This window comes from Rhodococcus sp. CH91, from assembly GCF_022554085.1.
Lineage (GTDB): Bacteria > Actinomycetota > Actinomycetes > Mycobacteriales > Mycobacteriaceae > Rhodococcus.
Genome location: NZ_JAKFYR010000014.1, coordinates 1 through 57,671 on the forward strand (window position 1 = coordinate 1; position 57,671 = coordinate 57,671).

General features: G+C 64.9%; 42 protein-coding genes, 1 pseudogene and 1 riboswitch (1 of these 44 running past the window's edge). Of the genes and pseudogenes, 23 read left to right on the top strand and 20 right to left on the bottom strand.

The features are described 5' to 3' along the window. Positions 1–163: 163 nt before the first annotated feature. Positions 164–1,705, top strand: coding sequence for a flavin-containing monooxygenase (locus MOM01_RS20730; protein ID WP_241387332.1), 1,542 nt, complete (start codon positions 164–166; stop codon positions 1,703–1,705). Here MOM01_RS20730 and MOM01_RS20735 read toward each other — a convergent pair. After that, entirely contained in the window at positions 1,687–2,364 is a 678-nt protein-coding gene (locus tag MOM01_RS20735) for a TetR/AcrR family transcriptional regulator (RefSeq protein ID WP_308197022.1), read from the bottom strand. The genes MOM01_RS20730 and MOM01_RS20735 overlap by 19 nt on opposite strands. Positions 2,365–2,539: 175 nt before the next feature. On the opposite strand from MOM01_RS20735, the gene MOM01_RS20740 reads away from it, so the two are divergent. Genes MOM01_RS20740 through MOM01_RS20765 form a run of 6 tightly spaced genes read left to right on the top strand, consistent with a single transcriptional unit; the run spans position 2,540 to position 9,305 of the window. Then, entirely contained in the window at positions 2,540–3,388 is an 849-nt protein-coding gene (locus MOM01_RS20740) for an urea amidolyase associated protein UAAP1 (RefSeq protein WP_241387333.1), read from the top strand. Then, the gene (locus MOM01_RS20745) at positions 3,385–4,035 is read left to right on the top strand and encodes an urea amidolyase associated protein UAAP2 (RefSeq protein WP_241387334.1); all 651 of its coding nucleotides are present in this window, start codon (positions 3,385–3,387) and stop codon (positions 4,033–4,035) included. The genes MOM01_RS20740 and MOM01_RS20745 overlap by 4 nt, the downstream gene beginning before the upstream one ends. 7 nt (positions 4,036–4,042) lie before the next feature. Next, complete coding sequence (locus tag MOM01_RS20750; protein WP_241387335.1) at positions 4,043–6,013, top strand: 5-oxoprolinase/urea amidolyase family protein; 1,971 nt, start codon at positions 4,043–4,045, stop codon at positions 6,011–6,013. Continuing rightward, the gene (locus tag MOM01_RS20755) at positions 6,010–6,777 is read left to right on the top strand and encodes a hypothetical protein (protein WP_241387336.1); all 768 of its coding nucleotides are present in this window, start codon (positions 6,010–6,012) and stop codon (positions 6,775–6,777) included. Before MOM01_RS20750 ends, MOM01_RS20755 begins: the two co-directional genes overlap by 4 nt. Continuing rightward, positions 6,774–7,805 carry an isopenicillin N synthase family dioxygenase gene (locus tag MOM01_RS20760; protein ID WP_241387337.1) on the top strand — a complete coding sequence of 344 codons (1,032 nt, stop codon included), beginning with the start codon at positions 6,774–6,776 and terminating at the stop codon, positions 7,803–7,805. The genes MOM01_RS20755 and MOM01_RS20760 overlap by 4 nt, the downstream gene beginning before the upstream one ends. Positions 7,806–7,826: 21 nt before the next feature. Beyond that, positions 7,827–9,305 (top strand): sodium:solute symporter family protein, encoded by a 1,479-nt coding sequence (locus MOM01_RS20765; protein WP_241387338.1) that lies wholly within the window; start codon positions 7,827–7,829, stop codon positions 9,303–9,305. Positions 9,306–9,369: 64 nt separating this feature from the next. On the opposite strand, the gene MOM01_RS23380 is transcribed toward MOM01_RS20765, so the two are convergent. The 3 genes from MOM01_RS23380 to MOM01_RS20780 all read right to left on the bottom strand — a co-directional run bounded on the left by MOM01_RS23380 (position 9,370) and on the right by MOM01_RS20780 (position 11,388). After that, a complete protein-coding gene (locus MOM01_RS23380; RefSeq protein WP_241387339.1) occupies positions 9,370–9,681 on the bottom strand; it encodes an antibiotic biosynthesis monooxygenase family protein in 312 nt (103 codons plus the stop codon). A 74-nt stretch (positions 9,682–9,755) separates the two neighbouring features. Continuing rightward, on the bottom strand, positions 9,756–10,280 hold the full coding sequence (locus MOM01_RS20775; RefSeq protein ID WP_241387340.1) for a hypothetical protein: 525 nt from the start codon (positions 10,278–10,280) through the stop codon (positions 9,756–9,758). 82 nt (positions 10,281–10,362) lie between these two features. Next, a complete protein-coding gene (locus MOM01_RS20780) occupies positions 10,363–11,388 on the bottom strand; it encodes an esterase/lipase family protein (protein WP_241387341.1) in 1,026 nt (341 codons plus the stop codon). Positions 11,389–11,674: 286 nt separating this feature from the next. Here MOM01_RS20780 and MOM01_RS20785 point away from each other — a divergent pair, with 286 nt between their 5' ends. Next, positions 11,675–12,595, top strand: a complete 921-nt coding sequence (locus tag MOM01_RS20785) for a phosphodiesterase (RefSeq protein ID WP_241387342.1) — start codon at positions 11,675–11,677, stop codon at positions 12,593–12,595. Positions 12,596–12,643: 48 nt separating this feature from the next. On the opposite strand, the gene MOM01_RS20790 is transcribed toward MOM01_RS20785, so the two are convergent. Next, positions 12,644–14,101 carry a stealth family protein gene (locus MOM01_RS20790; RefSeq protein ID WP_241387405.1) on the bottom strand — a complete coding sequence of 486 codons (1,458 nt, stop codon included), beginning with the start codon at positions 14,099–14,101 and terminating at the stop codon, positions 12,644–12,646. A gap of 286 nt (positions 14,102–14,387) precedes the next feature. Beyond that, positions 14,388–14,479, top strand: a riboswitch (TPP riboswitch). A gap of 52 nt (positions 14,480–14,531) precedes the next feature. On the opposite strand from MOM01_RS20790, the gene MOM01_RS20795 reads away from it, so the two are divergent. Then, entirely contained in the window at positions 14,532–15,296 is a 765-nt protein-coding gene (locus tag MOM01_RS20795) for a 3-oxoacyl-ACP reductase (RefSeq protein WP_241387343.1), read from the top strand. Then, positions 15,293–16,600: an LLM class flavin-dependent oxidoreductase gene (locus MOM01_RS20800; protein WP_241387344.1), complete on the top strand. Its 1,308-nt coding sequence runs from the start codon at positions 15,293–15,295 to the stop codon at positions 16,598–16,600. Before MOM01_RS20795 ends, MOM01_RS20800 begins: the two co-directional genes overlap by 4 nt. Before the next feature lie 25 nt (positions 16,601–16,625). Here MOM01_RS20800 and MOM01_RS20805 read toward each other — a convergent pair whose 3' ends face one another. Continuing rightward, positions 16,626–17,570 carry a type IV toxin-antitoxin system AbiEi family antitoxin domain-containing protein gene (locus MOM01_RS20805; protein ID WP_241387345.1) on the bottom strand — a complete coding sequence of 315 codons (945 nt, stop codon included), beginning with the start codon at positions 17,568–17,570 and terminating at the stop codon, positions 16,626–16,628. Between the two features lie 156 nt (positions 17,571–17,726). Continuing rightward, a complete protein-coding gene (locus MOM01_RS20810; RefSeq protein WP_241387346.1) occupies positions 17,727–19,004 on the bottom strand; it encodes a serine hydrolase domain-containing protein in 1,278 nt (425 codons plus the stop codon). 106 nt (positions 19,005–19,110) lie between these two features. Between MOM01_RS20810 and MOM01_RS20815 the strand changes: the two genes are divergently transcribed. Then, positions 19,111–20,157, top strand: a complete 1,047-nt coding sequence (locus tag MOM01_RS20815) for a zinc-dependent alcohol dehydrogenase family protein (RefSeq protein WP_241387347.1) — start codon at positions 19,111–19,113, stop codon at positions 20,155–20,157. Between the two features lie 12 nt (positions 20,158–20,169). Here MOM01_RS20815 and MOM01_RS20820 read toward each other — a convergent pair whose 3' ends face one another. Further along, positions 20,170–22,407, bottom strand: a complete 2,238-nt coding sequence (locus MOM01_RS20820; protein WP_241387348.1) for a glycoside hydrolase family 3 C-terminal domain-containing protein — start codon at positions 22,405–22,407, stop codon at positions 20,170–20,172. 129 nt (positions 22,408–22,536) lie between these two features. On the opposite strand from MOM01_RS20820, the gene MOM01_RS20825 reads away from it, so the two are divergent. Both MOM01_RS20825 and MOM01_RS20830 read left to right on the top strand, forming a co-directional pair. Continuing rightward, positions 22,537–24,408, top strand: a complete 1,872-nt coding sequence (locus MOM01_RS20825) for a TerD family protein (protein ID WP_241387349.1) — start codon at positions 22,537–22,539, stop codon at positions 24,406–24,408. A gap of 33 nt (positions 24,409–24,441) precedes the next feature. Next, entirely contained in the window at positions 24,442–26,094 is a 1,653-nt protein-coding gene (locus tag MOM01_RS20830; RefSeq protein WP_241387350.1) for a nuclease-related domain-containing DEAD/DEAH box helicase, read from the top strand. Positions 26,095–26,221: 127 nt separating this feature from the next. Here MOM01_RS20830 and MOM01_RS20835 read toward each other — a convergent pair whose 3' ends face one another. The 3 genes from MOM01_RS20835 to MOM01_RS20845 all read right to left on the bottom strand — a co-directional run bounded on the left by MOM01_RS20835 (position 26,222) and on the right by MOM01_RS20845 (position 27,772). Next, positions 26,222–26,584: a hypothetical protein gene (locus tag MOM01_RS20835; RefSeq protein ID WP_241387351.1), complete on the bottom strand. Its 363-nt coding sequence runs from the start codon at positions 26,582–26,584 to the stop codon at positions 26,222–26,224. Between the two features lie 10 nt (positions 26,585–26,594). Beyond that, positions 26,595–27,179: a DUF3558 domain-containing protein gene (locus MOM01_RS20840; RefSeq protein WP_241387352.1), complete on the bottom strand. Its 585-nt coding sequence runs from the start codon at positions 27,177–27,179 to the stop codon at positions 26,595–26,597. 161 nt (positions 27,180–27,340) lie between these two features. Beyond that, complete coding sequence (locus tag MOM01_RS20845) at positions 27,341–27,772, bottom strand: hypothetical protein (protein WP_241387353.1); 432 nt, start codon at positions 27,770–27,772, stop codon at positions 27,341–27,343. Positions 27,773–28,308: 536 nt separating this feature from the next. On the opposite strand from MOM01_RS20845, the gene MOM01_RS20850 reads away from it, so the two are divergent. Beyond that, complete coding sequence (locus MOM01_RS20850) at positions 28,309–31,104, top strand: aconitate hydratase (protein ID WP_241387354.1); 2,796 nt, start codon at positions 28,309–28,311, stop codon at positions 31,102–31,104. A gap of 5 nt (positions 31,105–31,109) precedes the next feature. On the opposite strand, the gene MOM01_RS20855 is transcribed toward MOM01_RS20850, so the two are convergent. After that, positions 31,110–32,849 (bottom strand): alpha/beta hydrolase, encoded by a 1,740-nt coding sequence (locus MOM01_RS20855; protein WP_241387355.1) that lies wholly within the window; start codon positions 32,847–32,849, stop codon positions 31,110–31,112. A 143-nt stretch (positions 32,850–32,992) separates the two neighbouring features. Then, positions 32,993–34,690, bottom strand: coding sequence for an alpha/beta hydrolase (locus MOM01_RS20860; RefSeq protein ID WP_241387356.1), 1,698 nt, complete (start codon positions 34,688–34,690; stop codon positions 32,993–32,995). A 185-nt stretch (positions 34,691–34,875) separates the two neighbouring features. On the opposite strand from MOM01_RS20860, the gene MOM01_RS20865 reads away from it, so the two are divergent. The 7 genes from MOM01_RS20865 to MOM01_RS20895 all read left to right on the top strand — a co-directional run bounded on the left by MOM01_RS20865 (position 34,876) and on the right by MOM01_RS20895 (position 46,047). Continuing rightward, positions 34,876–39,300, top strand: a complete 4,425-nt coding sequence (locus tag MOM01_RS20865) for an AAA domain-containing protein (RefSeq protein ID WP_241387357.1) — start codon at positions 34,876–34,878, stop codon at positions 39,298–39,300. Between the two features lie 738 nt (positions 39,301–40,038). After that, positions 40,039–40,755 carry a vWA domain-containing protein gene (locus MOM01_RS20870; protein ID WP_241387406.1) on the top strand — a complete coding sequence of 239 codons (717 nt, stop codon included), beginning with the start codon at positions 40,039–40,041 and terminating at the stop codon, positions 40,753–40,755. A 203-nt stretch (positions 40,756–40,958) separates the two neighbouring features. Continuing rightward, positions 40,959–41,687, top strand: coding sequence for a protein phosphatase 2C domain-containing protein (locus tag MOM01_RS20875; protein ID WP_241387358.1), 729 nt, complete (start codon positions 40,959–40,961; stop codon positions 41,685–41,687). Further along, complete coding sequence (locus MOM01_RS20880) at positions 41,647–42,306, top strand: DUF4407 domain-containing protein (RefSeq protein ID WP_241387359.1); 660 nt, start codon at positions 41,647–41,649, stop codon at positions 42,304–42,306. The genes MOM01_RS20875 and MOM01_RS20880 overlap by 41 nt, the downstream gene beginning before the upstream one ends. An 81-nt stretch (positions 42,307–42,387) precedes the next feature. Next, positions 42,388–43,920 (top strand): DUF4407 domain-containing protein, encoded by a 1,533-nt coding sequence (locus MOM01_RS20885; RefSeq protein ID WP_241387360.1) that lies wholly within the window; start codon positions 42,388–42,390, stop codon positions 43,918–43,920. A 12-nt stretch (positions 43,921–43,932) separates the two neighbouring features. After that, positions 43,933–44,529 (top strand): hypothetical protein, encoded by a 597-nt coding sequence (locus MOM01_RS20890; RefSeq protein WP_241387361.1) that lies wholly within the window; start codon positions 43,933–43,935, stop codon positions 44,527–44,529. A gap of 45 nt (positions 44,530–44,574) precedes the next feature. Continuing rightward, on the top strand, positions 44,575–46,047 hold the full coding sequence (locus tag MOM01_RS20895; RefSeq protein ID WP_241387362.1) for a hypothetical protein: 1,473 nt from the start codon (positions 44,575–44,577) through the stop codon (positions 46,045–46,047). A gap of 73 nt (positions 46,048–46,120) precedes the next feature. Here MOM01_RS20895 and MOM01_RS20900 read toward each other — a convergent pair whose 3' ends face one another. From MOM01_RS20900 to MOM01_RS20915, 4 genes and pseudogenes are all read right to left on the bottom strand, one after another. Further along, on the bottom strand, positions 46,121–46,756 hold the full coding sequence (locus tag MOM01_RS20900; protein WP_241387407.1) for a TerD family protein: 636 nt from the start codon (positions 46,754–46,756) through the stop codon (positions 46,121–46,123). A 123-nt stretch (positions 46,757–46,879) separates the two neighbouring features. Beyond that, positions 46,880–47,473, bottom strand: a pseudogene (locus MOM01_RS20905) (TerD family protein); the annotation flags it as partial. Continuing rightward, a complete protein-coding gene (locus tag MOM01_RS20910; RefSeq protein ID WP_241387363.1) occupies positions 47,433–48,563 on the bottom strand; it encodes a DUF475 domain-containing protein in 1,131 nt (376 codons plus the stop codon). The gene MOM01_RS20910 and the pseudogene MOM01_RS20905, both read right to left, overlap by 41 nt. An 87-nt stretch (positions 48,564–48,650) precedes the next feature. Next, complete coding sequence (locus tag MOM01_RS20915; RefSeq protein WP_241387364.1) at positions 48,651–49,229, bottom strand: TerD family protein; 579 nt, start codon at positions 49,227–49,229, stop codon at positions 48,651–48,653. Positions 49,230–49,803: 574 nt separating this feature from the next. Between MOM01_RS20915 and MOM01_RS20920 the strand changes: the two genes are divergently transcribed. After that, a complete protein-coding gene (locus tag MOM01_RS20920) occupies positions 49,804–51,603 on the top strand; it encodes an AAA domain-containing protein (protein WP_241387365.1) in 1,800 nt (599 codons plus the stop codon). Between the two features lie 140 nt (positions 51,604–51,743). On the opposite strand, the gene MOM01_RS20925 is transcribed toward MOM01_RS20920, so the two are convergent. From MOM01_RS20925 to MOM01_RS20935, 3 genes are all read right to left on the bottom strand, one after another. Further along, on the bottom strand, positions 51,744–52,610 hold the full coding sequence (locus MOM01_RS20925; protein WP_241387366.1) for a protein NO VEIN domain-containing protein: 867 nt from the start codon (positions 52,608–52,610) through the stop codon (positions 51,744–51,746). Continuing rightward, positions 52,594–54,285, bottom strand: coding sequence for a DEAD/DEAH box helicase (locus MOM01_RS20930; protein WP_241387367.1), 1,692 nt, complete (start codon positions 54,283–54,285; stop codon positions 52,594–52,596). Before MOM01_RS20930 ends, MOM01_RS20925 begins: the two co-directional genes overlap by 17 nt. A gap of 122 nt (positions 54,286–54,407) precedes the next feature. Continuing rightward, positions 54,408–55,823, bottom strand: a complete 1,416-nt coding sequence (locus MOM01_RS20935; protein WP_241387368.1) for a ParB/RepB/Spo0J family partition protein — start codon at positions 55,821–55,823, stop codon at positions 54,408–54,410. Positions 55,824–56,795: 972 nt separating this feature from the next. Here MOM01_RS20935 and MOM01_RS20940 point away from each other — a divergent pair. After that, a protein-coding gene (locus MOM01_RS20940; RefSeq protein WP_241387369.1) for a DNA cytosine methyltransferase crosses the window boundary here: on the top strand, positions 56,796–57,671 show its 5' portion. 444 nt of this gene lie beyond the right edge of the window; the window shows 876 of its 1,320 coding nt (coding positions 1–876); its start codon is at positions 56,796–56,798; its stop codon lies off the right edge, out of view.

Genomic DNA, 57,671 nt, shown 5'->3' on the forward strand with positions numbered 1-57,671 from the left:
GATGCGTGCCGAGGCCCATGTGGGTCCGGGCAGCGACAAGCGCGACGTGAACGTCCTCGAGGGTGCCGATCGCAGTCCCGCTGATCATCCTCGTGAGTGATCGGACGAGGTAGCGGCCGCAGACGGTAGCGGCCGGCCCTCCGCCGGAACGGAGTGGAGCGACATGACCGGAGCCGAGTCGGCCGGGACACTTCCCGCCGAAGTCGATGTGCTGATCGTCGGCGCCGGTATCTCCGGCATCGGGACGGCCTACCACCTGAAGACGAAGCGACCGGGGACCAGCTTCGCGATCGTGGAGTCCCGCGACGCGATCGGAGGCACCTGGGACCTGTTCCGCTATCCCGGCGTCCGTTCCGACTCCGATCTGTACACACTCGGCTTCGAGTTCAAGCCGTGGACGAAGAAGCACGCCTACGGGCTGGGGGACGAGATCCTCGACTACCTGCGCGAGGCAGTCCAGGAGAACGATCTCGCGCGGTATCTGCATCTCGGGCACCGGGTGGTCGGCGCTCGATTCTCGACCGGGTCGGGGCGGTGGACCGTCACGTTGGACAGGTCGGGAGACGCCGAGACGGTCACGGTGAGCTGCAGGTTCCTCTTCTCCGCGACCGGCTACTACGACTACGAGGCCGGTTACACCCCGGAGTTCGAGGGCAGCGACGACTTCCGCGGACAGATCGTCCATCCCCAGCACTGGCCCGACGACCTGGACTGTGCGGGCAAGAGGGTGGTCGTCATCGGCAGTGGAGCGACGGCGGTGACCCTCGTACCCGCCATCGCCGACGACGCCGCGCACGTGACGATGCTGCAGAGGTCCCCGTCGTACGTGCTGTCGTGGCCACGCGAGAACAAGCTCGCGAACGCGGTACGGCGCCTGCTCCCCGAACGCGCGGCCTACCGTACGAACCGCGTGCTGGGTGTCCGGCTGCTGCACGAGATGTACCGATCGGCGAGACGCGCCCCCGCACTCGCGCGCCGGGTGCTCAGCCGCCGGGCCGCACGTTCCCTGCCCGACGACTATCCGATCGACGTGCACTTCGGCCCGTCCTACGACCCGTGGGACCAGCGATTGTGCGTGGCGCCCGACGCCGACCTCTTCGACGCCATCACCCGAGGTGACGCCTCGGTCGTGACCGACCGGATCGTCCGGTTCACCCTCGCCGGGATCGCCCTCGAGTCGGGGCGCGAGCTCGAGGCCGACGTCATCGTCACCGCGACCGGCCTGGCGATGCTGCCCTTCGGCGGGATCGATCTCGAGGTCGACGGACGACCGATCGACCTGCACGAGTGCATCACCTACAAGGCCACCATGCTCACCGGCGTCCCGAACTTCGCCTTCGCATTCGGTTACACGAACTCGTCGTGGACCCTCAAGGTCGATCTCACCGGCCATCACCTGTGCCGGCTGCTCGACCACATGGACCACCGTGGCTACGCCGTCGTCACCCCGGTCTGCGACGATCCGACGGTCGGTGGAGGGCCGTTCTGGAACCTCACGTCGAACTACCTCCGGCGATCCGAGGACGTCTTCCCCACGTCCGGGGCCGACGGCCCGTGGACGATGGAGCAGAACTACTATCTCGATCGCCGCCGGTTACGTCGCGACCCCGTCGATCATCCGGCGTTGCGATTCTCGCGCGTCCCGGCGTCGTCCACGGCAGCGCCGCCCCGTCGCGACATTTCCGATCAGCGGGCGGAAGCCTGACGGGAACCGTTCAGCACGTCGCCGGGAACACCCACGACCAGTGCGCGTGCGGCGCTCGTCACCTCGGCGACCCGGGTCACGCCGAGCACCGTCAGTGACGCGGTCGCCAGGGTTTCCGGCAGGCTCGCGTCGATGTCGCCGTCCGCGCGCGTGGAGATGACCGATTCGACGAGCCGGAAGGGCAGATCGATCCGCGGGTCGTCCCCGCCGACGATCTGCGACGCGAGTTCACGATAACGCCGGTACAGACGCCGGCGGTCGCGGCGGAAGACGTCGAACGAATCGGTGCGCAACTCCGGAAGGTGGTAGAGCGCACCGAGATTCCATCTCCCCGCACACAATTGGGCGGCGTCGAACCAGGTCAGTGCACACAACCGCAGGTCGGCGGGCAGTGCGTCCCCGAGTCCGTCGTCGAACTCGATCGTCGGTTCGACGGTGCCCTCGAGCAGTGCTACGAGGATGTCGTTCTTCGTCGCGAAATGGTTGTACAGCGATGCCTGCCGGATCCCCACGGTCTCCGCGATCAGGCGTGTCGACGTACTCGCGAATCCGCGTGTGGTGAACAGCTCGGCCGCCGCATCGAGAATCTCTGCGCGGGCGTTGTTTCCGGGTCGGCGCGGGGCGCGGAGGCGGGGTCGTCCTGGTCCTGCTTGGCTCACCCCTTCACCCTGACACATCGAAATGTCCAGCAACACTGCAGAGTTCGAGTGGTGAGCATTCTGTCACCTGGATGAAACACAAGAAACGGAGTCGTTACGCGCAGGACATTCGCCGAAGATGCGCGACCGGAAAACTGTCGATCGACAGTTTCCCCCACCCGCCGATCGGAGCGCCATGACCGAGACACTCGCGACCGCCACCACGCACGCCGCTCGTGCCCACGCCCGAGCGCAGGCCGGAACCGTCACGGACGCGATGCCGATCGTCCCCGCCTCCTCCTGGCCCGCCCCGCCGAACGGCCGTGCGGCAGCGATGACCTGGGCCGAGACCGTCCCCGGCGGCCGCTACACCGGCAAGGTTCTCGCCCGCGGCACCCGCCTGCGGTTGCGGGACGTCGACGGCACGGCCTGCGCGCACGTGCTGCTCTTCCGTGCCGATGCGCCGCACGAGCGGCTCAACGTCGCCGACACCGTGAAGGTGCCCTGGCAGGCCTATCTCGGAACCGGGCACCCCCTGCTCTCCGATCAGGGCCGACTACTCGCGACCATCGTCGCCGACACCTCCGGCCGGCACGACGCCCTGTGCGGCACCACCCATCTCGCCGGAAACACCGCGAAGTACGGAGCAGGAGAACTTCATTCGTCGTCTCCGGCGGGCCGGGAACTGTTCTCCGTCGCCGCCGCCAAGCACGACCTGCAACCGCGCGACCTGCCGCCGTCCCTGTCCTTCTTCCACGGTGTCCGTGTCGAGGAGGACGGAAGGCTCGTCAGCACCGGTAACGCCGGGCCCGGCGCCTACGTCGACCTTCTGATCCACCTGCCGGTGATCGTGCTCGTCGCCAACACCGCACACCCGCTCGATCCCGATCCCGAGTTCACCACCGGCAGCCTGGAGGTTCTCGCCTGGCGAGCACCGGAAGAACTGAATTCGCTGCCGAACACCGACCCCGAATACCAGCGCGCCGTCCTCAACACCGACGACGCCTGGGCCGCCGCCACGTCCGAAACGGAGATCCGCCGATGACCCTCACCGCAGACACCGCAGAACTCGCCCTCGTTCCCGGTCGCGTCGTCCTCGACGAGATCGTCGGACTCCGCGGACCGTGGTCGGCCGTCGTCGCCGCGGGAGACGTCCTCACGATCGTCGACCTGCACGGCAATCAGGCCGTCGACACGCTCGTCTACGACGCGCACGACACCGGCCGGCGATACAGCGCGGCGGCCACCGTCACCGCACAGCAGAATCTGTTCCTCACCACCGGATCCGTCCTGCGCGACTCCGAGGGCGCTCCGCTGATGACGCTCGCCGCCGACGAGGTGGGAAATCACGACACCGTCGGTGGCGCGTGCTCGCAGGAGTCGAACACCCTGCGCTACGGGCACCACACGAAGCATCAGCACGCGTGTGTCGAGAACTTCCTCATCGAGGGCGCGAAGTGGGGCCTCGGCAAACGAGATCTCGTCTCCAACATCAACTTCTTCATGAATGTGCCCGTCGAGGCGGACGGCACCCTCGGCATCGTCGACGGGCTCTCCGCTCCCGGAAAGCGCCTCGCGCTCCGCGCCGAGCGCGACGTACTCGTGCTCGTCTCGAACTGCCCCCAGATCAACAACCCGTGCAACGGCTTCGATCCCACGCCGGTTCGCATGATCGTCACCCGCGAGGAGTGAGCCTGCCATGACCACCAAGATCGGCGTAGAACGCCCCGGAATGCTCACCACCGTCCAGGACTATCCGGGTCGCACCGGCTACTGGCAGATCGGCGTACCGCCCTCCGGGCCCATGGACGACCTGTCCTTCCGTCTGGGCAACGTGGCTCTCGGCAACGACGAGGGCGCCCCCGGCCTCGAGACCACGATGGCAGGTCCCGCGCTGCGTTTCACCGAGGACACCGAGGTGTGCGTGACCGGTGCTCCCGCCGTCGTCCAGGTCGACGGAGTCACCGTTCCGCAGTGGCGGCCCGTCACCGTTCCGGCCGGCGGACTGCTCGACGTCGGCGTCGTCTCCGGTCCCGGCCTGCGCGTCTACATCCTGGTCCGGGGCGGACTCGACGTTCCCGAATTCCTCGGCAGCGCATCGACGTTCACGCTCGGCACGTTCGGTGGTCACGAGGGCCGCACCCTTCGCGAAGGCGACGTCCTCGTCGTGGGTGACGACCCCCGCGGTGAGAGCGCGCCCGTCCCGTCCGAACACGTACCGGCTCTCGGCACGCGCTGGGAGATCGCGGTGACCGAAGGCCCGCACGGCGCCCCCGAGTTCTTCACCCGCTCCGACATCGACACCCTCTACGCCACCGAGTACGAGGTGCACTTCAACTCCGATCGCACCGGGGTCCGGCTCATCGGCCCGAAGCCGGAATGGGCCCGGACCGATGGCGGGGAAGCGGGGCTGCATCCGTCGAACATCCACGACAACGCGTACTCCGTCGGTGCGCTCGACTTCACGGGCGACACCCCGATCCTGCTCGGCCCCGACGGGCCGAGCCTGGGCGGCTTCGTGTGCCCGGTGACGGTCGTCGCCGCCGACCGCTGGAAGCTCGGTCAGCTCGCACCCGGCAACACCGTCAGGTTCGTCCCCGTGAAGTCGCAGCACAGCGCGTCGCGCCGCGAACTGGGAGTCGGTCGTCGTGCCGGTCTGTCGCTGGTCGCGTCGGGCGGCGGCGACGGCGACGACGGAGTCCTGGCCCGCCGCGACGGGCACACCGCCGTCACCTACCGCCGCAGCGGCGACGACAACGTGCTCGTCGAGTACGGCGACATGACGCTCGATCTGGCGCTGCGGGCCCGCGTGCACGCCCTGCACCAGCGCCTCGAAGCGCAGCGCCCTGCCGGCCTGCTCGAACTCACCCCCGGTATCCGGTCGCTGCAGGTCAAGGTCGACCCGGATGTCCTGCCGGTACCGGTCCTGCTCGGTCTGCTCGCCGAGGTCGAGGACGGTATCGGCGACAGCGACGAACTGGAAGTGCCCAGCCGTCAGGTGCGCCTGCCGCTGTCCTGGGACGATCCGGCGACCCGCGAGGCCATCCAGCGCTACATGCACGGCGTGCGGTCGGACGCGCCGTGGTGCCCGTGGAACATCGAGTTCATCCGTCGCATGAACGGCCTCGACACCGTCGCCGACGTGTTCGACACGGTGTTCGCCGCCGACTACATGGTGCTCGGACTCGGCGACGTCTACCTCGGTGCACCGGTCGCGACACCGCTCGACCCGCGGCACCGGCTGGTCACCACCAAGTACAACCCGGCCCGCACGTGGACCCCCGAGAACGCGGTCGGTATCGGCGGTGCGTATCTGTGCATCTACGGCATGGAAGGCCCCGGCGGATACCAGTTCGTCGGCCGCACCACCCAGGTGTGGAATCACCGGCACCCGCAGCCGGCCGGGCCCTTCGAGGACGGAACGCCGTGGCTGCTGCGGTTCTTCGACCGGATCTCCTGGTATCCCGTCGACCCCGAGGAACTGCTCGATCTGCGTGCCGATCTCGCGGCCGGCCGCGGCGGGGGAGTGGAGATCACCGACGGGACCTTCTCGCTGGCGGACCACCGGAAATTCCTCGCCGACAACACATCCTCGATCGCGGAGTTCCAGGCGACCCAATCCGTCGCCTTCGCGCAGGAGCGGGCACGGTGGAAAGCGACCGGCGCATGACGACCGCCGAACGGATCCGGCTTGCAGGAACCCGGTTCGAGCGAACGCTGCTGGCGCGGCCGGGCACCGAACCCGACACCACCACCCGGGTCACCTGGGTGCAGGGCGAGAAGTTGTACTGCGATCTGAGGCAACCCGCCTCGTTGCCTGTGGTGACGGCCTCGACCGCGAACGACATGGACCTCGACGATCTCGTGGCACTCGCGGCGCAGGACGGATTCGCGGGCCGGTTGCTCGACCGCGGCGATCACGTCGAGTGGGAACGCGCCGTGTCGTTCCACCCGCTCGGGCCGACACCCGACGCCGGCAGCCTGGCCGTCCTCGACGCGGACACGATCATCGAACACGGTGTGTACGAGGACTACACGGAACACTGGCACATCGCCGGCGTCTCGTCCGACATCGAGGAGTACCTGCTCGAGGACATCGACACCGGGGCGACCGCGGTACTCGTGCGGGTGGGGGAGACCTTCGCGTTCGCGCGCGGCCGCGACCACACCCCCGGATCCGGTTCCCTGCTCGAACGCATCAGGGGGGCGGCGACACTCCGCGAGGCCCGCGCAGTGCTCGACTGCGAGGTCGCCGTCGGCCGAGTGTGCGCCGGCCGATGGAACATCACCGCATCGACTCTCCCGTATCGGATCGGGGACGACCTCGACCCCGACTTCGGAGACGAGATCCACACGAGCGACGTCACATTCGACGGAACGCCCGTCACGAGGCGGTGGCGTCCGCTCGACCCGAACCCCAGGAGGGAACCATGACCTTCACCAGCATCCCCGTCGTCGACGTACACGCACTGGTCTCCGCCGACGACAGCGGACGGGAAGCGGTCGTCGAGGAACTCGGGCGTGCCGCCCGCGAAGTCGGTTTCGCTCAGATCGTCGGGCACGGTATCGATCCCACCCTCATCTCGGGACTGAAGACAGCCGCAGAACGCTTCTTCGCACTGCCCGACGAAACCAAGATGTCGGTCTACATAGGCAATTCGTCGAACCACCGCGGCTATGTGCCGCCGGGTGAGGAAGTGTTCGCCGGTGCCACACCCGATCACAAGGAAGCGTTCGATCTGTCCATCGATCTTCCCGCCGACGATCCGGACTATCTGGCCGGCAATCCGCTGCTCGGACCGAACCAGTGGCCCGACCTGCCGGACTTCGAGAAGCCCGTGGGGGCGTACTACGATGCCGTATTCGGTCTGGGCCGTGTGCTTCTGAGGGCTTTCGCCGAGACGCTCGGCGAGCCGTCCGACCTGTTCGATCGGTATGTGACGACACCGCCGGCGCAGTTGCGGATGATCCATTATCCCTACGATCCCAGTGCATCCGACCGCCCCGGTATCGGCGCCCACACCGACTACGAAGTGTTCACGCTACTTTTGCCCACGGCGCCGGGACTCGAAGTGGTCAACGCCGACGGGGACTGGATCGAGGTGCCCTACCGCGACGATGCTTTCGTCCTGAATATCGGTGACCTACTGGAGATCTGGACGAACGGCGTGTTTACAGCGACGTCACATCGGGTGCGTAAGGTTGCTCAGGAGCGTTACTCGTTCCCCTTGTTCTTCAACGTCGATTACGACACCCGGGTCGAGCCGCTGGAGAGGTTCGTCGACGCGGACGGACCACGATACGACGGAGTGACGGCCGGCGAGCATCTGTTCGCACAGACCGCTCAGAGCTTCACCTATCTCCGCAACCGGCTCGCCTCCGGCGAGATCGCTCTTCCCGACAATGCCCGCCCCCTCTATTCGCTCGGACGCGAAGCCCAACGCAGCGCTCCTGCCGTCTGACCTTCTCCATACGGAGCTGCCATGATCATCACCGGTGTTGCCGTGTGCCTCGTCGTACTTCTCGGGGCCGGCTTCTACTCCACCCGCAAGGTCCGCGGACAGGCCGGCAACTTCCTGCTCGCCGGTCGCTCGCTGGGCGCACCCGTTCTCGCCGTCCTGCTCATGTCCCAGGTCATCGACTCCAACGCGACCCTCGGTTCGGCCGACCTCGCGGCCGGATTCGGATTCTGGGCCGGCGCGGCGATGCCCCTCGGCGTCGCGCTCAGTGTTCTGCTCGTCGGAATCTTCTTCGCGAAGCGCCTGCGGGCGACCGGCGTGGTGACCCTGCCGGAGTTCTTCGCCCGGCGCTTCGGGCGCGGCACCGAGATCACCGCCTCCGTCCTCACCGTGGGCAGCTTCGGCATCCTCCTCGCCGGCAACCTCGTCGCACTGGCCTACCTCCTGCAGTACTTCCTCGGTCTGAACTACACCGCCGCGGTACTGGTGATCATCCCGTTCGTGCTCGCCTACACGATGGCCGGCGGCATGTTCGCGAGCGTCTACACCGGCATGGTCCAGTTCGCCGTCATGGCCGTCGGCATCGTCTCCCTCCTCGCATGGGTGGCCCTCGGTCCCGGCTTCACCCACGGTGACGGCCTCGGCATCGGCGATCTCGGGCAGCTCACCGACCCGGCGCAGGGCGCCGCGATCAACTGGGCCACGATCGTCGCTCTCGGACTCGGCAACCTCGTCGCGATCGACCTGATGCAGCGTGTGTTCTCCGCCAAGTCGCCGCACGCGGCGCAGCGCGCCTGCTTCTCCGCGGCGACCGGCATTCTCCTGCTGTGCGTGCCGCTCTCGTTCGTCGCTCTCGCCGCGGTCTCGATCGTCGGTGACAGCGCCGCGGACGCGCCGATCCTCTACGTCCTGCTCGGGCAGTACACCCCTCAGTGGTTGTCGATCCTGGTCCTGTCCGGTCTGGTCACCGCGTCGCTGACCACCATCAGTGGGGTGCTGCTGTCCACCGCGACGGTCCTGGTGCGCAACGTCTTCCGAGTCGGTGGCGAGAACGCCGCGATGTCCTCGGACGTCATGAAGGCCACGCGTCTGCTCATGCTGCCCATGGCGGCCTTCGGCGCGCTCGTCGCCCTGCGTGTTCCGCAGACGGGTATCCTTCTCACCCTCACCTTCGACCTTCTGCTCGCCTCGCTCGTCGTTCCGTTCATCCTCGGGCTGTTCTGGTCGCGTGGGGACGGGCGTGCCGTGGCCGCCGCCGCGATCGCCGGCATCACGGTGCGTGCCGGGTTCTTCGTCCTCACCCCGACGATCTACGGCGTCGACAACACCCTGCTGTACATCCCGAACTCGCTGGTCACCTCGTCCGTCGACGGCTGGACCACCTTCATCGGATTCCTGGTGTCGCTGGTCGCCTACGTGACGGTCGCGCTGGTACGCCGCCCCGTCCGCGCGGTCACCGTTCCGGAACCGGTCGTGGTCGCGAAGCAGCCGGTCGCGGTGTAGTCCGCGTCCGCACACGAGTCGAGCCCGCCGCAGAGATGCGACGGGCTCGACTCGTGTGAGGTGCCTACTTCTCGAAGACGATGTCCTCGACGAGGGTGTGCTGTTCCACCGCGGAGGGCGCCTGCATACCCGGGGCCTGATCGTCCGAGTGCGCGGCCTTGAAGGAATCCGAACGCAGCCATGCCAGGAAATCGTCCTTGGAGTCGAATTCCATCGTGGACAGGTAGGGAAGGCCTTCGGCTGCCGGGCGGAGCAGGGTCGTGCGGTTCAGGCCCGGCACCCCCTCCAGTGTCGAGCGCATGCTCTCGACGAACACCGTCTCGAACGAGTCGGCGGTCTCGGCGGGAACTTCGATGCGGTTGGTGATGACGTACACGGCGAGCCTTTCCGGATCACGTGTGGGCCCTCGAGCCCGCGACGACTGTACCGACCGCTTGTACCTGCGATTGTTCAGCGTTGCACGATGTCGATCGTTCCTGTGCACACGGCATTCTGGGTGTTGACGAACCACCAGCCCGCGCCGGTCTGGAGGGTGACGGTGAAATCCACCGTCCCGGTGCCGGTCCAGGTGCGGTTCACCGGGATTCGCGGATGTTGCTGCCATGCCTCCTGGTCGCTGACGCTCCGGCCGGATCGCCCGGTGTTGCGGTTGTGCCAGTCGACGAGCACCTGGGTGCCGTACCAATTGATGCCGATGCTGGGGATCAGGCCACCGGGTGGAATCGGAAGTTCGTTGCCGCCGGACAGCAGGAGTGACGGCTCGAGTGGCCCGTCCGGTGGCGCCGATTCGCCGGACGCCGCGTGAACGGTCCAGGTGAACGGTGGTGCCCAGAAGAGCGGATTCGCACTGGAACAGGTCATCGTCGTGGATGTCGGCGCAGCCTGGGCGACGCCCCCCGCTGCGACCATCGCCGTCCCCACGACACTTGCGGTGAATACCGCTGCCGCTGCGCGCCGGATCGATTTCCGTGTCATATGTCCTCCCTGCCTCGACGACAATTCGAACGTCGCCGGATACTCTGCACCTTTTTTCCGCCGGCCGCAGGTTATTTCGTGATCAGGCGCCGAATCTGCCTGCGACCACGGACTCCTCGGCAGCAGGACCGCCGATCATCGGGTCCGGGCTCCACCCGAGGATCGGGGGGACGAAGACGCATTCGAGCGGCCCGGCCGAGCCGGGGTCCAGGGCCTCGAGCACGAACCATGCGGCATTCGGATCGTTGACGATGCCGGCATGCTCGACGAAGTCGTTTCCGCAGTGGTCCTGCAGCACGATGTTCGTCGCGTTCGGTGCTTCGCGGTAGCCGCTGGTGTACGGGAGAACGATCTCCTCGTAGCGGGTCATGATGTTCGTGTACGTCACCTCGTCGGCATAGACCCCGGCCTGCTGGATCGTGTGGATCCAGTCCGAACCGGCGAGGACCTGCGGGCACGCACCGCATCCGATCGCGTGGACGAGATTCTCCACGTCCTGGCGCACCCCGGCGTGCTCGAACAACTCGAACGAAGCCGCGAGAAGGAAAGCGTGGCTGCCTTCGTAGACCGGGCCGAGGGAGACGTAGTCGTCGACCTTCTCGTTGCCACCGAGGAACTTCACGTACCAGACGGGCATGAGCGTGCCCTGCGAGTGGCCGATCAGGTCCACCTTCCCGGCGCCGGTCGCGGCGAGCACCTCGTCGACGAAATCCGAGAGCTGCTGCGCACTGTCCTCCATCGGCAGCAGGCCGCCGACGGCACCGAGCGGCCACGGAAGGTCGGCATGGTTGCCGTAAGTGAGAGCGAAGACGCAGTACCCCTCGTTGGCGAGGAGGGGGCCGAGATACGACCAGTTGTTCTGCCGGTTGAGCACCGTGCCGTGGACGAGGACCACCGGATCGGGGTGTTCCTCGGACGGTGTGCAGCCCCAATCGTTGGTGCCGGGTGCGCTGCCGTGCGGATCGCCGAATTCCTGTGCGAATCCGTCGAGGAACGTCTTTCCGACGGGGAGAGGAGGTGCGGCCGGTTCCTCCGCTGCTGCCGTTCCTGCCCCGACGATCGTGAAGGTGGCCGCGAGTGCCGCGGCGACCCATGAACGTATATGCATCGACCATCCCCCTGAGGTGTGTGGATGGGGCAGAAAGTTAACAGAAATTCTCTCCTACGGGAGGGCGGTGCCCTGCCGGTGGGAGTGGACCGCAGGGGGTTTATGTGATCCAGATCACGACACATCCTGTCCGCCCCTGTTTTCGCAGCTCACCGCGTGATGACGTGCTGTCCGCAGCAGGTGTGTCCCCTCGATGTGATCCGGAATTCGTGGAGCCGCGCACGACCACTCGCTACCTTTGATGACGATCGAGTGCGCCGACACGGGCAGATGGAAGTGAGAGATCATGGGCAGGTCCGCAGCCCCTGAGCGAACAGCCGAATATCCCAGACCTTCGCACACACTTCTCCACCTCACGGATACACATCTCGTCGGTGGAGACGAACTCCTCTACGGCACGGTCGACGCGGACACCCGCCTCCGGACGATCCTCGACGACATCCGCGCTTCGCAGGTCCGTCCCGATGCGCTGGTGTTCACCGGCGACCTCGCGGATCGGGGCCAGCCCGATGCCTACCGGAAACTCCGCGGCCTGATCGAGCCGCTCGCCACTGCACTCGGCGCCGAGATCGTCTGGGCGATGGGCAACCACGACGACCGGGCCACCTTCCGCGAAGAACTGCTCGACGAATCGCCCACCGGTGCGCCGATCGACGGTGTCCACGACATCGGTGGACTGCGGATCGTCACGCTCGACACGTCGGTTCCGGGTCATCACTACGGTGAGGTCTCCCCGGAGCAGCTCACGTGGCTCGCCGACGAACTCTCGACGCCGTCTCCGTTCGGTACCGTTCTCGCACTGCATCATCCACCGGTACCGAGCATCTTCGACATGGCCGTCCTCGTCGAACTGCGCGACCAGGCCGGTCTCGCCGACGTTCTGCGCGGAACCGATGTGCGCGCCATCCTCGGCGGACATCTGCACTACTCCACCTCGGCGACCTTCGCCGGTATCCCCGTGTCCGTCGCCTCGTCCACCTGCTACACACAGGACCTCAACGTCCCCGTCGGTTCGCAGCGCGGACACGACGGTGCACAGGGGTTCAACCTCGTGCACGTCTATCCCGAGACGATCGTGCATTCGGTGGTGCCGAGCGGGAGCTACGCCACGGCCGGGCAGCCGCACAGTGCAGAGGACGCAGCACGGCGACTCGCCGAAGCCGGTATCCGTATCCCGGAGAACCCCGGCCTCACCGTCCGCGTGTAGACCGCGGAGAACCCGGCAGACCCGTCACGGTCTGCCGGGTCTCGTTTCTCAGCCGGGACGGCCGGACTCCCAGGGCGCCGGGATCGGGTAGTACCGCTCGAGGAACTGCGTCACCTTCGCTGTGCGTAGTTCCAGGTCCACCTCGGGGGTGCTGCCGTCGTTGAGGCAGAACAGGTCGTGCTTGCGCCGAGCCAGGATCGTGTCGAGCCGGCGCAGTCCGGACTCGGCGGTCGTGTCGACGTACTCCACCTTCGCCGTGGTCTGCTGTACCGCGCGGCCGGTCATCAACGCGTAGTAGTGATAGAAGGAGTTCGTCACCGAGATGTTGTCGGCGGCCCGGAACGGACTCGCTGCCGTCGCCGCGAACTCCTTCGCGAACTCTCGCTCCATCTCGGCCATGATCGATCTGCGGAGCGGCACCGGAGTGTGTTCGAGGTGCCGAGTGATGGTCACCCCGAAGCGTTCCTTCAGCAGCGTCCGGTTCATCCGAGCCGAATTCTCGAACCCGCTTCGCGCCTTGTGGTTCCGTCCGAGTCCGATCCGGACGTCGCACTCGATGAACTTGCTGACCCCACCGCCGGAGAAGAACAGGTCCGGGCGCACCGGGCGACCGAAGAACATGTCGTCGTTCGAGTACAGGAAGTGCTCGGACAATCCCGGAATGTGATGCAGCTGCGACTCGACCGCCATCGAGTTGTAGGTGGGCAGCACCGACGGATCGGAGAAGAACTCCTCGCTGCGCACGAACGTGACACGCGGGTGGTCGGCGAGCCAGGCCGGTCGCGGCGAGTCGGTCGCGACGAAGATCCGCCGCACCCAGGGCGCGTACATGTGCACCGATCGCAGGGCGTACTTGAGCTCGTCGATCTGCCGGTAACGTGCGGGCGAGTCGTCGCCTTCCCCGACGACGTAGTTCTGCATGAGCTTCGCGCGCTCGGCCTGGAACGACCTCGACGACCCGTCGACCCACGAGAAGACGAGGTCGATCTCGAACGGGACGTCCCCCGGGTGGAGGTCGAACATTCCCTCGATGGTCGGCCACAACTGGCCGTACCGCTCGACCGTCGTCCGGCGCATCTCCTCGCGCAGGGCCGTCATGCGGGTCAGGGCGTTGGGGCGAGGCATGATCACCTCGTCGCCGCTGTACGACCACAGTTCGATCTGCACCCCGTTCGACGCCCCGTAACGCAACCCGCTGGTGAGTTCGACCCGGGGCCGGAACAGTCGGAACACCCGGTCTTTCTTGCTGTGCGAGAGGTGCCCGTCGGCCACGAGCACGGGACGGCGCTTCGAACCGACGGCCTTCGAGTAGAAGGGTTCGTCGGCGCATCCCTCGGCGAGGGCGGCGCGCAGCCTCTTCCGGTCGCTCCGATCGATCGCCAGAATGGGGCGCTCGCTGTGGTCGCGCACCAGAAGATAGTCGATCCGCGCGCGGTCGAGCACGCGACGGAGGAACAGCACGTCCTCCACCTGCGCCTCGTGCGGTGTGGTCGTGGTGATCGGAATCGCGTAGCGATCCTCGAACCATACGACCTCCTCGTGCGTCGCCGGTCCGCGAACCGTGGCGTGTACGCGTGGGCGGGTGTCTCCGACCTGTTCGGAAAGGGAGACGAAAGAAACGTTGTGGGGGGCCGGCGTGTGCGTCGGAATCTCCTTTCACGGGTCGGGACAGGAACGTCCCATTTTAACGCCGATCTGAGCTAAGTTCCCGCGTCGGCGATGTGACGATCCTGTGAACGCGGGCGCTGCCGCGGCGCGGGAGGTGGCGAACCGACGGTGTAGCCTGTGCGCAGGACTCGACACGGGGTGCCGGAAACGGCTGAGAGAACACCCGTCGAACCTGATCTCGATCATTCGAGCGAAGGGATGCCGAGCCGGCGACAGCCACAGGGCTGTCCCTGTCACGCACCCTTCCCGACCCAGGGAAGGCAGAGAAATGTCCTTGCAGAACCGGATCGTCCTCGTCACCGGCGCCGGCCGCGGCCTCGGACGCAGCATCGCGCAGGCGTTCGCCGACGAAGGCGCCGCGGTCGTCCTCGACTACCGGACCAGCGGCGACGGCGCACACGAACTGGCCGAGACGATCGGACGCGATCGCGCAGTCGCGCTCCGGGCCGACGTCACCGACCGCGCCGAGGTCGAGTCGCTGTTCGCGGCTGCCCGCGACCACTTCGGGCGACCGGTCACCACGGTCGTCAACAACGCACTACCCGATTTCTCCTTCAACGGTGACGCCCGCGCCAAGGCCGACGAGATCGGATACGCCGACTTCGGAGCCCAGTTCGACGGCGTCGTCGGCGGTGCGGTCAATGTCGTCCAGGCGGCGCTGCCGGGGATGCGGGAGACCGGTGGCGGCAGCATCGTCAACATCGGAACCAACCTGTTCCAGCATCCTGTGGTCCCGTACCACGACTACACCGCCGCGAAGGCGGCGCTGCTGTCGCTGACTCGCACCTTCGCCGCCGATCTCGGACCCGACGGCATCCGCGTCAACATGGTGTCCGGTGGTCTGCTGCGCACCACCGACGCGTCGTCGGCGACTCCCGAAGCGGTGTTCGACCTGATCGCGTCGTCGACGCCGCTCCGGAAGGTCACCACGCCGGAGGATTTCGCTGCCGCGGTACTGTTCTTCGCTTCCGACTGGTCGCGAGCCGTCACCGGGCAGAACCTCGTCGTCGACGGCGGGCTGGTGATGAATTGAAGGCCGGCCCGCGCACCCTCCACCTCAACGCCTTCCTGTACGGGGTGGGGCACCATTCGTCGGCATGGCGGCATCCCGGTTCCGCTGCCGAACGCATCGGCGACATCGCGTATTTCGAGGAACTGGCGCGAACCGCCGAGCGAGGCTGCCTCGATGCGGTGTTCTTCGCCGACGGCCACAGTGTCGACCCGAAGTACACGGCAGGGACCACCTGGTTCCTGGAACCGCTCACCGCGCTCGCGGCGATGGCACGTGCCACGACACATGTCGGACTCGTCACCACCGTCTCCGCCAGCTTCTACACTCCCTTCCATGCCGCGCGTCTGCTCGCCTCGCTCGACCACATCAGCGGCGGCAGGGTCGGTGCCAACATCGTCACCTCGATGTTCGACGCCGAAGCGCGCAACCACGGGTTCGACGTCCTCCCACCCCACGCCGAACGATACGCACGGGCAGAGGAATTCATCGAAGTGCTCCTCGCGCTGTGGGATTCGTGGGGCGAGGGCGGACTGCTCGTCGACCGGCAGGGCGGACGATATCTCGACGCCGACGCCATCCACCCGATCCACCATCGAGGCAAGCACTTCCGCGTCGACGGCCCGCTGACCGTGCCGCGATGCCCGCAGGGCCGTCCCGTGCTGTTCCAGGCCGGTGCATCGGACACCGGCCGCGATCTCGCGGCCCGTTACGCCGAAGCCGTCTATTCCGTCGCCTGGGACATGACGGCGGCCCTCGACTACGCTACCGACCTGCGCGCGCGAATCACCGCGTCCGGCAGGGACTCCGGATCGGTGGCGATCCTGCCGGGACTCGTGACCTACGTCGGCCGCACGGAGGAGGAGGCGTGGTCGAAGAAGGCGGCCCTCGACGCGCTACTCGACGTCGACGCGGCCGTGGCGCAGCTCGGAGTCTTCACCGGCCAGGACTACACGGCCCACGACCTCGACGGCCCCGTCGACGACCTGCCGCCCATCGAGCAATTCACCGGCCCGCAGGGACGCTACGCGACGGTGCAGCGCATCATCGAGACCCGCCGCCCGACCCTGCGTCAACTGCTCGGTTACCTTGCGGCCGGCGGTGGGCACGCGACGATGGTCGGTACCCCCGAATCCGTCGCCGACAGCATCGAGGAGTGGTTTGCTGCGGGCGCCTGCGACGGCTTCAACCTCATGTGCCCCGCATACCCCGGCTCCCTCGACGACTTCGTCGATCTCGTGGTGCCGGAGCTGCAGCGGCGCGGTCTGTTCCGCACCGAATATCCCGGTACGACGCTGCGCGACTCGCTCGGCCTGAAGACGATCTAGGGAAGCGGACAGAAGCGCGAAACGGTCAGAGGAGCGGGTTGTAGCGCGAACCTTCGACCGTTTCGCGCTCCGGAGCCGGCCGGTGTGTCTTTCGCCTGAGCACAGCGCGCTCGAAACGGCCGACGACGACGTCGAATCGCGACAATTCCGCCCAGTTCCAGCGGATCACCTCGAACCCGAGATCCCGCAGTGCGTCTTCCCGCGCCTTCTCGGCGAGCAATCTGTGGTGTTCGGTGTACTTACCGAGACCGTCGAACTCACCGATGACACCGAGGTCGCGCCAGAGGAAATCGACTCGATACCGGCGCCCGTCGCGGGCGACGATCTCCGGTTGGAGATCGGGTATCGGCAGACCGGCTTCCCTCATCCGCAGCCGTGACAACGACTCGCCGACACTCTCACTTCGGCCGTCGAGCAGGCGTGCCACCGACTCCGCCGCAACTATTCCTGTACGGCCCCGCGACGCAGCGAGGATCCGGGGCAGGTCGGAGCGAGCGCTCGGATCCGACCGCAGTGCCGAATCTCCTATGACGAGGGCGCGGGGGCGCGACAGTGTGCGGGCGACGTCGACGATGGTGCGAGCGAGGGAGGTGACGCGGAGTCCGTCCACGTCGACGATGTCGTCGTCCAGACCGGATGCGTGAATGTGCAGGTCATCGCTCAACCGGCAGCTTCGCATCGCCGGGCGGGTGAAGTGAACGCGTTCGAGCGGCGCATCCCACACGTCGAGACCGTGTAGAACAGCGGCGGATATGTGGCTGACAGCCTCGTCCGTGCGCAGCCTCGAGCCGACGAAGCGTGCTCGCAGCAGATGCACGCCGACAGGGTCCGACGAGTCGAAGTCCCGTCGCGTCATGTACATGCCACGTGCGATCCTGACCAGTTCGCCTCGTCGGAGTTGCGTTCGTATCGCGCGATCCGACACGCCGGATTCGATGAGTTGCGCTCTCGTCCACATCTGATCGGTCATGAGACCGATCTTCGGGGCCCGCCCGCGTCCGGTCCGGAGGGTCGGCCTTCACACGCGAGAACTGTGGAGAAACGAGGACCCTGTGGACGAGAGCGTGCTCAGTATCGCTTCGGGGGCGGGCGCTCGCTGGCAGTGGATAGGATCGGCGATCCGCGATCAGCCACCCGGAGTGGGTGTCGCGGTCGTCTCCGACCCCGGTGCTCGGGCCGGATCGTCCGGCTCCTGGTACTCCGATCCGTAGAAGATCGGCAGGATCCCCTTGACCAGGGTCAGGGCCGAGCCTTCACCGGACGGCACGGTGGACAGGTTCGTCGCGACCACGAGGGTCAGATCGGTCTCCGGGTCGTGGCCCATGAAGGTCATGAATCCGGGGAGCTGACCGTCGTGTCCGAGCAGCGGTCCGAAGCGGGCCATACCGAGACCGTATCCCGCGGTTGCCGCACCCACCGACCGGATGCTGTCCAGTCGGGTCTGCTGCATCTGCTCGTCGAGCAGACCCCCGCCGACGAGCGCTTTCACGTAGGTCGTCATGTCGCCCACGGTGGAGATCGCAGCACCGGCGGTCCACGTCCACGACGGATTGTCGTCGGTGACATCGTTCGGTTTCACCGTCCCCGCCACGGCGGCCGGCTGCTCGTCTTCGGGCAGAGCGAAGGTGTCGATCGTGGAGACGTTGGTGCCGAACATGTACCCCTGCGGATGCGGGTCGGGGATCGATGCGTCCTCGATGGCAGGGAACGAGGTGTTCGCCAGGCCGAGCGGAGCGAAGATCCGTTCTTCGAACGCTTCGGCGACCGGCATCTCGGTCAGCTCCTCGATGACCAGGCCGAGCAGGACGGTATTGGTGTTGCTGTATTCGAACTGTTCTCCGGGTGCGAACTCGACCGGATGGGAGAAGGCGATCTGCAGCAGCTCCTCCGGTGTCCATGCCTTCTCCGGTTCCCGGTCCAGGGTGGCGTTGAACTCCGGGTCGGCACTGTAGTTGTACAGACCGCTGCGCATCTCGGCGAGCTCGGAGATGGTGATCGTCTCGCCGTTCGGTACGCCCTCGACGTAATTCGAGATCGGGTCGTCGAGCGAGAGTTGTCCTTCTTGTACCAGTTGCAGGATGACGGTGACCGTCATCGTCTTCGTGTTGCTACCGATCCGGAAGTGGTCGGTGGCCGACAGCGGATCGTCGGCGTCGATGGTTCCCGTGCCGAAGGTTCCGGTCCAGTCCCCACGATCGGGGGAGCTGATCTGTACCACCGCCCCGGGAATTGCGTTGTCCTGCATCAACTGGTCGACCGTCGATTCGACATCGGCCACATACTCGGGCTGAGGCTGTTCGGTGGATGCGGGGGAGGGTGTGGACTCGGATCCGGTCTCGTCGGAACTGCATGCCGAGGCGGACAATACGGCCACCGTGATGATCGAAGCTGCGAGCATCTTCATGGGTCGTCCACTTTCGAGTCTCGGTTTCAGCCCCTGTGAAACGTTCCGCTCAGACTAGCCCGCGTGTCATCCTGAAAAGGACCGATCTCTCGGCGAAAGGCCGAAAATGAAGGCATTGGTATACCACGGTCCTGGGCAACGATCCTGGGAGGACGTGCCCGACGCAACGATCCAGGACGGGACCGACGCGGTGGTGCGGGTCGATGCGGTCACCATCTGCGGTACCGACCTGCACATTCTCGGAGGGGACGTACCGGCGGTCACCGACGGTCGCATCCTCGGTCACGAAGCCGTAGGAACGGTGGTCGAAGTAGGGGGAGGGGTGCAGACGCTCGCCCCCGGCGACCGCGTCCTCGTGTCGTGTGTCACCGCGTGCGGAACGTGCAGGTTCTGCCGAGAAAGCCGTTACGGCCAGTGTCTCGGCGGCGGTGGCTGGATCCTCGGCCACCTGATCGACGGGACCCAGGCGGAACTGGTCCGAGTTCCCTACGCGGACAATTCGACTCACCGCATACCCGAGGGCGTGAGCGACGAGCAGATGTTGATGCTCGCCGACATCCTGCCCACCTCCTACGAGGTCGGCGTGCTCAACGGCTGCGTCCGGCCGGCGGACGTCGTCGTCATCATCGGCGCCGGACCCATCGGGCTTGCCGCGATTCTCGGGGCGAAACTGTTCAGCCCGAGTCACATCGTCGCCGTGGACCTCGCCGACAGCAGACTCGAAGCGGCCAGAGCATTCGGAGCGGATGTGGTCGTCAACGGTGGTCGCGAGGACGTGGCGGCCGCCGTCCGGGGTCTCACCGGTGGTCTCGGCGCAGACGTCACCATGGAGGCGGTGGGTTATCCCGCGACGTTCGAGCAAGCGGTCGCTCTCGTCCGGCCGGGTGGGCACGTCGCGAACCTCGGGGTTCACGGCAAGCCCGCGACCCTGCATCTGGAGGACATCTGGATCAAGGACCTCACGATCACGACCGGGCTGGTCGATACCTACTCCACGCCCACACTGATCGGATTGGTGAGCAGTGGCGGGCTCGACACGTCGCCGATGATCACGCACCGGTTCGCCCTCGACCAGTTCGAGGAGGCCTACGACGTGTTCTCACGCGCGGGCGAGACGGGCGCGCTGAAGGTCCTTCTCACAGCCGGTTCGTAACGGTTCCGATCCTCACGTCTGCTGGTTCGCAGCGTCGAGGAGCTGCTGGATCTGCCCCGGGTCGACGCCCGGGGCGAATCCTGCGATGCGCCCGATCGGCATCGACGCCGCCATCTTCAGCACGCTCTCGTCGATCCCGACATCGCCGCCCATCGATCCGAATGCCTGCATGACGATCTCGGCCGCTGCGGGATTCCGGAACAGCTCGCCGAGCGAAGATTCCATCGTGAGCGGAATCCTCACCGCATCACCGTCGATCTCGACGTGCAGGCACTGACGGATGTCGCGACTCGAGGCGCCGATCTCGACGGTGTACGTACCGCCCTCGACGATCCAGGAATCCGCTCGGGTGTCCCAGTAGGCGAGGTCGTCGCGCCGCAGCGTGATCACGATGCGGCGCGATTCGCCGGGTTCGAGGTGGACCTTGCCGAATCCCTTCAGTTCTCGTGCCGGTCTCGTCACCGAGGAATCGGGCACCCCGATGTACACCTGCACGACCTCCGCACCTGCGCGCTCACCGGTATTGGTGACGGTGACGTGCACCCTCGGATCACGGTCGGCCTCCACCGATGCGTCCGTGTACTCGAACGTCGTGTACGACAATCCGTGGCCGAACGGGAAGGAGACGTCGAGGCCGCGCGCGTCGTAGTCGCGGTAACCGACGAACAGACCTTCGCCGTAGCGCACGTGCCCGTGCTCGCCGGGAAAGTTCGTGTAGGCGGGTGTGTCCTCGAGGCGGACCGGAATCGTCTCGGCGAGGCGGCCGCTCGGATTCACCACTCCGTACAGGACGTCGGCGAGCGCACCTCCGCCCGCCTGCCCGAGCAGCCACCCCTCCACGATCGCCGGCACGCGTTCGGCGAACCCGCTCAGCCGGACCACACCGCCGTTCGACAACACCACCACGACGTTCGGATTCGCGGCGAGCACCGCATCGAGCAGCGCGGTCTGGCTCGCCGGGAGTTCGAGATCGTCGCGGTCGAAACCCTCGGATTCGAGTTCCGCGGGCACCCCGAGGAAGACGACGGCGATGTCGGCGTCACCGGCGAGGGTCACCGCCTCGTCGACCAGTGCGGCCGCTTCCGATCCGTCGAGGGCGTACCCGGCCGCGAAGGGGACCTCGCGCGAGGACAGTGCCCGGATCTCGTCGAGTGCGTTGTCGAGGCGCGTCGGGTTGATCCGGGACGAGCCGGCGCCTTGGTAGCGCGGGGTGCGGGCGAGCTCGCCGATCACGGCGACGTCCGTGTCTGCGGCGAGAGGAAGCAGGCCGGTCTCGTTGCGCAGCAGGACGATGCTCTGCCCGGCGACTTCCCGGGCGAGCGCGTGGTGTGCCTCGGAGTCGAATGTCGCGTCGGGATCGGCTCCGCCGACGATCTTCTGCACCAACCCGACCACGCGTCCTGCCGCCTCGTCGAGCACCGCCTCGTCCAGACTGCCTGCGCGCACGGACGCGACGATCTCGGCGTCGGTGCGCCCTCCCGTCGCCGGCATCTCCAGATCCAGACCGGCGCGCAGGGAGGCCACCCGGTCGTCGACGGCACCCCAGTCGCTCACCACGAGCCCGTCGAATCCCCATTCACCGCGCAACACGTCGGTGAGCAGCCACGGGTTGCGAGACGAGTAGACGCCGTTGATGCGGTTGTACGAGCACATCACCGTCCAGGGGTGGGCGTCCTGCACGACCCGCTGGAAGCCGCGCAGATAGATCTCCCGCAGGGGCCTCGGGTCGATGTCGGCGGAGACCCGCATGCGGTCGGTTTCCTGGTTGTTCGCCGCGAAGTGCTTGAGCGAGGTGCCCACCCCCCGCGACTGGATCCCGCGGACCAGGGCAGCACCCAGAACACCGGAGAGCAGTGGATCCTCCGACAGGTACTCGAAGTTCCGTCCGCACAGCGGAGAGCGCTTGATGTTGATACCCGGACCGAGCAACACCCCCACTTGCAACGCCCGCGCTTCCGTGCCCAGCGCGGCGCCGACACGTTCGAGCAGTTCCGGATCGAACGAGCAACCCAGTGCGACCGCGGGCGGGAAACAGGTCGCGGGAACGGACGAGTGCAGCCCGAGATGATCGCCTTCCGCGGTCTGCTTGCGCACGCCGTGCGGTCCGTCGGTGAGCATCACCGAAGGGATGTTCTCGCGCAGAACCGGTTCGGTGTGCCAGAAGTCGAGGCCGCTGGTGAGCGACGCCTTCTCCTCGAGCGTCAGTCGCGCCACGATCTCGGCAGGGGTGCGGAGGGTCGGATCGGTCATGATGCTCCTTCGGCCACAGACGGTCCGCTGCACCCTAACCCGCGAAAGTGGACAGACGATATCGATGCCGCCCGACCGCGTGTTACATGGGACAGCCCGGATGCGGGGCTGTCGTACGGCAGGTTAAGAATGTCCGAATCATCGGTTTTCGTCGGGGGACGAGGCAATCGGGAGGATGACGTGATCGAGGTGCACGCAGCGGCGAGGGGGACCGTGACGTTGCCCCGCGACCATCGATGGGTGGTGGTCGACGTCGAGACCTCGGGCGTACGCCCGAACGCCCACCGGATACTGAGCGTCGCAGCCTTGGTGCTGCGTGAGGACGGTTCCGTCGAACGAGAGTTCTCCACGCTCGTCGATCCCGGCTGCGATCCGGGGCCCGTCCACGTCCACAGGCTCACGCCCGAACGACTCGCCGGCGCGCCCCGCTTCGAGGACATCGCGACCGACCTCGCCGACGTTCTCGACGGCGCCACACTCGTCGCCCACAACGCGTCCTTCGACTACGGATTCCTCGACGCCGAGTTCCGCCGCGCAGGCACCTCGCTCCCCGCCGAGCACCGCCTGTGCACGCTCGCGCTGTCGCGGCGACTCGAGCTCGACGTCCCCAACTACCGCCTCGCCACCCTCGCGCAGCACTGGCAGGTGCAGCAGCTGCAGGAGCACGACGCCTACGACGACGCGCGGGTCCTCTCCGAGATCTTCCTGCGCAGCGCCGCCATGGCCGACAACCTCCAGTTGCCGTTGCCGGTGGTGAACTGCCGCACCCGCAAGTCGGTCCACCCCCCGTCGGTGCCGCGTGTGCCGTGCCCCTGGAAGAACCCGGGTCGCCTCACCGAGGACGGTCTCGTCCAGGGCATGAAGGTCGTGATCAGCGGGTCGACGGTCACGCCGCGCACGGTGCTCGCGAAGCGCCTGACCGAGGCCGGGCTCGACGTCATGAACAGCGCGAGCAAGCAGACCGGCGTCGTGGTGTGCAACGACCCCACCGTGCAGACGGCGAAGATCCGCAAGGCCATGGCCGAGGGCATTCCCGTCGTGAGCGAGCAGCAGCTCGAAGACCTGCTGACACGCGTGCGCCCGGGCGAACCGAAGGTCGCCACCGTCGTCGATATCATTCCGCCGCCCGAACCGGCGCTCGAACAACAGACCGACGCTCCGGCCGTGCCGGCCATCCGGGAACTCGGCGGCCACAAACCCAAGTTGTGGACCGGCCGCAAGGTGCTGCTCATGGGCGGCACCCACCTGCAGGCCGTGATGATGCGCTCGCGGCTCACACAACTCGGTGCCCGCCCCGCCCTCAACTTCACCGCCGCCGTGACCGACGTGCTGGTCCTCGAAGGCGGCGAGTCGGACAAGAGGATGTCGCGGGTCGCCACACGGGAGCTGCCCGTCCTGCGGCCCGACGACGTGGACGCCGCCGTCCAGCACGGAATCGTTCCCCCGCACATGCGGATGGAGTCGCGGCTGACGGCGCCGGTGCTGTCCCGCGGTGAGGTGATCGACCTGCCGTCCGACAGTCACCGCTGGGCCGTGAACGTGGCGTGGAAGGCCGAAACGGCCGGCGACGAGTTCGATCTCGACATCGTCGCGTTCCTTCTCGGTGCCGACGAGAAGGTCGACACCGACGAGGATTTCGTCTTCTACAACAACCCCTCCTACGACGACGGTGTCGTCGAGCTGAGCATCGACGGCAGCAGCGAGCACTGCATCCGGGTCGACCTCGCGTCGCTTCCCGGTGAATGCGAACGCATCGCCGTCGCTGCGGCCATCGACGGCAACCGCACCTTCGGAGAACTCGGCGCGGTGTCCGTCGGAGTCGACAGCGAGGCCGGCACTGCCGCAACCTTCGTGCTCGACGCCGGAACCACCGAACGCACCATGGTGCTCGCCGAGATCTACCGCCGCGCCGGCGCGTGGCGGCTGCGTGCGGTCGGGCAGGGTTACGACGACGATCTCGCAGCACTGGCCCAGCGGTACGGGGTGGACGTCGATGAGTGAGCGGCTGACCCCCGCCGGTCGGGGAGACGCGTCGTGAGCATCCGCATCCCCGAACAGCCCCGCTTCGCGAATGCGACGGAGGAGAGCGTGTGGAACACGCTCACCGCTCAGCTCGACGCGAACGATCTCGTGGTCGCCAACCAGCGCGTCACCGACCACAGCAAGGATCACGAGATCGACTTCGTCGTCGCCCTCGAGGGGTACGGGGTGATCTGTCTCGAGGTCAAAGGTGGTGAGGTCTGGTGGGAGGACGGCAACTGGTACCAGCGTCATCGCTCCGGGCCCGCGATCATCGAACCGGTGGAGCAGGTCCGCGGCGCGATGTACGCGCTGCGGCGGTACGTCGACAAGGATCCCCGGTGGACGTCGGGGCATGTGCGGTGGGATCACGTCGTCGTCTTCCCCAGCAGCAGCATCTCCGCCGAGTTCGCGCTACCGGAGTGGCCCCGCTGGAAGGTCGTCGACCGTGACGACATCGAGAAGATCGTGCCCCTGCTCCGGCGGATACTCGTCGACCAGCAGGTCGCGAAGACGGGGATCGACGCCGACGGGATCGCCGAACTCGCCGAGGTGCTCTCGGGGCGCGGGATGCCGCAACGCGACGTCGTGGCGCGGGCGCTCGAGAACGAGAACACCTGCGACGTCCTCACCGCTCAGCAGGCGATGATCCTCGACGCGACGCGGCTGCTCCCGCGCGTCGAGGTGCGCGGTGGCGCGGGCAGCGGCAAGACCTTCCTTGCACTGGAGAAGGCGCGACGGCTCACCAAGCATGGCAAACGCGTTGCCCTGCTCTGCTATTCGCACGGACTCGCGTCCTATCTCGAACGCATCACCGCCACCTGGCACCGCAAGGAGCGTCCTGCCTACGTAGGGGAGTTCCACGAACTCGGCAGACTGTGGGGAGCGCCGGAAGGCCCTCCGGAGAGTCTGCGCACCGAACAGACCGTGCAGTTCTGGGAACACGAGCTGCCCGCGCGTATGGCCGAACTCGCCGCCGAACTACCCGACAAGAAGAGATTCGACGCGATCGTCGTCGACGAAGCGCAGGACTTCGCCGACGATTGGTGGCGCCCCGTGCTCGCCGCCCTCCGCGACGAGGATGCGGGAGAGATCTACGTCTTCAGCGACGAAGGGCAACGCGTCTTCGACCGGGAAGGCGTGCCGCCCGTCGACCTCGTGCCGCTCGTTCTCGACCAGAATCTGCGCAACACCAGGCAGATCGCCGATTCCTTCATCTCGCTGGTCGGGCAGCGGATGCGGCTGCTCGGCAGTGACGGACCCGAAGTCCGCTTCGTGCCCTGCCTCCCGGAAGATGCCGTGGGCAGGGCGGACGACGCGATCGACGGACTCCTCGACGAAGGCTGGCGTCCCGAGGACGTCGCCCTGCTCGCGACGGGTAGCCGGCACCCGGAGCAAGTCGAACGCCAGGCGGCCGGCCCGAAAGCGTACTGGGAGAGTTTCTGGGACACAGACCAGGTCTTCTACGGGCACGTGCTCGGCTTCAAAGGACTCGAACGACGAGCAGTGGTCCTGGCCCTGAACGAAAAGAAGCCGCAGGACCGCTCCCGTGAGCGCCTGTATGTCGGCCTGTCGCGCGCACGGGATCAACTGATCGTCTGCGGAGACCCCGACTTCGTCCGCGAAGTGGGCGGGGAGGACCTGCTCGAGCGGTTCGGTGGAATCTGACCGATCCGCTGTTTGCATTCGCTCGCGAATCAGTCATCCGCGCATGGAATTTCGTGCGCGAATGACTGATCTTCGTGCGGTTGTCGGGGCCGAGCGCTCCGGCGTGCGAAGCGGTCATCGGTGCGCGTTATTGCGCGCTCTGATGACGGTTTCCCGCTCCGATGTCTGGGTCGGTGGAGGCGAGTTGGCGAGCCCAGTCGGATTCGGTGTCGAGGAAGGCTTCTCCGCCGGTGGCGAAGGCGTCGCGGAGTTGTTTCAATGCTCGGCTGAACTGTTCGATGCGCTCCACTGCGGATTCAGGCGTCCCAGCGGCCTTGCGGCGATAGCCGGCGGCGAGTTGCTGGGCGGAGTCCAAGTCGCCGAAACCGTGGACCTCCATCAGTCTTGTCGCAGTCTCTTTGGCTCTGTCGAACTCCTCGAGCATCGTGTCGCAGATTCTGACGAGTTCGTCGACGACGTGCGGGTCCAGGCGTGTAAACGATGAGTTCATGAGGCTCCCATCAAGGAAGATATGGTTCGACTGACGCAACGAGTTGCTCGAACCCCTGGCACCATTCATCGATGGGTGGGTCCGTTAGAGAGTCCACGTGTTCGATCCTGTTGAAGATGACGATTCCGAAGTCGGTCTGCAGTACATAGGTGCAGGTGGCCTTCTGGCTCGGATCGATACGTAGGAGAGCGGCTCTCCCGTTGACCCTCGTTGACGAGGAGATATGCCCGTTCTTCTCGAGTTCTTCAGCCACAGTGACATTCCCCGAAAGAACATTGATCCCGTACCCGCGTCGCACACCGGGGATGTGGTTGGCGTCGCGGTACGTGCATCCCAGGAAGGTATACGTCCCCATGGGCATGTCCGCGAGTTCTTTCTTCCCCGCGTCGTACCCGGCCGCATTCATGACGTCGTCGGGAATGTCATAACAGGGATCGAAGGTGACGGGTGGTCTGCCGGAGTCGTCGGTGATGCGCGGGGTGCGGGTCGTCGATGTGGCTGCCTCGTCGTCTGTGAGGTCGTCTGCGGCACTCGGACTGCACGCCGTCACCACTACCGCAGCTACTGCGAGCGCGACCGTTCCCCACTTACCCATGCGACCCCCCGATCGATTGTCGGGCAGACGCTAACACAAAGCAGGCGAGTGGTGATGAGGGCTGATTCGTCGTACACGAACGCTCTCGGTTTCAACGAAGCCGAGAGCGTTCGGTTACCTCGTCGACCCGACTACCAATTTGCGAGGGTCAATGCTGACGGTCAGTACGCAAAGGCGTAGTTGTATCCGCCGTAGCTGCTGTGGTTTTCGTCCCTTGCGACCAGAGTGTAGTTGGGCGGCGCACCGGTGCTACCCGAGAACAGCGGGTAGGAGACCGAGTAGACGGCGGCGTAGACGTAGTGCGCACGTTCGTTCTTGATCAGAGCAGAAACATACGAATCGGACTCGATGCCGACCTCGACGACGCCGCAGTAACTGCCGTCCTGCGCCTTGGCGGGCAAACTGACGATCTTGCTGACCTCGCCGTACCGGTCGTCGTACGAGATCTGGTTGTTGTGCTGGTTCGAGCTGCAGAACACGTACTTCACTCCGCTGCCGGAGATGGTCACAGCCTGGGCGACCGGCGCGGTGAGTGCTGCCGAGCTCACTGCGAGCGTGGCTGCAGCAGCAAGCGTTCCGATGAACTTCTTCATTGGGTCCAATCCTTGGGTGGATGCTGTAGGTCGAGCGCACCCCGCTCTGGATGAGGGCTGCAGTCCGAAGGCGGACGGGGTTGGGAGGACGTGCGCCGTGGCGGCTTATGGCCGCGGGCGGTCGAGTCCTCCGGGATATCGCGCTTCCGGACACAGGGGACGGAGCGCAAAGACCGGTGCTCTGCGGCTGTGGGCAGACCGAGGATGACGCGGCCGCGAGCCGACGGGCAGGTTCAATGCAATGTCCGTTCTGTGTGGAATGACCGTATGTATGTCGCATGTCCCCATCACCTCGTTACAGGGGTCTTCACGACCGACACACGGTGACGACATTCGGGCGCGTGGAACGGACATCGGTGCGCGCTATTGCGTGCTCGAACGACCAGTTCGCGCACCGCTGCCGGAACGGTCACTCTGTCTGTGCGAACTCGATGGTGGGGACACCGATGGCGACGATGTCGCCGTGATTGCCGCGCGCCGGAACGGGCTACCCCGGTAGGTAACCAGCGGAAGCATCGCAGTCGGGAGGCACGTTCATGAGCGACGACAGTTTCGGCGCGCGCGACACCCTGAAGGTCGACGACACGGACTATCGGATCTACCGCATCGACAAGGTTCCTGGTTCGGAGCGACTGCCCTACAGCCTCAAGGTCCTGCTGGAGAACCTGCTGCGGACCGAGGACGGGCGGCTCGTCACCCGGGAGCAGATCGAAGCGGTCGCGGCATGGGACCCGAAGTCCACCCACAATCCGGAGATCCAGTTCTCGCCGGCACGCGTCCTCATGCAGGACTTCACCGGCGTGCCCTGCATCGTGGACCTCGTCGCGATGCGCGACGCCATGACCACCCAGGGTGGCGACCCGAAGCGCATCAATCCGCTGATCCCCACCGAGCTCGTCATCGACCACTCGGTGATCGCCGACGTCTTCGGCACCGAGGACGCCTTCCGCATCAACACCGACCTCGAGTTCCAGCGCAATCGTGAACGCTACGAGTTGTTGCGGTGGGCGCAGGGAGCCTTCGACGACTTCAAGGTGGTCCCGCCCGGCACCGGTATCTGCCACCAGGTGAACCTCGAGTACCTGGCCCGCGTCGTGTTCACCCGCGAGGACGCGGACGGCGACCTCGTCGCCTATCCCGACTCGCTCGTCGGCACCGACTCGCACACTCCGATGGTCAACGGCCTCGGTGTGGTCGGGTGGGGTGTGGGCGGCATCGAAGCCGAGGCGGCCATGCTCGGGCAGCCCGCGTCCATGCTGATCCCGCAGGTCGTCGGCTTCAAGCTCACCGGGGAACTCACAGAAGGCACGACGGCGACCGACCTGGTGCTCACCGTCGCCGAGAGGCTCCGCAAGACCGGAGTGGTGGGCAAGTTCGTGGAGTTCTTCGGTCCCGGCGTCGCCAACGTGCCGCTCGCCAACCGCGCGACCATCGGCAACATGAGCCCCGAATACGGGTCGACGATCTCGATCTTCCCGATCGACGACGTCACGCTCGACTATCTGCGGCTCACCGGCCGCGACGACCATCAGATCCGTCTCGTCGAGGCGTATGCCAAAGAGCAGGGCATGTGGCACGACCCGGATCGCGAACCCGAGTACAGCGAGGTCGTCGAACTGGACCTGTCGACGGTCCGCCCGTCCGTCGCCGGTCCGAAGCGACCGCAGGACCGCATCCCTGTCGCGCTCGCACCCACGGCCGTGACCTCGCTGCTCAACGGCGAGGAGGTGCCCGATGTCGTCTCGCGCGTGCAGGACTCGGGTGTCGACGAGGGCGTGCTCGAATCGTTCCCCGCCAGTGACCCGGTGTCGGTGCGCGCCGAGGACTCCCGCGACGAACCGCGCGAGCCCGTGCCCGACGATGCCGACACCTCGGCGCCGCCGTCGAAGAAGGTCCCGGTGCGCATCGGGGGCGGTGACGAGTTCGAGCTCGACAACGGTCACGTGGTGATCGCGGCGATCACGTCGTGCACCAACACGTCCAACCCATCGGTGATGATCGGGGCCGCGCTGCTCGCCAAGAAGGCCGTGGAGAAGGGACTGCGCAGCAAGCCGTGGGTGAAGACCACGCTCGCCCCCGGTTCGCGAATCGTCACCGACTACTACGAGCGCTCGGGGTTGATGCCCTATCTCGACAAGCTCGGATTCAACCTCGTCGGTTACGGCTGCACGACATGCATCGGCAACTCCGGTCCGCTTCCGGACGAGATCGCGGCCGCGATCGACGAGCACGACATCAACGTCTCGGCGGTGCTGTCGGGCAACCGCAACTTCGAAGGCCGCATCCACCCGCAGACGAAGATGAACTTCCTGGCCTCACCGCCCCTGGTCATCGCGTACGCGCTGGCGGGGTCGATGCTCGTCGACCTGTTCGAGGACCCGCTCGGAACCGACACCGACGGCAACCCCGTCCATCTGCGCGACATCTGGCCCACCACCCAGGAGATCCAAGAGGTCATCGACGACGCGGTGCGCTCGGAGATGTTCGAGACCGGTTACCGCGACGTCTACACCGGCGACGAGACATGGCGGAATCTCGACGTCCCCGACAGCGAGGTCTTCGAGTGGAAGGACGACTCCACCTACGTGCGGCGTCCTCCCTACTTCGAGGGCATGTCGCCGGAACCCGAGCCGTTGCGCGACATCGAAGGCGCCCGGGTGCTGGCGCTGCTCGGCGACTCGGTGACCACCGACCACATCTCACCGGCCGGTTCGATCCGACGGGACAGTCCGGCAGGCCGGTACCTGTCGGAGCACGGGGTCGAACAATCCGACTTCAACTCCTACGGCTCGCGGCGCGGCAACCACGAGGTGATGATCCGCGGCACCTTCGCGAACATCCGGTTGCGCAACCAGCTCGTGCCCGGTGTCGAAGGGGGCGTCACCCGTTACCTGCCGACGGACGAGCAGATGAGCATCTACGACGCCGCGCAGAAGTACGCGGAGGACGGCACACCGCTCGTCGTGCTCGCGGGCGCGGAATACGGTTCCGGATCGTCGCGCGACTGGGCGGCCAAGGGCACACTGCTGCTGGGTGTGCGGGCGGTGATCGCGCAGTCGTACGAGCGCATCCACCGCTCCAACCTCATCGGCATGGGCGTGCTGCCTCTGCAGTTCCCGGAGGGCGAGTCGGCGCAGAGCCTCGGCCTGACAGGGGAGGAGGAGTTCACCATCACCGGTCTGGCGGACAGCGACGACATCCCCGAGACCGTGCGAGTGCGCGCGGGCGACAAGGAGTTCGACGCGACGGTGCGTATCGACACTCCCGCCGAAGCCGAATACTTCAAGCACGGTGGAATCCTGAAGTACGTGCTGCGGCAGCTCGGGCAGTGACGCCGCTACGTGCCCGATGACAGTGCGTCGAAGACCGCCTTCACGCGCGCTTCGTCCTCGATGCCGAGGATGTCGGCCCAGAAGTACGCCGCTTCGTCGGTGTAGGCGTGGCCGTGGCCACCGGGCACGTCCGCGGCGAACACCATGTCCAGCGTGACCTGCCAGAAGGTGACGAACGGGAACCACGTCATCTCCTTGTCGACGTCGGCACCGCGTTCCTCCTTCAGCCAGTCGGGGCGATGCCGGATCAGATCGGGGGACCACCACACGATCGGGTCGCTCGGATGTTGCCAGTAGACGATGCGGGGGAACGCCCAATCACGCAGGCCGGGAAGGTTCGTGAGGTCCTGGGGGGTCGCGGCGAACCGCACGTTCTGTCCGCCGTAGATCACCGGCAGGATCTCGCGGCTTCCGGGATCGCGCGAGTCGGTGATGCGGCGCCACTGCTCCGTGAAATTCGGTGTCCCCACCCACAGGGCACCGTCGGTGCGGGTGATCATGTCCTGCGCGCCGGCGAACGCCGCCTGGCCCCCGTAGGACCCCAGCGATTCGCCGAAGACGAGCAGTTTCGGACGGGTGGCCGGGTCGAGCACGCTCCACTTCGCGTACACGGCTTCGAACAGGGCCCGGCCGGCATCGCGAGGCGAGACGCGGTCGGCCAGGAACGCCAGCGGGCTGGCGAGGAAGGAATACTGCATCGCTGCGATCGCCGTGTTCCCGTCGCCGAGATACTCCAGGGCACTTGCGACGTCCTCGTTCACCCAGCCGCGGCCGGTCGTCGTCGCCACCGCCAGGTAGTCCCGTTCGAAGGCCTTGGTGCGGTCCAGTTCCGCGACGACGTGTGAGGCGATGAGGTTCATCTTCTGCGCGTCGTCCTCTTCTCCGTCCTCGGTGTCGAGTGAGCGGTAACCGGCGTAGACCCGGATCGGCATCATGGCGGGATCTCCGGTGACCGCGGTGATCTCCTCGGGGGTCGGACCTCCGGCGACGAACGTGCGGCCCTCGCGGCCGAGCGAATCCCACGGTTCGAGGGACGCACTCGATCCCGAGCGTTCCGGTGCCTGGGGTTGCTCGACCCCCTCGGCGGTACCCGCGTCCACGCTTCGCGCCGATCCGTTCGCGATGTGGGCTATCTCCGCGGACAACAGCCCCTCCACCGCCCAGAACACGAGCAGCCCCACCAGTACGACACTGACCGCCCGTGCCACCGGTGGCGGAAGCACTCTGACGACCATCCGGCTGAGCCACTGCGCCACGCGGCGCAGACCCCGGCCGATCTCGAGCAGGAGCAACGCCAACACGATCGTCACGAGCAGGACGCCGGGATAGTCCCAGGTGCCGCTGCCTTCCATTCCGACGAGTTCACGGCTGATGCGTTGCCACCGCGAACCGAGAGCGAGGAAGGTCGGCACCACCACGAGAGCGACCACCGCGAGCAGATACCACCCGGCCTTCTTCAGGATCGGCGGCCAGTTCGTCTCGAATCCGCACTTGCGGATGCCCCACGCGAGAAGGACACCGAGTCCGTATCCGGTCACCACGCTGATACCCGTCGCGACGCCCTGCAGGTACCAGGCGCGTGGCAGTAGAGATGGGGATAGCGACCAGCAGTAGAACACCAGGGCGACGATCAGCCCCAGCGGATGGAATCGCCGCAGCCACCGCAGCACACCCGCGCCGACCCGGGCGCGGAAGGTCGGTGAGGGCTCGGGAGTCGAAGGCGGCGTATCGACGGTCGAGGTCATCGGCGATCGCTTTCGTCGGAATCGGCTGGCCTGCGGGCGGGACTGTTCCGCACTCAGTGTGCGCGCAGGAAGGCGTGGTGGAGCGACGAAATGCGATGCCGTGATGGAGAGAGTGGACGGCGGAGGGGCTGTGCCGGGTCCGGTTACTCGTCGCCAGCGTGCATCCGGTCGAGCGCGTCGGCGATGCGCTCGGTGTCGGCGAGGGTCCACCCGTCGCGCGGGGCGACGGCGGCCCAGCCGTAGGGGATGAGGTCCTCGTAGTTGTGCCCGTGACCGACGGGCGGCGAGGTGCCGACCATGATGTCGGCCGCGACCTGGGCGAAGGTGACGATCGGATACCACCGCATCGACGGCGTACGGTCCGAGCCGGGAGGTTCGGCGAGCCAGTCGGGTCGCTCGAAGAGCAGGTCCGGTCCCCACCACACCACCGGATCGGAGGCGTGCTGCAGATACAGCACGCGCGGGTCGTTCCACGGCCCCGGCTCGTCCTCGAGGGTCTTCAGGTCGGAGGCGAAGCGCACCGCGATGCCGTCCTCGTAGACGGGCAGGACTTCCGGAGAACCGGCGTCACGATGGTCGACGATGCTGCGCCACAGCTGGTTCGAATTCGGTGGCCCGACGAACAGGGCGGCGTCGATCTTCGTGCGCATGTCGGCGATGTCGCCGAACGCCGCTTCGGCCGACTGCGAGCCGAGACTTTCGCCGTAGACGACCAGCTTCGGGCGCTGGTCTTCGGGCAGCCGGCTCCAGCGTTCGTGGACGCCGTTGATCAGAGCGTCGCCAGCGGCCTTGGCGGCCGAGCCGTCGACGAGGAACGAGATCCAGCTCGGCAGGAAGGAATACTGGATCGCGGCGATCGCCGAATTGCCGTTGTAGATCATCTCGATCGAATCGGCGGCGATGGGGTTCACCCACCCGGTGCCGGTGGTTCCGGACACCACGAGAATCTCCCGTTCCCACGCCTTCGTGCGGTCGAGTTCGTCGAGGATCAGCTGCACCTGCTGACCGGTGGTGTCGTCGGCCTCGAGCCCCGCATACACCCGGATGGGTTCGAGTGCGGGAGCGTCGTTCAGCTCGGTCAGCTGCTCGGCGTCCATCCCGCCTGCCACGAAGGTGCGGCCCTGGCGGCCGAGGCTCTCCCACGACGACTCCGACGCGGGGCTGCCCGACCGCTCGGGAACCTGCGGCTGTTCCACGCCGGGGTCGGTGCTGTTGTTGTCGTCGGCGAACACGATCCGCGCGGCGGTCGAACTGCTCGCGAGCAGGACCTGATCGACGAACACGACCGCCGCGACCGTCAGGATCACCGGCGCGAGAACGTGCGCGGCAGCAACCGGAACCCGCAGCCGGCTCGCCAGGAACTCCGCGAATCGCCGCCCGGTCCATCGCACTCCGCGCGCGACGTAGAGGACCGCGACGAAGATCGCGACACTCACCAGGCCCGTGCGCAGATAGGCGAAGCCCGTCGTGGTCTCGATGCCCATGAGGGCGCGGATCTCGTTCTGCCAATCCGCAGCGAACAGCAGACTCCCGGCGAGCGTTCCCACCGCCGCCAGCGCAACCACACCTTCGACGACACGCCGGACAGCGTGCCGCTGCTGCCACCACGTGAACCGCGGAGCGATCCACCGCCGCGCAGGGAAGGCGAGGAGCACACCGATGCCGTACCCGGCGATGCCGGTCACGCCACTGATCAAGCCCTGGTAGTACCACTCGCGGGGGATCAGCGACGGGCTCAGGCTCCAGGCGAAGAAGAACAGTGCGACGACGAGACCGACGAAGTCGAGACCGAAGACGGAAAGGAGTCGTCGAGTTTGCTTGTCCTGCTCGGGCGCGCTCACGGTCGTGACACTATCCAAAATGATCTTCGTGGGCTTGTCATCGAGCCACCCCGTCTCGCTCCGCAACGGCCGCGCGCACGGCGTCGAATGGGACCGGGTCCGGGCATGTCCGTCACGACTTCTAAGGTGGACTTACCCGTTTCGGTCGACGGGTGGCGGACGTCCGCAGGGTGAGAGGAGCAGGTGTGGAGCCGAAGGCGGGCGAACCCGAATTGAGGGATCGCGTGCAACGGCTGCTCGCCTTCCTGGCCGAGCTCGTGAAAGCCCGCAGCGCGCCCGTCCGCATCGTCGACAAACACCGTGCCGTGATGTCCCTCGAGGCAGGAAACCTCGGTGCCGGGCTCAGGGCCGACGCCACCGCGGGTGACGTCATCCTTCGTGCGCGGCGCGTCCGGCTGGAAGACCCGCCGCGCCCGCCCGCACCGGTCGCGGAGTACGTGCAGGGAGACATCGGCAACTCCGCCGTCGAACCCGCATTCCGCCCGGAGACACCCGACACCGTCGACGGCCTCGAAGCCTGGCTCACGGAGTGGCGGGCCTGGGCGAGCGTCGACCGTGAGCGGCAGGCCGCGTCACAGCTGTACAGCTTCCTGCAGCGGGCCATGCTCGAGCTCGAAGACCAGCCGGAGTCGCTGGAACTCGTCGTCGCCTCGGGCCTGCTGCAGCTCTCGGAGGGTGTCGCGGGCGCACGCGTGCGCACACACCTGATCACCCAGTCCGCTCGCGTCGAGCGGCTCGGCGACTCCGGCGACGTGGTGGTCCGGCTGAATCCCGACGCTGGCCCGGCGCTGGAAGACACCCTGCTCCTCACCGGCCTGGACATTTTCGACCCCGCGAACACCCGCGACCTGCACGAGTCCCTCCCGACCCAGGTCGCCTCACCCCTCGATCCCGCCGCCCGGGGTTTCCTGAAGGGCTGGGGCGAGCGTGCGCTGACGGTACGCGTCGACCTCGTCGACCGGGCGGACGAAGCATCGTCACCCGACGCCTTCCTCACACCCTCACCGGCGCTCGTACTGCGCAAGCGCAGCGCCCATGCACTCATCGAGTACTACCACCGGATGACCGAGGCCGCTGCCGACGCGTCGAATCCGGTGCCGCTCGGTCTCGCGCAGCTCGTCGAACCCATCGAACCGGCCGACCGCGTCGCCTGGCTCGATCGGATCGGCAAGCCGTCCACCTCCTTCACCGGCGACCTCCTGTTCCCGTTGCCCGCGAACGAGGAGCAGCGCGACATCGTCGACCGGCTCGCCGGCGACAGCGGAGTGGTCGTCGAAGGACCGCCGGGCACGGGCAAGACCCACACGATCGCCAACATCGTGGCCGCGCTTCTCGCGCGCGGCCAGCGCGTGCTGGTCACCAGTGAGAAGGCCCAGGCGCTGCGGGTTCTCCGCGAGAAGCTTCCGCCCGAGCTGCGGGAGCTGTGCGTCGCGGTGAGCGACCCGGTCCACGGGGGCGCCGCAGAACTCACGCGCAGTGTCAGCGAGATCGCCACCCGCAAAGCGCAATTCAACGTGCGCCGCACAGCGCAGCGCATCGACGAGATCGCCACGCAACGCGACGACGCGCTGAACCGCCGGTCGACACTGATGGAGCAGATCCGGCAGGCCCGGGCGGACGAAGCGGTCGTCCATCCCGAGGTCGCCGCCGGATACGGGGGCACAGCCGCATCGATCGTCCGGCGCGTGCGTGCGGAGGAAGCCAAGTACGGGTGGCTTCCCGCGCCCCTCCTCACCGACGCCCCGCCGCTGACCGTCCAGGAACTCGTCACCCTCCACGGGCTGCATCAGCGATCGAGTGTCGAGCGGGCACGCCGCCGGCACCAGCTCTTCCCGGACCTGTCCCTGCCCGACCAGAGAGAACTCGAGTACGCCTGCGCCGCGGTCGCACAGGCACCCGCGGATTTGTCGGGCAGCGACACGCACGGGGTGCTGCGGATCCTCGAGGGCGCACCCCTCGATGCACTCGCCCGCATCCGCGATCTGTGCGAACAACTGCAAGGCGCCCTCGAGGATGCCGAGCGCCTCGATGCGCGGATGCGACGCGTGACCGACGACGTCCTGTCGGGGAAGGCCCAGCACCTGTGGGGCAAGACGGCCGAACTCGCCGATCTCGTGCAGGCCGCGCAGGACGCCGATCGCGTGGTCGGTGCCAGTACCGTGGTGGCGCCGGTGACGGGCGGCCTCGCGTTCGAGGCGTACGACGCGCTGGCCCGCAAGCTCGAGGCGGGGGACACCTGGCGCAGCGGCTTCTCCCGATTCCGGAGAAGTGACGAGCAATCCGCGGTCGAGGCGCTCGGTGAACCCGCGACCGTCGACGGCGTCCCGGCCACCACCGCCCGTACGGCCCGCATCGTGGCCGAGCACCTCCGTGCGCTCGAGGCGATCCGGGTGGTGGGGATCGTTCTCCGCGATCTCGGTATCGACATCGCGCTCGACGAGTCGCGCAGCCGGGCCGTCGGAGCCCTCGCCTTCATCGACCGTGACCGCGGCGTCGTCGACAATCTCGTTGCACGGGTGAGCGACGTCGAGACCGCGCTCCGTGAGATCCACCCCGGTGCCCCGCGCATCACGAGTATCGAACAGGCACGGTCCGTCGCGGAGTCGGCCCGCGTGATCGCCGCGGCCGGCACCGCGGAAGCCAGCAAGAGCTGGCTCGAATCCATCGGGATGTACATCCGGAGTCAGATCGCCGGGGGAGCCTCGCCCGAAGGACGCGCGCTGGCACGTGCCTTCCACGAGGCAGACTTCGACGCCATCAACACCGCCCTGGACGCGTGGGACCGGGCAGTCGGGGAGCAGCGCGAGGAACTCGACCTCGTCGCCCTGCACGCACGTCTGACCACCGCGGCACCCGGCCTCGCCCAGGCCATCGCGGAAAACCCGTTGAGCCTGGCATGGCCCGTCCGTCTCGCGGACATCGAGGAAGCGTGGGCCTGGCGCCGCGCAGACGACTGGGTGCGGCGCTTCCACGAACGCAGTGACGACGGGCAGTTCGAACGCGACCTCGACGCGGTCGAGAAGGACATCACGCGCCTCACGACGCTGCTCGTCGAGGAGAAGGCGTGGAGCGCGTGCCTCGAACGCACGACCGCCGAGCAGGTCCAGGCGCTCCATTCCTACCGCGATCATGTCGCGAGCATCGGTAAGGGCACCGGGCGGTACGCGGAGCGCTACCGGGCGGCCGCCCGCGAGGCCATGCAGGTCGCGCAGGGGGCGGTGCCGGCCTGGGTGATGCCCCTACAGCAGGTGCTGTCGTCGATACCGCCCGAACCGAATTCGTTCGACGTCGTCATCGTCGACGAGGCGAGCCAGGTCGACATCAGCAGTCTGTTCCTGCTGTGGCTGGCGCCGCGCGTGATCGTCGTCGGCGACGACAAGCAGTGTGCACCGAGTGCGGTGTCGCTGGGCGCGCTCGACGGTGTCTTCAGCCGCCTCGATTCGTATCTGCCCGACATTCCGAACTACCTGCGCGACAGTTTCACTCCGCGGTCGAGCCTGTTCTCGTTGCTGCGATCGAGATTCGGGAGCATCATCCGGCTGCGGGAACACTTCCGGTCGATGCCGGAGATCATTGCGTGGTCCAGCGACCACTTCTACGCAGACGACCCGCTGGTTCCCATGCGGCAGTACGGATCCGACCGCCTGCCACCCCTGCGCACCACTCTCGTCGAGGACGGCGCCGTCACCGGCCAGAACGCGACGTTGACGAACCACGCCGAGGCCCACGCCCTCGTCGACACTCTCGTGAAGTGCGTCCAGGATCCTGCCTACGAGGGCAAGACCTTCGGCGTGGTCGTCCTGCAAGGCCAGTCGCAGGTGGACGTCATCCAGAACGCACTGCTCGACCGCCTCACCCCGGATCAGTGGGAGCAGCGCAGGCTCCGCGTCGGCACACCCCCGGATTTCCAGGGTGACGAGCGGAACGTGGTGTTCCTGTCGATGGTCGTCGCGCCAGGGCAGAACATCGCCGCCATGACGCGAACCGAGTATCAGCGACGGTTCAACGTGGCGGCCTCGCGTGCTCAGGACCAGCTGTGGCTGTTCCATTCGAGGACCGTCGACACGCTGCGACGAACCGACCTGCGGTATTCGCTGCTCACCCATATGCAGTCGACATCTCCGAATCCCGCCGAGCCGATGCCCGAAGGCGTGACACGCGACGAGCGGCACGAAGCGTTCGACAATCTCTTCCAGCAGGGAGTCTTCCTCGACATCGTCGCCCGCGGATACCACGTGAACCCGCGCGTCGAGGTGAACGGCCACTTCATCGACCTGGTGGTGACCGGTGCGGCAGGAAAACTGGCTGTCGAATGCGACGACGAACGCTGGCACACCGATCCGGACCGTCAGCGCGCCGACCTCGAGCGCGAACGCGAGCTGCACCGGAGCGGATGGAAGTTCTGGCGAGTCCGGGAATCGGAGTACTACCTCGACCCGGCTGCGGCGCTGGCCGGGCTGTGGGACGAGCTGGAACGGCGGGGGATCACGGCAGACCGTATGGCTGCGCCTGTGCTCGAATCGGGCGGGTCGTCGATCGAATACCGGAGGAATGGCAGCCCGGACGAGCGTGCCGTCGAGTCCGGGGGACAGGCCGCGATACTCCCCTGAGAACGTTACAGTGCCTCTTGTCACACTGCTCGGCAAGCGCAGTGTGGGCGTAAGTGATATTTATTGATGCGCAATAACTCTCGTTACGTCGAATCCGCCACGGCAGGAGAAACACATGGAGACCCTCGCGTCCCTCATCGAGCTCGCGAAGCTGCTCGGCCCGTTCATGGAGCTCATCGGCAGCGTCGGCAGCCTGAGCGCTCAGTAATCACCGCGCAGCGAATGATCCCCGAAGGCAATGCCTTACGGGGATTATTCGTATTTGCGGAACATCCACGAACTTTATCACCTCGGAATTCTCGACAGGACTGGCGTCATCGCCCGTCTGATCGCCCCGGGTGATGTGTGACCGACAAGATCGAATTTGTCGGCCGATGCGCTCCCTGTGAATTCGAGTTCGTCGCTAGCCGCCAAACCAATTGCAGTCGCCTTGCCGACTCGAAGATGTATCGCTCGTCCATCGAGCCCATCACAGTCTCCCTGACAATCGGCGACGAGCACATCGATTCGATGATCGATATGGCTACGGCACCGATCGATCGCCGGGGTACCACCTCCCGAGGAGGAGGGGCGCGCAACACCTTGTTGGGGCGGGGCCGCCAACGTTCTGAGCATGGTGGCGCGCGGCGGAAGTGCCACCGATGTTGTCCGTAACTCTAATGGGCCATCGGCCGATACGTCTGTGTGCCCGTCTCGGACGGGCGTGTTCTCGTAACAAGGAGGCAAGTGGTGTCGAACATGAACGTGCAGGTCGAACAGGCTGCTCTGGCGCCGTTCTACCTGGTGTTCGACGTGTCGTACTCGATGGCGGACGAGATGCCGGCTCTCAATCAAGCTCTTCGAGATCTGAAGAACGAGATGCTGAAAAGCCCGATCCTGGCCGACATCGCCCGTGTCTCCCTGATCAGCTTCAGCACCGACGCGCGTGTGGTCATTCCGATGATGGATCTCGCTCAGGACGAGCGGATCGGACGCGGTGACCTGTTGGAGGAGGAAGGCGCGACGTCCTATGCGGAAGCTTTCCAGACTCTGAAGGACCAAATCCAACGAGATCTTCCGTTGCTCAAGGCGGAGTCCGGTGGCGCCGTCTATCGGCCCATGGTGTTCTTCGTGACGGACGGTCACCCGACCGACGATGACCACGAATGGCGCCGGGCCTTTCAGGATCTGACGACGGCCAAGCCGTTTCCGAACATCATTCCCTTCGGCTTCGGTGATGCGAACGGTGAGATCCTGAAGGAGATCACGTTCCCCAAGAAGCGCGGAGAGAGCTACTACTTCATCGCCCGTCAGGGATTGGGACGCGCCGAAGCCATGGCTGCGATCGCCAAGATCGTCGTTCAGTCCGTTGTGAGTTCGACCCAGTCGGCGGCAGACGGAATGCCGCGCGTGAGCTTGGAAAAGGCCGGGACAGAGCATGTTCTCCAGCAGGCCCCCGCTTGGGACATGGTGTGAGCAACGTTGTGCGAGGGAACTCGCATGAGCACGGGACGATCGATCTCGAGCATCCTGAGCCGTACACGGTAGGTGACCCGGGGCGCGCATACTCCGAGATCGGAGGCGGGGTGCCGTTTCGCTCGGTGATGCCGCCGGATTCGATGTGCGACGCGTTCGATTGCTTCGGATGGTCGCTCAGGGCGGCGTCGGTACGCGGACTCATGCATCGCAGTGACGGATCGCCTCGTCAAGATGCGTACGCGGTGCGGTACTCGCCGGATACCGATCGCTTCGCCGTCGCCGTATGTGACGGCGTCGGTAGTGCTCCGCAGTCTCACGTCGCCGCGGACGCAGCCGCGAATTGCCTGGTCGATCGCGCAATGGATGGTGCGATAGCGAGCGACGACGAGTGGTGGACCGAGACGTTCCAGGTTGCGTCCGAGGCTGTCACGGTCGCTGCCGAGAAACTAGGGGTGTCGGATGCGTCGGCACCCAGAGTTCGTGGCGTCATGGCAACGACAGCGATCCTGATCGTCGTGGACGAGGTGTCGGTTTCCCGCTCGTGGACGGTGCGCTACGCGGGCATCGGCGACAGCTCCTTGTGGCTGACGGACGTATCCACGGACGACGAGACGGCATGGATTCCCGTCCTCGGAGGCAAGGCCGCTGCAGAAGACGTTGCCACCAACCGAACGTCGGCTCTGCCGCTGCGCGACAGTACACCCGTGCGACCGGGGCAGTTCACTCTGCTCGGGGGACAGCTGCTTCTCGCATGCACGGATGGTGTCGGTGACGCGTTCGGAGCGGGAGACGGCGAGGTCGCCCGGGCGCTGAAGCAGTCATGGATGAAGCCGCCGACCGCATTGAACTTCGCAGCTCAGGTGTCCTTCGGAAGGAGGAGACTTCTTGATGACCGAACCGGCGTCGCACTCTGGGCCCCCACAGGTTAGGGAATCCGGGCTCGAGTCGCGGTTCCAGGATGCCTTCAGAGGCACCTTCTTCGACTCGGAGAAGGCATGCGTCGTCGTGGTGGCATGCATTCCGGTACTGGCCATGGGGGCGGTCGGAGGAATCCTCTGGCGTCCACTGGGGGTGATCGGATTGCTGTGGGGTGCCTATCTGTTCCGGTTCTTCCACCGTGAGGTTCGGTCGGCTGTCGCAGTGATGAAGCGCGACGTCGAACGTTCTCGTGGTGAGCGTAGCGGCCGTGTTCTGCTGGTTTGCCTACTGGCGGTGGCGATGTCGATTCCGTTGACACAGGTGTTCTTCGCGAACGACCTGAGGGCGATGGCGGCTCCGACCGTTGCAGCAGTGGATGCGGACACGAATGATCTGGACACAGCCATCCCGAAGGCGATCTACGGTTCGGCTCCGAGTTCGCCTTCGTACGGTCCTTGCGAAACGATCCAACGCTTCACCACTACTTCTGTTGCATGGCCGTGCTACTCGGCTGTCGGTTATCTGCGTCTGTGGCAGATGTCGTCGACTTTCGCCATGATGGCCTGCATATCGCTCTTGGTCGTCGGATTCCCCTCCGCACTGCTATGGCATGCCAGGTCTCGACGATGAGTCGAAGCATGCAGTGCTCATCATCGACTCCTCGTACCTGATGGTTCGAGAAGCAATCTCGCTGTTCTGAACGGAAATCGCATGAGTCCTTTCTCCCTGTTCCTCGCACGACTTGCCGGCGCGCGAATCGATGTCCTGCGGCAGCTACCGGGACAGATTCCCAAGCAAGTCGCGATGGGCGCTGTTCTGTTGACCACCGCTTTATTCGCAGCCATTTCTGCTGCGTACGCCCTCAACATCACCGGCGTTGCGAATAATTGGCTCCTTGCTCTCGTTGCGGGATTGGCGTGGGGGCTCGCGATCCTCAATCTCGACCGAATGCTTGTTCTGGGGCTTTCGCAAGAACGAAGTTGGAAGAGGTTGGTGGGATTGGCAGCACCTCGTGTGGTGCTGGCGTTCATCATCGGAGTTGTTATCTCGACTCCGCTGATGCTCAAGGTGTTCGAATCCGAAATCGAAGCTCAGCTGAACAAGAACATTCTCGCGGCGCAGGAACAACTTCGATCCGACCTGAACAATTCCACCGCTTCTGCCGACCTTACGGCGGCAGAAGCGGAGTTGGCAGAGCTGCGTGCCCTGATCAATGCCGGTCCCTCGGCGGACCCGGCAGCCAATCCGAAGATTCAATCCGTGCAGACCGAAATCGACGCACTGAACGAACAGGCGGTCGAGCAGAAAGCCGATTACGACCGCCTCCAGGGTCAGGCCATCGCTGAGGAAGAAGGTAGCGGTGGCACCGGCATAGCCGGCTGTGCCGCAATGTGTGTGGAGAAGAAGCGTCTTGCGAACGAAGCCAAAGCTCGCTGGGAGGAGACGCTCCGAGAGATCCAGACCAAGGAGGACGACAAGGCGCGAGTGGCGACCGAACTCGAGGGCACTCTCCTGGAGGAGAGCGAGCGCCGGATCGCAGACGCCGAGGTCGAGCTTCCCATCGTCGAGCAGACCGTAGCGCAGCTTCGGGAGCAAATCTCGTCGGCCCAGGACACCGGTTACCAGCTCGAGCAAGCGAACCAGGGCATCATCGCTCGCCTCAAGGCCTTGAACGACCTTTCGGATGGGGACGGAACGGCGGCGGCGGCCCACCGAGCAGTCACTCTTCTGTTCATGTGTATCGAACTGCTTCCGGTGATCTTCAAGGTTCTTACGAATCTAGGAAGGCCGACCGCTTACGACGAGGTACTCACTAAGACAGAGGACGTCGAAGTGTCGGCAGCGACGGCCGATATCGACGCCAAGCGTGAGCGGGACAAGCTCCGTACGGACGCTCAGATGGAGGCCGAGAAGGACCGCATCGACAAGCAGCAAGCAGCGGTGCTGAAGATCAACGACGCGGTGGTCGCCCACCAGGTCGACGTGATCGACGCTGCGCTCGAGCGTTGGACCGACCACGCGAAGGCAACTGCGTCGGAGAAGTTGAACAGCTGGGCCGCGACACTCGGTGGGACCGGAACCATGAGGATGCCGCCGAGCGGTACGCCTCCGCGTCCGACTGCCGCGTCGGTCTCCCTCGACAAGAGCGGCGCGGGAAACGGTGAGTATGGACGGCCTGTACCGCGAGGCGGCACTGCTGCCAGAACATTGGTGGACCCGCTGCCCGATCCGAGCAGGATCTGAAAGGCGTAGCACGTGTCCGATCAGTCGTTCGACATCGATGTCGATCCAGTGCTGCGTACCGACCTCGTCCTAGATCTTCCGGGTGACGATTGGAACCCTGCCGTTGTCGTCCCGGCGCTGACTGCATTGTCCGACCGCATGCCGTCCCAACCGCATCTCGACGGCGTCTTCCGTCTCGTGGTCCTGAGAGGTGGTCGACTTGTGTTCGACAGTTCCCACCAGCCACTGGAGATGGGCTCTGGCCCCGATACGATCTTGCGAGGAACGGTTCCGCACAGCGGTCGGAACGAACTGAGCGAGTCACATGCCGGAATGACCTTGGTGGTTGCGTCTGCCGGAACGATCGAGAAGGAAAGTGTCCGACGGTCTCCCTGGCCGGTTCTCCTCTGGCTTGTCGGACAGGATGCGAACGAGGTCTACTTTCGAGTTCACCGAGCGCTCGGACCTATGCGGACCGTCGCGGATCCCTCAGACGCATCCGACCGGCTAACCCTCGTCTGTAGCCGCTTCCTGAACGAGGTCGCGACGGCAGATCAACCCGACGTGACCCGATGGATCGACGACCGTGTCAGTCCGATCACAGAGGGAATGGGCTATGCGGCCGGTTGATTCCACTGAGTCAGACGGTAGGAGGATCCGGAGGAGGGGTGTGTCGTGCCGATCGACAGAGCAAGTCTGACGGTTCACCAGGAACTCGGTTCGGGTGGATTCGGCACGGTCTACGAGGTAGACACTCCGAATTCCCTCTTCTCGGAAAAGACATGCGCGTTCAAGGAGTTCAAGTCCCCGGGAAACGCTGAGATCCAGAACCTGCGCGTGCTCATCGCACACAGAGCTGCGATGTCTCAGGAGGATCGCGAGGTCCTCGACCGGTTCACGACGTGGCCACGCGAGGTCGTGACGAATGGTCGTGACGTCGTCGGCTTTCTGATGCGCATCGTTCCGCAGGACTTCATGGAAGCCTCGATCGCACAGGTCGAACGAACGACGTCGGTCATGCGAAGCATCGACTGGTTGGCAAACCCTGTACATGCCAGGAAGTCCGGAGCCTCCCTCGTCGTCGAGGCAGAGGATATCAAGACCCGGCTGCGCTACTGCGCTTGGCTCTCCCGCGTCTTCCACCACCTGCATCGGAACGGGATGGTCTACGGTGACCTCAGCCTGACGAACGTGTTGTACAGCGACTCGCGTGACAACCCCGTCATGCTGATCGACACGGATCCCGTCCGGGTGGAGTCGAAATCTCCGTCGCTGGCACAGGCCACCTCCCCTGGGATGCGTCCGCCGGAGGCCAGGGGAGCGAACGCAGCGCGCAAGCAGGACGTCGAGACGGATCGTTTCAAGCTTGCCGTGTTGTTGTACAACGTGCTCGGTGCATCGATGCGTATCGATCCGAAGTTGTCTGCGGTTCAGGACAAGATCGACTCCACGGGCGTGCAGATGTTCGCGGCGGCTCTGGGCAGCGACCGGAACCGACGACCTTCGGCCGAAGAGTGGTACCGGTACTTCTACGCTCGGTACACCGCGCTCATCGAGTTTCCGAAGATCGCCGGCGTGCGTGTGGAACCCGCCCACGGACTCGCAGGCCAGTCGGTCACCGTTCGATGGCAGGTCCAGGGACAGGAAGCACTGGTGCTGCATACGCCGTGGGGCACCGTTCACGATCTGGAAGTCAGCGCCCCTGATTCGCTCCAGGTGACTCTTCAGAATTCGGGACAGTTCAGGCTCGTCGCATCGAATTCGAATGGTGTGACAGAAATGCTCAGTGACGTTGTGCACGTATTCACGCCGCCCCGGATCAAATTCGTGAATGTGCCTGCGCTGCAGGATGTCAGTCGAGTTGTAACAGGGATCGATATCGAGCCTCTGAGTCAAATGCTCGAACCCGAGCGCGATGTCGAGTGGGTCGACGACCTGCTACGCCAGGTGACGCCCCCACAGCTTCCCGAGGTGGTAGGCGACGCGTCTCTCCAAGTCCCCGATCTCGGATCGATGATGCTCTCGGCGGATGGCTTGTCGGGTGCGCTGACGGACGCGCTGAACGTGGCGGATCGAGAGGTCGGTCGGGATCCGGTGCGTAGGTCTGCGGCCCTGGACATCATTCGGTTCCTCTGGACACCACGGTGAGTCCCGCCGTAACCGAGAGAGTTCGGCAACAGCGGGGCCGGATGGGTCTGCGGGAGTCTCCTCTTGAGGCCTGCTACTTGCTACCGGGTGTCCAGCGCATCCTCCACTTGTACGCCTTGTCGAGATGTGACTGATCACCCTTGATGTAGCGGACTTCGCGTTTGACACTGATCTCGCCGTTCTTGCTTTCCAGCAATGCGATCGCGCACATGGGCGCACGGTTGTCGCCGGAGTCGAGACGGACTTCGATATCCGATCCGGAGGTTCGGTAGAGCGTGACCACTCCGTCCGCGGCCGCCCAGTTCGGCACGCCTTCATATATGTACGCGAAAATGAGGATTCGTTTGAAGGCGCCCGGGTTCGACAGGTCGATGTACAGGTTCTCGCCACCGGCGATGGATCCGGTTCGGTCGTCACCGTCGAGTTCGATGAACGGGTAGCTGTATCGCGATCCGAATGCTCCACCGAGGGCCTGGATGACGCCCTTGCTTCCGTCCGCCATTTCGTACAGGCAACCGAGATCGAGGTCGATGCCATTGCTGCCGGCAAGGCGACCGAAGAATCCCTTACCTGAACCTCTCGTGGTCCAGTTCAGGTTCACCCGCATGAGGCCTTGCTCCTCACCGGCTTTCACGAGGCTCACCGAGGGAGTGTTCTTGTCTAGCGTGATCTTGGAGAGAGTGACCGGCGGCGCTGCCGGTGTCGGCACGCGTGGCTGGGACGGCGGGACTCCGCGTCGCTCGGTTGTCGGCTCCGGTGACGGGGCTGGGGGAGGAGCGGGCGTCGGCGCGGGGGGTGCCGGCTGGCTGACGTCTACACCGTAATTCGTCGCAAGAGCCGAAAGACCGGTATTCCACCCCTGCGAGACATTGCGGACCTTCCACGTCCCGTTGCGGCGATAGACCTCCATCAGAATCGCTGCCCGTTCGGAACTCAATCCGTTTGCGGGTGCCTGGACAACCAGGCCGGTCGATTGTTCGAGAGTGACGCCCAGATCGGGGACGGCCGCCAAAGTCCCATGCATGCTCTCGTCCAGAGCCACCGCGATCGACAGGGTGTGGATGTGTGCGGGCATAAGCGAGAGGTCCAACGAAATCCGGTCGGCGCCGATCAACCGGACCGCGCCTTCGGGAGACTTCGGTTGGTTGAAGAAGATGAAGTCGTCGTCGTTTCGTACGCGCTGGTTCTCCGTCAATTGGAAGGCCATCAAATCGACTGTGCCCTGGCGTGCGCCAGACACCGACAGGATTGCGGTGCCGTCGTGGATGACCGTATTCGCCCCGGGGGGAAGTGAAGGCATGGCGTGTCCGGCCCTACGGCCGACTCCTTTCGGCGGAGATGCGTGTGGGCAGCCGGACCAGCCGGCTGCCCACACATGGAACTGATCAGGCGTTGACGGTGACCGTCTCGGGCTGCGGATCTTCATCCGAGTCCGTGGTCGCCTCGTCGTCGGGATTGTTCTTGTTCCGGATGATGCTGGTCGCCAGGGCTGCGAGGATCAGGAACACGCCGGTCAGGCCGGTGACGATCTCACTGACATGGTGGCCGATCGAGTACAGCAGGATCAATGCCAGCGCACCGATCGCCCAGTGAGCTCCATGCTCGAGGTAGACATACTCGGCGAGCGTGCCCTTGCGGACGAGGTAGACGGTGATCGAGCGGACGAACATCGCGCCGATGAAGCCCAGGCCGAGAGCGATGATGATCGGGTCGGAGGTGACAGCGAACGCGCCGATCACTCCGTCGAAGGAGAACGACGCATCCAGCACCTCGAGGTAGAGGAACAGGAAGAAGCCGGCCTTACCGGTTGCCTTCGCGAGGTCACTGGGACCACCGGACGATTCCTCGCCCTCCTCGTCGACGTTGAACAGTTCGCCGAGGCCGTTGACCAGAATATAGGTGATCATGCCGAGCGTGCCGGCGATCATCACCGTGGATGACTTGCCTTCGGGGGCGAGCAGCAGTGCGGTGAGAACGAGGAGCCCGGATGCCACAACCACCGAGAGCTGGTCGAGCTTGCCGATCCGTTCCAGTGGGCGTTCGATCCAGGACAACCAGGTGATGTCCTTCTCCTCGAAGATGAAGCCCAGGAACAGCATCAGCAGGAACATGCCACCGAACGACGCGATCTGTGGGTGAGCATCGGTGATCAGCGTTTCGTAGCTTGCGCGACCGTCGGGGAAGTAGGCCGCACCGTCGGCAGGCGGGTTGAGCGCCAGGTCCAGGGCTGCAACGGGACCGAGTCCCGAGGCAACCCAGACGATGAGCAGCGGGAACACGAGTCGCATGCCGAAGACGGCAATGAGAATGCCGATGGTGAGGAAGATCTTCTGCCAGAACTCACTCATTCTTCGCAGCACCGTTGCGTTGATGACCGCGTTGTCGAAGGAGAGTGAGACCTCGAGTACGCCGAGAATGGCGGCCAGTAGCAGGGCTTGAGGACCGCCGTAGAGGAAAGCGACGACCAGGGCTACAACGGTGACGGCGAAAGATGCGCCGAAGATGCGCATAACCACGGACGTGGCCTTTCTCTATGGGTGCGGACGGGTCGGACGCTCTTCCTTCGAGCTTCCCGACCGTTCCCGCGGACGGAACTGACGAAATCAGGCGACGTTGACGCCGTAGTCGAGGGCGATCCCGCGAAGACCGGATGCGTAACCCTGGCCGACGGCGCGGAACTTCCACTCCGCGTTGTGGCGGTAGACCTCACCGAAGATCATCGCGGTCTCGGTGGAGGCATCTTCCGTCAGGTCGTAGCGAGCCAGCTCGACGCCCGTGACACGGTCGATGATTCGGATGTAGGCGTTGCGAACATGGCCGAAGGACTGGCCGCGAACGTCCGCGTCGTAGATCGAGACAGCGAAGAAGATGTTCGTCACCGTGGGCGGGAGTGCTGCGAGATCGACGTGGATGGACTCGTCATCGCCGTCTCCGTCACCGGTCAGGTTGTCGCCAGTGTGCTCGACCAGGCCGTCCGGCGAGGAGAGATTGCCGTAGAAGACGAAGTGCTTGTCCGAAAGGACTTTGTAGCTGGGCCCGGTGATCAGCGCCGACGCATCGAGGTCGTAGGGCGCACCGGTGGTGGTGCGCTCGTCCCATCCCAGACCGACCGTGATGGTCGTAAGGTTGTCGGTCGCCTTGGAGAGGGAGACATTGCCGCCCTTGGCAAGTGAGACGCTCATATGGATCCTTTCGAGTTTCTGCGTGGAAGTAGGAGTGGTCCGTGCCTCGGCGCGGATCGCGCTAGAGGTGTCGGCCGGTCATGGAGCGGCCGATGAAGTCGACGAAACGGAGGGGAGTTCTTTCGATATAGTGCGAGCACTCAGACAGGGCTGTATCTGGGGTCGTGAGGGTACTTTCGTCCACGTTGTGTGGCTGAACTCCTTCTGCGGGTGCGACTTCTGGGATCGCGACGCAAACAACTGCACGGTGCTGTGCGTCACCTACTCCAGCCCCCGACAGACTGTTGGGCGACAACATAGCAGGTGCAACTAAATGTCCGAAAGTGCCCATCGGTCCGATTCCGGCGGATCGTTTCTGTTACCAGTAGTACTGGGACGGGTACGGACCGAGTTGCTGGGCGGGTGTAACAATCCCCGTGCCGAATACAGATGTACTCGGCGATGGAGTTTGAGCACGCGGGGGGCAGAGACGGCGCTTGGGGAAGGGTCCATGGACCGCTGTGTCATAGCCATTGTTTATGTTCGTCGGCGTTCCGTGCGTTTTCGTACGGAGTAACTTCATCGCGCAATTGGGGTGGTTGTGGATTCGAGGGAGAGCGATCCTGAGCTGAAGGATCGTGTTCAACGTTTGCTCGCATTCTTGTCCGAGCTCGTGAAGGCGCGAAGCGCCCCCGTTCGAATCATCGACAAGCACCGCGCTGTGATCGCTCTCGACGAAGGCAATCTGGATGTAGCTCTCAGTACCGATGCGTCCGCCGGCGACGTCGTGCTCCGGGCGCGTCGCGTGCACTTGGAAGACCCACCCCGGGTGCCGGCTGCAGTCACTCCCTGGATCCGCGGTTCGATTGCGGAGTCGACAACCGAACCCACGCTTGATTCCGGTGCTCCCGACACTAGGGAGTTCGACGAATGGCTGACGAAATGGCGTGCCTGGGCAGAGGTCGATCGTGAGCGGCGACCGGCCTGGCACCTCTACGCGTTCCTCCAGCGCGCGATGCTCGACCTCGAGGCGCAACCGGAGTCCCTGGAACTCGTGATCGCGTCAGGGCTGCTCCAACTCTCGGCGGATGTAGCGGGCGAACAGGTGCGAACGCACCTCATCACGCAGTCGACGCTGGTGGAACGCGACTCGGCCTCTGGCGACCTCCTCGTGAGACTCGATTCCGAATCCGCTCCGGCGCTCGAAGACACTCAGTTGCTGACCGGGCTCGACGTCTTCGATTCGTCGGGTACTCGGAACCTGCACGAATCGCTGGCTGCGCGAGTGAGCTCACTTGTGGACCCTGCCGCACGGATCTTCCTCAAAGAGTGGTCCGACCGAGCCCTGACTACCCGCGTCGAGGTCGTCGACCGACCCGACGAAGCAGCCTCGCACGATCGTCTGCTCACGCCGTCGCCCTCGCTGGTTCTGCGCAAGCGCGGTGCCTATGCACTGATCGAGTACTACGACCGCATGACGGCAGCCGCGGCGGACGAGGCAACGGCGGTTCCCCTCGGGCTGGCACAGCTGGTCGAGGCGATCGAACCCGCCGATCGGGTCGCGTGGCTCGACAGGGCCGGTACGTCGTCCTCACTGCTTACTGACGATCCGCTGTTTCCGCTTCCTGCCAACCAGGAGCAACGCGACATCATCGATCGGCTCGCAGGCGACAGCGGTGTCGTCGTCGAGGGCCCACCCGGAACAGGGAAGACTCATACGATCGCCAACCTTGTCTCGGCGTTGTTGGCACGTGGTCAGCGCGTCCTGGTCACCAGCGAGAAGGCCCAGGCACTGAGGGTCCTTCGCGACAAGCTGCCTTCGGAACTGCAGGAGCTCTGTGTTTCGGTCACGGACGCCGGCCGCGGGGGGTCGGCCGAACTGAACCGCAGCGTCAGCGAGATCGCGACCCGCAAGGCACAGTTCGATCCACGCCGAACAGCGGCGCGTATCGACGAGGTGGCGCAACGACGCGACACGGCACTGAGTCGTCGGGCGATGCTGACGGAACGCATCCGTCAGGCTCGTGCGTCCGAGACGCTCGCGCACGCTGATGTCGCGCCGGGGTATGCGGGCACGCCGGCGGAGATCGTCCGTAAGGTCACCGCGCAGAGCGCCAACCACGACTGGCTGCGTGGCTCCCTCACGACGGATACTCCACCACTCTCTCCGGAAGAGTTCCAGACACTGCTCGCCTTGTACGAACGGTGCGAAGCTGTTCGTAACGGTCCGGGTTCGGGAGGTGTCCCCACTTCGGGACTGCTTCGGATGCTGGAGGGCGCTGCTCCCGACGTTCTCGAACGGATCCGCGAGCAGTGCGACCATCTGCAGCGCGCGCTGATCGATGTGGAAGGTCTCGAACCCGCATTCCGGAACCTCGCCGACGCAGTAGGCTAGCGGCAACTGCGTTGAGGATTCCATCGCTTGGCAACGACAGGGACATGAAGGGCGTGCTTAGCCAAGTTTAATGTTTCATTTAGTGAAATGCTGACCGAGACAGAAGCATGGCAGTTTTTATGTCGTACGCCATTGCACTTCTAATCATGCGCGATTGTGCCGAACAGGATGTGCCGCAGGTGTTCCGGGGCATCGCTGATACCGCAATTTGAAAATTCCCCGATCCCGTTCTCGATTTCGCTGTCGGGAATTACGAAATGGGCAGAATCCCAGCGTGCGAACGGACTAGCATCCTGAGGAGCGGCTGCTTTGAAAAAAGTGTTTTTCACTGTACCGACACGAGAGATGTTCAAATCCTTATCAAGATGAACGGAGACAAGACGCCAGGCCGGGTCCCGCCGCATAACTTCGTACTCATTCCGTGAGAGGTAGTGCTTCGTTTTACCTCGCCGAGTGGTGCTCTTAACCTCAAGGTGAAGTTCAAGCTCGGGCGTTATCGCTGAGATGTCATATCCGTGGGCATCTGACCAGGCAGCGACATGCTCGACTTGTGCGGAGGTTGTGCTCAGCAGTAGGTCCACCAGCGCCGCTTCCCCGGCTGCCCCGATGCGTGCCCGCTCTTCCGTATCCACTTTCTTCCATATTGAGGAAATCCGTGAGAACGCCTCCTCTGCATCAATGTTCAGCGTTCTCGCCGCCTGTATCGCGTCCTCTGGAAGGTCGTCTGGATTTCCGATCAGATCGTCCGCGTCCCGCAGCCAAAATGGTTGACCACTCAGGATCGCTGCATCGAATAGGCGATGTGAGGCCGAACTCGTAGGATCTCCCTTTTCTAGTAATCCGGCCTCGCGAAGCCACTCATAACCTTGGTCGTATTGCGTTGGCGCTATGTCGCTGAAATCGGAATGGGAAACGAACATGAGGCGGCTGCGAGTAACCCCGATCGCAGGAATGTACTCAAGCCACCTCCGTGCCGCCCGCAGGATCGGACTAGGGGGAATCGCCATGCAGATGACCGATCAGTGCTTTCAGGTCGTTTCTGTCCATCTCCGAACCGACTGCCGGTTCCTCTTCGAGGTCGGCAAGCTGTTGCACGGACGGATCGTCCAGAATTTTGCCCATGAACAAGAGCTTGTCTGCAAGACGCTTCTCGACGACGTCGTCGATAGTCTTTTCGGCCGACAGAACCGTGATACGGGTTTCGGTTCCTTCTGCGAGTCCGAGCCGGTGAATCCGGTCGAGGCTCTGGAGGAACCTCCCCGCCGCAAAATCACGGTCGACGTACACGGCGTCATGGCAGTGATGATGCAGGCTGATTCCCTCGCCCAGAGTAGCGGGGTTCGAGATAAGCACCATGCACTCGGGATCGTGTCGAAAGCGTGCAATTTCGGCGTCGCGGTCCTTGGTTCCCCCGTGAACGACGGCCGGCGAAAAGGCGGACAGCATATATTCGAGTGTGTTGATGCTTCGGATGAACGTCGACCATACCAACGTCTTGCGCCCGAGGGCGGCGTTCTGGGCGACAATCGACAGGACTTCCTGGTACTTCGGGGACATCTCGTATGCTGGAAGATCTTGCATCAGCTGAAACAATGGTGCATCGGTGGGAACTTGAAGCGATGGCACTCTGGCTTCCACCGGCTCGTGAGGCGAAGCTCCGACAGCTAGGAGGGCTGGCGTGGTAGCTGCCATCATCAGGTAGATGAGAACCCGCCCGAGCGCTTCGAAGTCGGATTCGTACCCCGTCGCCCGCGCTGAGAAGTGCCCGATGAGAGCGTCATAGATTTCTCGGTGCAGTCCGGTCAGTGCAATCGGCCGGATAGCGAGGTTAACAGGGGGGAGGCCCAGTTCATGCTTGGTCGTGCGGGTGAAGAGCGGTCGCAGTGCTTGACTTGCTTGTGCCAGGTCGCCCCCTGCTACTGCCTGAGTGACTTTGCGGCGGCCATGACCCGGCCACACGAAGCCGAAGAGATTCTCGAGGTCTTTGGCGCCGTTCGGTGCCGGAGTACCGGTCAGGATCAACCGGTGACGCGCCCGTGGGCCAAGTGCGAGACAGGCTGAGCCGTAAACACCGTCGGCTCCGAGCTTCATACGGTGCGCCTCATCGAGAATGATCATCGAGGGCCGCGCTGTAAGCCAGTTACTGAGATCATTGACAGCCGCCCCCAACCGCTCATAGTTGATAATCAACGCATCGGCCGCAGGGTCGATGCGCTGTGAGTACACCTTCATGTTCAAGGGCGCAGCGAGGCATTCGCGATTCTCGTGCTGCCACGACTCGTAACAGGACTTCGGCCCGACGATGAGCAGGCGCTCAACCCCGTTAGTGTTGCGTAGGGCCTGAAAAACGGCCAGTCCGACGCGGGTCTTTCCGGCGCCCGGCACTGAAAAGTTTGCACCGTGTCGAAGAAGTAGCAGCTTCTGGACATCGCGTCGCTGGAACTCGGTGAGATTGGCGATCCATTCGCCTCCGAGTGCGGTGTCCAGATCAACCTGTTCTGGCGGAAGCCCGCTGTCAAGGCGAGCCTTGACGGCTTGAGAATCAGCCACCGAGTCAGAGGCCAAGCTCGCAAGTTGCGGATCCCAATGCACGCTCGAGGCTTCGGGCCAGCCGGCAAGTGCATCGAGATTCGTCAGCAACTCGTCAATTTCTACTTCCAGTAAAGACGGAGTCTTCTGCACTGCGGAGCTGAACCTCAGCGAGAGTTTCCGCAGGTGCGGCTCGAAACCTGCCCCGGCACGCAGGTGTGCCTGAGTTGCAGTGTCACCGAACAGGAGCTGGAGACTGTGTATAGAAGTCGAAGTCATCGCGTCTGCGTGGAGGTCAGGAGCCAATTCACACCGTCTCCGGGTGATTCGAAAGTTCGGCCCGCCTGCAGGGCAAGACGAGCAAGGCTGTCGCGCAACGTGAGCAGGGCATCGTCGAATGCATCTTCGTCGAGAGCGTTCTTCGATTTCGCGTCTGCAAATTCGCGAACGCATTGCTGGATGTGCTCGGTCGCGTCAGAGATTCGCTCCGGCACAGCGATCTGACGCTTCTGAAGCTGAGCGGACTGGCCCGCCAGCTTTGCGGCCGTACTGAATGTTTCCTTGGCGTTCTCGATCAGGTTAGCGGCCGATTTCACCTCAGATGCCGTGGTTGACGGCCCGGATGACTCGAGGATCGCCTTTGCACGAAGGAGCTTGTCGGTGAGAGCGCGCACCTTCTTGACGTCACTCTCCGCATCTGCAACGGTAACCCCGGTCAGGCCCGGAATTACTACAGCAGTCGGCTCTGCCACCTCGGGCACCAGCTCACCTTTGAGGCGACCTTCCAGATAGCGCTCGTGGAAGTCGGCCTCTGCCAACCTCAAGGTTGTTTTCGGAAGGTTGAGAAGCACCATCTGCAGGCGGGATTCCTTCAGACGCTCCGCTCCGTCAGGATCGGTCTTCGACAGTTTCTCGTAGTCGCGCTGAAGCTCTCGGAGCTTCTCCTGATGATCTTCGAAGTCGATGAGACGAAGGGCGGCCGTACCATCCTCCGAACGGCTTCTCTCGATAGCGTCGTTGATGAGCTGAAAGACCCAGCGATCCTTCTTCAGAGTCGAGACTTTGATATTGAATGTTCTGGCGATGTCATCCTGAGCATGACCGTCTGCGAGTTGGTCTTCGATGGCTATGAGCCGGTTGATGTACGAGTAGTCGCGGCGCTTGTCTCGGCGCAGCTGGAGTGCTAGTTCGACGGCGTTGACGTCGGCTCGCGAGGTGTCTTCCGGCAGGACGGCCACACGGATATTCGTCACGCTGAGATCGCGAAGAGCTGCGCATCGGGTGTTTCCGTCGACAAGGATGCCGTCGGGAGTGATGATCCCAGGTTCCTTCTGCCCGAACTCATCGAGCTCCTCGCGAAGGGTGATGAAGTCGGGGTCGAGCTGCGTCGGATCGGCGGGCTTAGCGCTTAGGAGGCGGTGTAGGTAGTGCTGGGCGTCCTCACTCCAAGGGCTCTCGTCAAGGATCCTGTTGAGGTCTGCATCAAGTGTTCTCTGTGCCCGGATCCGGTGAGTGTCAGGATTGAAGTAGAGCATTCCGACGGGCATGGTTATCACGTTGAGGTGCTTCTGCTGGCCACGCCAGTCAACCGTGACTTTGGCTCCGTCTTCCTGTCTGGCGACAGCGAGCCGCTCGGTGACAAGCGAGCGGATCTTGTCGCCTTCCGGTGGAACGCCGAACTTCGATGCCATTGGGACCCTTCCAGAGCGCTGAAGTTATCTTTGGGAAGACATCATTGCAGGCTCTACAGACGAGCTCGGCAGGGCATATGGGAATGAAGGGGGGTCGCATGGCGATTCCGAGGTGGGATGATCCAGCAAGTAAGCACGGGACGATGGTGCTAGGCGCGCTTTGGCTGGTACAGGAGGTTGGAGAAGGAAACGTTTTCACCAAGGACCAGCTCCGCAAGGCCTTTCCTGGGGTAGCTCAAGTCGATCGTCGAATCCGTGACCTGCGCGCGTTCGGCTGGAAGATCCTCACCAACACCCAAGATGCCACTCTGACAGCCGAGGATCAGCGCTTCGTCGCAGCTGGCGTCCCCGTGTGGGATAAGGCCGCACGCGCTGCTGCCGCAAAGAAGGCGATTCCCGCCAAGGATCGGCACTCCACCTTGGAACGAGACGGATTCCAATGCACAACGTGCGGAATCGCCGGCGGTGAGGGATTTGTAGATGCTCCGGGGCAGGTAGCAGTGTTGTCAGTGACGAAGAGATCGACCCTGACCCTCTCGGGGGAGAGCGAAGAGATGCTTGTCACGGTCTGCAACCGTTGTGCGTCGGGCCGAAGCGGGGAAGTCTCGAGCGTCGATGAAGTGATCGTGGAGTATCGCGATTTGGACCCCGTTGACCAGGCACGTTTCAGGCGTTGGGTGGCGCGTGGGCGGCGAGGCCAAACTCCCTTGGAGCGAGCGTGGACCGCATACCGAAGGCTCCCGGCTGATGCGCGCGCGGAAGTGCATTCGGTAGTGGTACCAGATGAGAATCGGCCGGTTTGAGCGTGCACCAGGGATCCATGTCCTAGGTGCCATCTAGACTCGCCGCTAGCGAGTTGGGCCGGGCGGCCCCCCTGGTTCCGTTCCGGTAGCTGGAGAGGCGGTGGCAGCGTCGAATTGTTGCTGCTGGGGTGGCGGCTCGTCCCGTATCCAGCACCTGGAAGGAGTATGCATGTCGGGGTCGGTTCGGGACGGAGAGCTCGAGGTCATCGAGATCTGCGCTGGCGCCGGTGGGCAATCACTCGGTCTGGAACGGGCAGGGTTCTCACATCGTCTGGCTGTTGAACTGGACCCTCATGCTGCAGCTACTCTCACTCATAACCTGGGGAACTTTGTTTCCGATCCCAAGGAAATCGTGAAGGTCGGTGACGCGGCAGACTCGTCCGTGCTCAATCCGGCGGAGCACGTCGGGATCGATCTATTCGCAGGGGGAGTGCCTTGTCCGCCCTTCAGCATTGCGGGAAAGCAGCTTGGTGCGAACGACGAGCGCGACCTTTTTGCATGGGCCGTCGAGATGTGCGGACGGATGAAACCCAAGGCCCTCTTGCTCGAGAATGTTCGTGGGTTGAGTGGAAACCGGTTTTCGGCCTATAGACAACACGTTCTCGATCAGCTGCGGGAGTATGGCTATATCGGTGAATGGAGGTTGCTGCACGCGTCCGATTTCGGCGTAGCGCAACTTCGACCGCGATTCGTGCTGATAGCTCTTCAGCCGGAGTACGCAGAGTATTTTTCCTGGCCGGAGCCAATCAAAGGATCTGCGCCCACGGTCGGCGAGGTGCTGCGCGACCTCATGGGAGCGAACGGTTGGGATGATCATTACGTAGACGCATGGGTACGTAAGGCCAACACGATTGCTCCGACGATCGTAGGTGGGTCGAAGAAACACGGTGGTGCAGATCTCGGGCCGACTCGCGCGAAGCGCGCCTGGGCGGAACTGGGCGTAGATGCAATGGGTGTGGCTGACGCGGCGCCCAGCAAGGGATGGGTGGTTCCGGAAGGGAAGCCGGGCCCGAAACTGACGAATGAAATGGTAGCCCGAATCCAG

Excerpts from the sequence above, each read along its gene's own strand:
- MOM01_RS20925 (WP_241387366.1), bottom strand. The coding sequence starts at position 52,610 with ATGGCGATTCCCCCTAGTCCGATCCTGCGGGCGGCACGGAGGTGGCTT.
- MOM01_RS20870 (WP_241387406.1), top strand. The coding sequence starts at position 40,039 with ATGAACGTGCAGGTCGAACAGGCTGCTCTGGCGCCGTTCTACCTGGTG.
- MOM01_RS20730 (WP_241387332.1), top strand. The coding sequence starts at position 164 with ATGACCGGAGCCGAGTCGGCCGGGACACTTCCCGCCGAAGTCGATGTG.
- MOM01_RS20880 (WP_241387359.1), top strand. The coding sequence starts at position 41,647 with ATGACCGAACCGGCGTCGCACTCTGGGCCCCCACAGGTTAGGGAATCC.
- MOM01_RS20765 (WP_241387338.1), top strand. The coding sequence starts at position 7,827 with ATGATCATCACCGGTGTTGCCGTGTGCCTCGTCGTACTTCTCGGGGCC.
- MOM01_RS20875 (WP_241387358.1), top strand. The coding sequence starts at position 40,959 with ATGCATCGCAGTGACGGATCGCCTCGTCAAGATGCGTACGCGGTGCGG.
- MOM01_RS20805 (WP_241387345.1), bottom strand. The coding sequence starts at position 17,570 with ATGACCGATCAGATGTGGACGAGAGCGCAACTCATCGAATCCGGCGTG.
- MOM01_RS20780 (WP_241387341.1), bottom strand. The coding sequence starts at position 11,388 with ATGCATATACGTTCATGGGTCGCCGCGGCACTCGCGGCCACCTTCACG.
- MOM01_RS20760 (WP_241387337.1), top strand. The coding sequence starts at position 6,774 with ATGACCTTCACCAGCATCCCCGTCGTCGACGTACACGCACTGGTCTCC.
- MOM01_RS20775 (WP_241387340.1), bottom strand. The coding sequence starts at position 10,280 with ATGACACGGAAATCGATCCGGCGCGCAGCGGCAGCGGTATTCACCGCA.
- MOM01_RS20755 (WP_241387336.1), top strand. The coding sequence starts at position 6,010 with ATGACGACCGCCGAACGGATCCGGCTTGCAGGAACCCGGTTCGAGCGA.
- MOM01_RS20845 (WP_241387353.1), bottom strand. The coding sequence starts at position 27,772 with ATGAAGAAGTTCATCGGAACGCTTGCTGCTGCAGCCACGCTCGCAGTG.
- MOM01_RS20795 (WP_241387343.1), top strand. The coding sequence starts at position 14,532 with ATGTCCTTGCAGAACCGGATCGTCCTCGTCACCGGCGCCGGCCGCGGC.
- MOM01_RS20815 (WP_241387347.1), top strand. The coding sequence starts at position 19,111 with ATGAAGGCATTGGTATACCACGGTCCTGGGCAACGATCCTGGGAGGAC.
- MOM01_RS20825 (WP_241387349.1), top strand. The coding sequence starts at position 22,537 with ATGTCCGAATCATCGGTTTTCGTCGGGGGACGAGGCAATCGGGAGGAT.
- MOM01_RS20810 (WP_241387346.1), bottom strand. The coding sequence starts at position 19,004 with ATGAAGATGCTCGCAGCTTCGATCATCACGGTGGCCGTATTGTCCGCC.
- MOM01_RS20935 (WP_241387368.1), bottom strand. The coding sequence starts at position 55,823 with ATGGCATCGAAGTTCGGCGTTCCACCGGAAGGCGACAAGATCCGCTCG.
- MOM01_RS20820 (WP_241387348.1), bottom strand. The coding sequence starts at position 22,407 with ATGACCGATCCGACCCTCCGCACCCCTGCCGAGATCGTGGCGCGACTG.
- MOM01_RS20885 (WP_241387360.1), top strand. The coding sequence starts at position 42,388 with ATGAGTCCTTTCTCCCTGTTCCTCGCACGACTTGCCGGCGCGCGAATC.
- MOM01_RS20745 (WP_241387334.1), top strand. The coding sequence starts at position 3,385 with ATGACCCTCACCGCAGACACCGCAGAACTCGCCCTCGTTCCCGGTCGC.
- MOM01_RS20835 (WP_241387351.1), bottom strand. The coding sequence starts at position 26,584 with ATGAACTCATCGTTTACACGCCTGGACCCGCACGTCGTCGACGAACTC.
- MOM01_RS20750 (WP_241387335.1), top strand. The coding sequence starts at position 4,043 with ATGACCACCAAGATCGGCGTAGAACGCCCCGGAATGCTCACCACCGTC.
- MOM01_RS20855 (WP_241387355.1), bottom strand. The coding sequence starts at position 32,849 with ATGACCTCGACCGTCGATACGCCGCCTTCGACTCCCGAGCCCTCACCG.
- MOM01_RS20850 (WP_241387354.1), top strand. The coding sequence starts at position 28,309 with ATGAGCGACGACAGTTTCGGCGCGCGCGACACCCTGAAGGTCGACGAC.
- MOM01_RS20840 (WP_241387352.1), bottom strand. The coding sequence starts at position 27,179 with ATGGGTAAGTGGGGAACGGTCGCGCTCGCAGTAGCTGCGGTAGTGGTG.
- MOM01_RS20915 (WP_241387364.1), bottom strand. The coding sequence starts at position 49,229 with ATGAGCGTCTCACTTGCCAAGGGCGGCAATGTCTCCCTCTCCAAGGCG.
- MOM01_RS20740 (WP_241387333.1), top strand. The coding sequence starts at position 2,540 with ATGACCGAGACACTCGCGACCGCCACCACGCACGCCGCTCGTGCCCAC.
- MOM01_RS20785 (WP_241387342.1), top strand. The coding sequence starts at position 11,675 with ATGGGCAGGTCCGCAGCCCCTGAGCGAACAGCCGAATATCCCAGACCT.